56 protein-coding genes and 1 rRNA gene (1 of these 57 only partly in view) are annotated in these 56,050 nt (G+C 47.0%); 27 read left to right on the forward strand and 30 right to left on the reverse strand.

Translation table 11 applies throughout. The features are described 5' to 3' along the window. Nucleotides 1-718, reverse strand: partial view of a histone deacetylase family protein gene (locus tag C8D85_RS16330; RefSeq protein WP_133564756.1) — the 5' portion only. Its footprint begins 320 nt before the window's first position; 718 of the gene's 1,038 nt are visible here — the first part of the coding sequence; its start codon is at nt 716-718; its stop codon lies beyond the left edge, outside the window. 129 nt (nt 719-847) lie between these two features. Here C8D85_RS16330 and C8D85_RS16335 point away from each other — a divergent pair, with 129 nt between their 5' ends. Next, nucleotides 848-1,225 carry a glutathione S-transferase N-terminal domain-containing protein gene (locus C8D85_RS16335; RefSeq protein WP_133564758.1) on the forward strand — a complete coding sequence of 126 codons (378 nt, stop codon included), beginning with the start codon at nt 848-850 and terminating at the stop codon, nt 1,223-1,225. A 145-nt stretch (nt 1,226-1,370) separates the two neighbouring features. On the opposite strand, the gene C8D85_RS16340 is transcribed toward C8D85_RS16335, so the two are convergent. From C8D85_RS16340 to C8D85_RS16355, 4 genes are all read right to left on the reverse strand, one after another. Further along, nucleotides 1,371-2,087: a hypothetical protein gene (locus C8D85_RS16340; RefSeq protein ID WP_133564759.1), complete on the reverse strand. Its 717-nt coding sequence runs from the start codon at nt 2,085-2,087 to the stop codon at nt 1,371-1,373. 256 nt (nt 2,088-2,343) lie between these two features. Beyond that, nucleotides 2,344-3,417: an alkene reductase gene (locus C8D85_RS16345; RefSeq protein WP_133564761.1), complete on the reverse strand. Its 1,074-nt coding sequence runs from the start codon at nt 3,415-3,417 to the stop codon at nt 2,344-2,346. A gap of 123 nt (nt 3,418-3,540) precedes the next feature. Then, nucleotides 3,541-4,368 carry an amidohydrolase family protein gene (locus C8D85_RS16350; protein ID WP_133564764.1) on the reverse strand — a complete coding sequence of 276 codons (828 nt, stop codon included), beginning with the start codon at nt 4,366-4,368 and terminating at the stop codon, nt 3,541-3,543. Nucleotides 4,369-4,474: 106 nt separating this feature from the next. Next, nucleotides 4,475-5,299 carry an AraC family transcriptional regulator gene (locus C8D85_RS16355; RefSeq protein WP_244937045.1) on the reverse strand — a complete coding sequence of 275 codons (825 nt, stop codon included), beginning with the start codon at nt 5,297-5,299 and terminating at the stop codon, nt 4,475-4,477. A 134-nt stretch (nt 5,300-5,433) separates the two neighbouring features. On the opposite strand from C8D85_RS16355, the gene C8D85_RS16360 reads away from it, so the two are divergent. After that, complete coding sequence (locus tag C8D85_RS16360; RefSeq protein ID WP_133564767.1) at nt 5,434-6,339, forward strand: N-acetylmuramoyl-L-alanine amidase-like domain-containing protein; 906 nt, start codon at nt 5,434-5,436, stop codon at nt 6,337-6,339. 57 nt (nt 6,340-6,396) lie between these two features. Here the strand turns inward: C8D85_RS16360 and C8D85_RS16365 are convergent, their stop codons facing one another. The 4 genes from C8D85_RS16365 to C8D85_RS16380 all read right to left on the reverse strand — a co-directional run bounded on the left by C8D85_RS16365 (nt 6,397) and on the right by C8D85_RS16380 (nt 9,910). After that, nucleotides 6,397-6,846 carry a PA2169 family four-helix-bundle protein gene (locus C8D85_RS16365; RefSeq protein ID WP_133564769.1) on the reverse strand — a complete coding sequence of 150 codons (450 nt, stop codon included), beginning with the start codon at nt 6,844-6,846 and terminating at the stop codon, nt 6,397-6,399. A 154-nt stretch (nt 6,847-7,000) separates the two neighbouring features. Beyond that, nucleotides 7,001-7,609, reverse strand: a complete 609-nt coding sequence (locus C8D85_RS16370) for a LysE family translocator (RefSeq protein WP_133564772.1) — start codon at nt 7,607-7,609, stop codon at nt 7,001-7,003. A gap of 56 nt (nt 7,610-7,665) precedes the next feature. After that, nucleotides 7,666-8,493 (reverse strand): AraC family transcriptional regulator, encoded by an 828-nt coding sequence (locus tag C8D85_RS16375; protein ID WP_133564774.1) that lies wholly within the window; start codon nt 8,491-8,493, stop codon nt 7,666-7,668. 100 nt (nt 8,494-8,593) lie between these two features. Continuing rightward, the gene (locus tag C8D85_RS16380) at nt 8,594-9,910 is read right to left on the reverse strand and encodes a DUF2252 family protein (protein WP_133564776.1); all 1,317 of its coding nucleotides are present in this window, start codon (nt 9,908-9,910) and stop codon (nt 8,594-8,596) included. Nucleotides 9,911-10,052: 142 nt separating this feature from the next. Here C8D85_RS16380 and zigA point away from each other — a divergent pair, with 142 nt between their 5' ends. Further along, complete coding sequence (gene zigA / locus C8D85_RS16385; RefSeq protein WP_133564779.1) at nt 10,053-11,273, forward strand: zinc metallochaperone GTPase ZigA; 1,221 nt, start codon at nt 10,053-10,055, stop codon at nt 11,271-11,273. Then, nucleotides 11,270-11,932: a DUF1826 domain-containing protein gene (locus C8D85_RS16390; RefSeq protein WP_133564781.1), complete on the forward strand. Its 663-nt coding sequence runs from the start codon at nt 11,270-11,272 to the stop codon at nt 11,930-11,932. Before zigA ends, C8D85_RS16390 begins: the two co-directional genes overlap by 4 nt. A gap of 22 nt (nt 11,933-11,954) precedes the next feature. Here the strand turns inward: C8D85_RS16390 and C8D85_RS16395 are convergent, their stop codons facing one another. After that, a complete protein-coding gene (locus C8D85_RS16395; protein ID WP_323133255.1) occupies nt 11,955-12,422 on the reverse strand; it encodes an Lrp/AsnC family transcriptional regulator in 468 nt (155 codons plus the stop codon). Nucleotides 12,423-12,596: 174 nt separating this feature from the next. Here C8D85_RS16395 and C8D85_RS16400 point away from each other — a divergent pair, with 174 nt between their 5' ends. Beyond that, nucleotides 12,597-13,553, forward strand: a complete 957-nt coding sequence (locus C8D85_RS16400; RefSeq protein WP_133564784.1) for a DMT family transporter — start codon at nt 12,597-12,599, stop codon at nt 13,551-13,553. A 13-nt stretch (nt 13,554-13,566) separates the two neighbouring features. Further along, complete coding sequence (locus tag C8D85_RS16405) at nt 13,567-14,757, forward strand: amino acid aminotransferase (RefSeq protein ID WP_133564787.1); 1,191 nt, start codon at nt 13,567-13,569, stop codon at nt 14,755-14,757. A gap of 159 nt (nt 14,758-14,916) precedes the next feature. Here C8D85_RS16405 and C8D85_RS16410 read toward each other — a convergent pair whose 3' ends face one another. The 3 genes from C8D85_RS16410 to C8D85_RS16420 form a co-directional block, all read right to left on the reverse strand. After that, entirely contained in the window at nt 14,917-15,696 is a 780-nt protein-coding gene (locus tag C8D85_RS16410) for a sulfite exporter TauE/SafE family protein (protein ID WP_133564789.1), read from the reverse strand. 79 nt (nt 15,697-15,775) lie between these two features. Next, a complete protein-coding gene (locus tag C8D85_RS16415; protein WP_280524929.1) occupies nt 15,776-16,666 on the reverse strand; it encodes an NAD(P)-dependent oxidoreductase in 891 nt (296 codons plus the stop codon). Continuing rightward, nucleotides 16,662-17,747, reverse strand: coding sequence for a TauD/TfdA family dioxygenase (locus C8D85_RS16420; protein WP_211342222.1), 1,086 nt, complete (start codon nt 17,745-17,747; stop codon nt 16,662-16,664). Before C8D85_RS16420 ends, C8D85_RS16415 begins: the two co-directional genes overlap by 5 nt. Before the next feature lie 115 nt (nt 17,748-17,862). On the opposite strand from C8D85_RS16420, the gene C8D85_RS16425 reads away from it, so the two are divergent. Further along, complete coding sequence (locus tag C8D85_RS16425) at nt 17,863-19,197, forward strand: aminotransferase-like domain-containing protein (protein WP_133564794.1); 1,335 nt, start codon at nt 17,863-17,865, stop codon at nt 19,195-19,197. A 113-nt stretch (nt 19,198-19,310) separates the two neighbouring features. Here the strand turns inward: C8D85_RS16425 and C8D85_RS16430 are convergent, their stop codons facing one another. The 3 genes from C8D85_RS16430 to C8D85_RS18105 form a co-directional block, all read right to left on the reverse strand. Beyond that, the gene (locus C8D85_RS16430; RefSeq protein ID WP_133564796.1) at nt 19,311-20,720 is read right to left on the reverse strand and encodes an NAD(P)(+) transhydrogenase (Re/Si-specific) subunit beta; all 1,410 of its coding nucleotides are present in this window, start codon (nt 20,718-20,720) and stop codon (nt 19,311-19,313) included. A 9-nt stretch (nt 20,721-20,729) separates the two neighbouring features. Beyond that, nucleotides 20,730-22,295, reverse strand: coding sequence for a Re/Si-specific NAD(P)(+) transhydrogenase subunit alpha (locus tag C8D85_RS16435; RefSeq protein WP_133564798.1), 1,566 nt, complete (start codon nt 22,293-22,295; stop codon nt 20,730-20,732). Between the two features lie 172 nt (nt 22,296-22,467). After that, complete coding sequence (locus C8D85_RS18105; protein WP_162847611.1) at nt 22,468-22,611, reverse strand: hypothetical protein; 144 nt, start codon at nt 22,609-22,611, stop codon at nt 22,468-22,470. Nucleotides 22,612-22,825: 214 nt separating this feature from the next. Between C8D85_RS18105 and C8D85_RS16440 the strand changes: the two genes are divergently transcribed. From C8D85_RS16440 to C8D85_RS16460, 5 genes are all read left to right on the forward strand, one after another. Continuing rightward, nucleotides 22,826-23,326 (forward strand): formate dehydrogenase subunit gamma, encoded by a 501-nt coding sequence (locus C8D85_RS16440; protein ID WP_133564800.1) that lies wholly within the window; start codon nt 22,826-22,828, stop codon nt 23,324-23,326. Beyond that, nucleotides 23,323-24,897 carry a formate dehydrogenase beta subunit gene (locus C8D85_RS16445; RefSeq protein WP_133564802.1) on the forward strand — a complete coding sequence of 525 codons (1,575 nt, stop codon included), beginning with the start codon at nt 23,323-23,325 and terminating at the stop codon, nt 24,895-24,897. Before C8D85_RS16440 ends, C8D85_RS16445 begins: the two co-directional genes overlap by 4 nt. Before the next feature lie 2 nt (nt 24,898-24,899). After that, on the forward strand, nt 24,900-27,776 hold the full coding sequence (gene fdhF / locus C8D85_RS16450; RefSeq protein ID WP_133564804.1) for a formate dehydrogenase subunit alpha: 2,877 nt from the start codon (nt 24,900-24,902) through the stop codon (nt 27,774-27,776). Between the two features lie 20 nt (nt 27,777-27,796). Next, the gene (locus C8D85_RS16455; protein WP_133564805.1) at nt 27,797-28,036 is read left to right on the forward strand and encodes a formate dehydrogenase subunit delta; all 240 of its coding nucleotides are present in this window, start codon (nt 27,797-27,799) and stop codon (nt 28,034-28,036) included. 215 nt (nt 28,037-28,251) lie between these two features. After that, on the forward strand, nt 28,252-28,635 hold the full coding sequence (locus C8D85_RS16460; protein WP_133564807.1) for a SpoIIAA family protein: 384 nt from the start codon (nt 28,252-28,254) through the stop codon (nt 28,633-28,635). An 18-nt stretch (nt 28,636-28,653) separates the two neighbouring features. On the opposite strand, the gene C8D85_RS16465 is transcribed toward C8D85_RS16460, so the two are convergent. The 3 genes from C8D85_RS16465 to C8D85_RS16475 form a co-directional block, all read right to left on the reverse strand. After that, complete coding sequence (locus C8D85_RS16465; protein WP_162847612.1) at nt 28,654-30,354, reverse strand: GGDEF domain-containing protein; 1,701 nt, start codon at nt 30,352-30,354, stop codon at nt 28,654-28,656. 115 nt (nt 30,355-30,469) lie between these two features. Continuing rightward, nucleotides 30,470-31,720, reverse strand: a complete 1,251-nt coding sequence (locus C8D85_RS16470) for a DEAD/DEAH box helicase (protein WP_133564810.1) — start codon at nt 31,718-31,720, stop codon at nt 30,470-30,472. Between the two features lie 49 nt (nt 31,721-31,769). Further along, complete coding sequence (locus C8D85_RS16475) at nt 31,770-33,692, reverse strand: RecQ family ATP-dependent DNA helicase (RefSeq protein WP_133564812.1); 1,923 nt, start codon at nt 33,690-33,692, stop codon at nt 31,770-31,772. Between the two features lie 129 nt (nt 33,693-33,821). On the opposite strand from C8D85_RS16475, the gene C8D85_RS16480 reads away from it, so the two are divergent. From C8D85_RS16480 to C8D85_RS16495, 4 genes are all read left to right on the forward strand, one after another. Next, complete coding sequence (locus tag C8D85_RS16480; protein WP_133564813.1) at nt 33,822-34,475, forward strand: TIGR02466 family protein; 654 nt, start codon at nt 33,822-33,824, stop codon at nt 34,473-34,475. A gap of 28 nt (nt 34,476-34,503) precedes the next feature. Then, complete coding sequence (locus C8D85_RS16485; protein ID WP_133564815.1) at nt 34,504-34,851, forward strand: DUF4870 family protein; 348 nt, start codon at nt 34,504-34,506, stop codon at nt 34,849-34,851. Nucleotides 34,852-35,009: 158 nt separating this feature from the next. Continuing rightward, a complete protein-coding gene (locus C8D85_RS16490) occupies nt 35,010-36,014 on the forward strand; it encodes a GGDEF domain-containing protein (protein WP_133564817.1) in 1,005 nt (334 codons plus the stop codon). 116 nt (nt 36,015-36,130) lie between these two features. Then, nucleotides 36,131-37,132: an LLM class flavin-dependent oxidoreductase gene (locus C8D85_RS16495; protein WP_133564819.1), complete on the forward strand. Its 1,002-nt coding sequence runs from the start codon at nt 36,131-36,133 to the stop codon at nt 37,130-37,132. 23 nt (nt 37,133-37,155) lie between these two features. On the opposite strand, the gene C8D85_RS16500 is transcribed toward C8D85_RS16495, so the two are convergent. Further along, nucleotides 37,156-37,998, reverse strand: coding sequence for an alpha/beta hydrolase (locus C8D85_RS16500; protein ID WP_162847613.1), 843 nt, complete (start codon nt 37,996-37,998; stop codon nt 37,156-37,158). Nucleotides 37,999-38,073: 75 nt separating this feature from the next. Next, nucleotides 38,074-39,084, reverse strand: coding sequence for a helix-turn-helix transcriptional regulator (locus tag C8D85_RS16505; protein ID WP_162847614.1), 1,011 nt, complete (start codon nt 39,082-39,084; stop codon nt 38,074-38,076). A gap of 204 nt (nt 39,085-39,288) precedes the next feature. Here C8D85_RS16505 and C8D85_RS16510 point away from each other — a divergent pair, with 204 nt between their 5' ends. Continuing rightward, nucleotides 39,289-41,409, forward strand: coding sequence for a TonB-dependent siderophore receptor (locus C8D85_RS16510; RefSeq protein ID WP_211342223.1), 2,121 nt, complete (start codon nt 39,289-39,291; stop codon nt 41,407-41,409). A gap of 45 nt (nt 41,410-41,454) precedes the next feature. On the opposite strand, the gene C8D85_RS16515 is transcribed toward C8D85_RS16510, so the two are convergent. Together C8D85_RS16515 and C8D85_RS16520 are read right to left on the reverse strand one after the other, a co-directional pair. Beyond that, a complete protein-coding gene (locus tag C8D85_RS16515; RefSeq protein ID WP_162847615.1) occupies nt 41,455-42,828 on the reverse strand; it encodes a sensor histidine kinase in 1,374 nt (457 codons plus the stop codon). A 13-nt stretch (nt 42,829-42,841) separates the two neighbouring features. Further along, nucleotides 42,842-44,401 (reverse strand): HD domain-containing phosphohydrolase, encoded by a 1,560-nt coding sequence (locus C8D85_RS16520; RefSeq protein WP_133564829.1) that lies wholly within the window; start codon nt 44,399-44,401, stop codon nt 42,842-42,844. A gap of 309 nt (nt 44,402-44,710) precedes the next feature. Between C8D85_RS16520 and C8D85_RS16525 the strand changes: the two genes are divergently transcribed. The 4 genes from C8D85_RS16525 (at nt 44,711) to C8D85_RS16540 (ending at nt 47,277) form a co-directional block, all read left to right on the forward strand. Next, complete coding sequence (locus C8D85_RS16525; RefSeq protein ID WP_133564831.1) at nt 44,711-45,118, forward strand: ketosteroid isomerase-related protein; 408 nt, start codon at nt 44,711-44,713, stop codon at nt 45,116-45,118. A 39-nt stretch (nt 45,119-45,157) separates the two neighbouring features. Beyond that, entirely contained in the window at nt 45,158-45,763 is a 606-nt protein-coding gene (locus C8D85_RS16530) for a GNAT family N-acetyltransferase (RefSeq protein WP_133564833.1), read from the forward strand. After that, entirely contained in the window at nt 45,760-46,638 is an 879-nt protein-coding gene (locus C8D85_RS16535; protein ID WP_133564835.1) for a carbon-nitrogen hydrolase family protein, read from the forward strand. Before C8D85_RS16530 ends, C8D85_RS16535 begins: the two co-directional genes overlap by 4 nt. A gap of 93 nt (nt 46,639-46,731) precedes the next feature. After that, nucleotides 46,732-47,277, forward strand: coding sequence for a YaeQ family protein (locus tag C8D85_RS16540; RefSeq protein ID WP_133564837.1), 546 nt, complete (start codon nt 46,732-46,734; stop codon nt 47,275-47,277). Here the strand turns inward: C8D85_RS16540 and C8D85_RS16545 are convergent. The 4 genes from C8D85_RS16545 to C8D85_RS16560 form a co-directional block, all read right to left on the reverse strand. Next, complete coding sequence (locus tag C8D85_RS16545; protein WP_133564839.1) at nt 47,274-47,576, reverse strand: hypothetical protein; 303 nt, start codon at nt 47,574-47,576, stop codon at nt 47,274-47,276. The two genes, C8D85_RS16540 and C8D85_RS16545, sit on opposite strands and share 4 nt — an antisense overlap. Beyond that, nucleotides 47,576-47,977 carry a hypothetical protein gene (locus C8D85_RS16550; RefSeq protein WP_133564841.1) on the reverse strand — a complete coding sequence of 134 codons (402 nt, stop codon included), beginning with the start codon at nt 47,975-47,977 and terminating at the stop codon, nt 47,576-47,578. Before C8D85_RS16550 ends, C8D85_RS16545 begins: the two co-directional genes overlap by 1 nt. A 27-nt stretch (nt 47,978-48,004) precedes the next feature. Next, the gene (locus tag C8D85_RS16555; protein WP_133564843.1) at nt 48,005-48,343 is read right to left on the reverse strand and encodes a hypothetical protein; all 339 of its coding nucleotides are present in this window, start codon (nt 48,341-48,343) and stop codon (nt 48,005-48,007) included. A gap of 142 nt (nt 48,344-48,485) precedes the next feature. Further along, nucleotides 48,486-49,718: an NAD(P)/FAD-dependent oxidoreductase gene (locus tag C8D85_RS16560; RefSeq protein ID WP_133564845.1), complete on the reverse strand. Its 1,233-nt coding sequence runs from the start codon at nt 49,716-49,718 to the stop codon at nt 48,486-48,488. Nucleotides 49,719-49,881: 163 nt separating this feature from the next. Here C8D85_RS16560 and C8D85_RS16565 point away from each other — a divergent pair, with 163 nt between their 5' ends. The 3 genes from C8D85_RS16565 to C8D85_RS16575 all read left to right on the forward strand — a co-directional run bounded on the left by C8D85_RS16565 (nt 49,882) and on the right by C8D85_RS16575 (nt 52,935). Beyond that, nucleotides 49,882-51,624, forward strand: a complete 1,743-nt coding sequence (locus tag C8D85_RS16565; RefSeq protein WP_133564847.1) for a putative bifunctional diguanylate cyclase/phosphodiesterase — start codon at nt 49,882-49,884, stop codon at nt 51,622-51,624. 101 nt (nt 51,625-51,725) lie between these two features. Beyond that, a complete protein-coding gene (locus C8D85_RS16570; RefSeq protein ID WP_133564850.1) occupies nt 51,726-52,157 on the forward strand; it encodes a DUF7282 domain-containing protein in 432 nt (143 codons plus the stop codon). A 127-nt stretch (nt 52,158-52,284) separates the two neighbouring features. Beyond that, nucleotides 52,285-52,935: a 2OG-Fe dioxygenase family protein gene (locus C8D85_RS16575; RefSeq protein ID WP_133564851.1), complete on the forward strand. Its 651-nt coding sequence runs from the start codon at nt 52,285-52,287 to the stop codon at nt 52,933-52,935. A 79-nt stretch (nt 52,936-53,014) separates the two neighbouring features. Here C8D85_RS16575 and C8D85_RS16580 read toward each other — a convergent pair whose 3' ends face one another. Next, nucleotides 53,015-53,602 (reverse strand): DUF2057 family protein, encoded by a 588-nt coding sequence (locus C8D85_RS16580; RefSeq protein ID WP_133564853.1) that lies wholly within the window; start codon nt 53,600-53,602, stop codon nt 53,015-53,017. A 146-nt stretch (nt 53,603-53,748) separates the two neighbouring features. On the opposite strand from C8D85_RS16580, the gene C8D85_RS16585 reads away from it, so the two are divergent. Further along, nucleotides 53,749-54,414 (forward strand): 7-cyano-7-deazaguanine/7-aminomethyl-7-deazaguanine transporter, encoded by a 666-nt coding sequence (locus C8D85_RS16585; protein WP_133564855.1) that lies wholly within the window; start codon nt 53,749-53,751, stop codon nt 54,412-54,414. A 68-nt stretch (nt 54,415-54,482) separates the two neighbouring features. Beyond that, nucleotides 54,483-54,764 (forward strand): TIGR03643 family protein, encoded by a 282-nt coding sequence (locus tag C8D85_RS16590; RefSeq protein WP_133564857.1) that lies wholly within the window; start codon nt 54,483-54,485, stop codon nt 54,762-54,764. Here C8D85_RS16590 and C8D85_RS16595 read toward each other — a convergent pair. Next, on the reverse strand, nt 54,761-55,171 hold the full coding sequence (locus C8D85_RS16595) for a DoxX family protein (protein WP_133564858.1): 411 nt from the start codon (nt 55,169-55,171) through the stop codon (nt 54,761-54,763). The genes C8D85_RS16590 and C8D85_RS16595 overlap by 4 nt on opposite strands. 263 nt (nt 55,172-55,434) lie before the next feature. Here C8D85_RS16595 and C8D85_RS16600 point away from each other — a divergent pair, with 263 nt between their 5' ends. Beyond that, on the forward strand, nt 55,435-55,593 hold the full coding sequence (locus C8D85_RS16600; protein WP_072242132.1) for a YqaE/Pmp3 family membrane protein: 159 nt from the start codon (nt 55,435-55,437) through the stop codon (nt 55,591-55,593). 364 nt (nt 55,594-55,957) lie between these two features. On the opposite strand, the gene rrf is transcribed toward C8D85_RS16600, so the two are convergent. Then, a 5S ribosomal RNA gene (gene rrf, locus C8D85_RS16605) occupies nt 55,958-56,050 on the reverse strand; the annotation flags it as partial.

Consider the following 56,050-nt stretch of genomic DNA (forward strand, 5'->3'; position numbering starts at 1 on the left):
CGCCAGTCTCATCCTCATGACCCAGATAAAAAGGGTATTCGGTTTTTGGATCGCCATGGATACTGATGAATAGCACATCGTCACGATCATAAAATAGGCTCTGGGTACCGTTGCCGTGGTGGTAATCAATGTCCAATACCACCACTTTTTTCATGCCTTGATCCAATAAAGCTTGGGCTGCTAACGCGGCATTGTTTAGAAAGCAGTAGCCGCCCATAAAATCTCGACCAGCATGATGGCCCGGTGGACGACTGGCACTGAATACTGACGAATGCCCCGCCAACAGGTAATTGGCAGCACTCACAGCAGCATCGGCCCCAGACTTAGCTGCACACCATGTGCCTGCGGCTAATGGCGTACCATTGTCCATCGAATAGAGTCCAAGCTTAGCGATAAAATTATCCGGCACAATATCGTCACGTAAGGTGCGCGTTGGCCAAACCGATGGAAATGGTTGTAGCTCATGGTTTTTCTCATCCAACGCCAGCCATTCTTGCCAAGCATGGGTAATAAAAGACACGTAGGCAGGGTCATGAATTTTAGCGATCACTGATGATGCATCCGTCTGTGGCGATACGCACTCGTGTCCCCTTGCTTGCAAGGCCGCAACAATGTTGTCTAAGCGCTCAACCGATTCAAAACAAGGGACTTTTTCACCGCGGAAGTATTCGTATTGAGGGTTATGTTCGCGGTACGCGTCGGATAAAAAACACAGCATGGCATGTTCCTGTTCATCAAATTAGGCAACCAAGCGTTTCCAAATCCATGATCGGAAATGTGGCCTTCGCCCTGATACATTTATTGGCAATCTTCAAAATATCACTTAGCCACACTGAAAGGAGCCCCAATGAACGTATTTACCCCAAAATTATATTTAAAGAGCAACTGCCCTTTTTGCTTTAAGGTCATTATGTTTCTCACCGAAACACAGCAAATGGACCAAGTCGATATCATTCGTATCGAAGGCAATGATGAAAGTGAAATGAATCTCTATCGTCAACAACTCGCAGCACTAACAGGCGCGAAAGCATCGTTTCCAACCGCAGAATTAACGGAAAATGAATATGTAACCGATTCCGATGCGATTGTAGCGTTCTTTGCCGAACGTGCCGGCATCAACACAGATCAAGCCGAGGGCTACCAGTTTTATCTAAACGGTTTATTCCCGACGTATATTGCTCGTTTTAAAGAGTTAAAAGCGTTGCAAGCACAACTCGAGGCATAGCACTTAGCCCCTCTGCACAAACGCCTGTAAGCAAGCGACGTTTATAACTTCGACGATATTGAGCAGTTGCTTGGAACTAAAAGACATGTTTAATTTCGAAGTAAGCAGCACAACCCCAAATTGTGCTGCTTTTCTGGCTAAGAAATTAGCTAGAGAACAGTTGGCTTAGTACATTTGCAGGCGTACTTTCATTGGCACTGGACTGAATATCCGTATACATATTCAGTGCAGCCGTGGCCGAACTGTTAGCAGAGGGTGGTGGAGGCGGCGGCATATTGCCGTTTTCATCACCTTCTGCGACTTGCGTAATGAACTCTTCAACAGTCATCCCCGCTTCTTCTGCCATGGCAACAACGGCATCAGGTGCACTTTCCGCTAGGGTTTCTGCATCAAATTCACCACTTTCCATGGCTTCGATTAATGACTCTCGATAAGCATCGGCCTCTTCGAGTTCATCCTCGGTCAAAGATAAAGCACTGTCAGGTGGCATCATGCCACTTGGCGGTGGTGGCGGTGCTTGCTCAGCCATTGAGGCAATTTCATCGACCAACTCTTCTAAGTCTATTCCGGTCTCTTCAGCCAGCGCCACCAGTGAATCCGGCGCAGAAGCCGCGAGTTCTTCTGCATCGTATTCACCGCTTTCGACGGCTTCCAAAATACTGTCACGAAAGCTGTCTGCATCGGTTTTATCTTCCTCACTCATGGAAGAAAAAGCCGACAACAGCTGTCCAATATTACTCACACTCACATCATTACTAGTGCTTTGTGTGGTCGCTGTAGACGTGCTACTGGCCACCGCAGACGAGTACTGACTGCTGAGACTGGATAGATCAAAGATCGAGCTATTATTGCTAACTTGCATAGATAGGCTCCTTTTTTAATTCGGCAACCAGACCTTTGGTTACCAAGTTAGTAAGAGCAAATCCCATGCACATTTTTAACTGTCAAAAGGCTTATTTCGTAAGCATTCCGTAAAGATAGTGAACCATATCAACTAAATTAAGAGAGAGCATATATGACATCAATTCTCATGAGGGATATTTTCCCACTTAAATTGAGCTAAAAATAAAAGGACGGCAATCACTTGCCGCCCTTTCTTGAACGCCTAATAACAAGCCTTAAGCCATGTATGGATAATCGGTGTAGCCTTCTGCGCCAGCGGTATAAAACGTTTCTGGGTTCGGCTCGTTAAAGCCAGCTCCTGCTTGAATACGCTCAACGAAATCAGGGTTAGCCAATAACAACGTACCAAATGCCACACTGTCCGCCTGCTCCGTTTGAAGCACTTGGTTCGCTTCATCAGGCGTATAGCCCATATTGACCATAAGATGACCTTGGTACGCTGAACGAGCAGCCGACACCACGTCTGCATGCTGTTGGTCGAAAAAGTCCGCTCGCATCAGGTGTAAGTACGCCAAGTCGTATTCATTGAGCATAGATGCCAAGTATTTGGTCAGCGCCACAGGATCGCTATCACGCATATCATTGAAGCTATTCAAAGGTGACAAACGCACACCGACGCGCCCTGAACCAAATACTGAGGTCACTTCATCCAATATCTGCTTCAAGAAGCGACTACGGTTTTCAACAGAACCACCGTACTCATCTTGGCGCTTATTAGAGCCGTCACGTAAAAATTGGTCGATCAGATAGCCATTCGCGGCATGAATCTCTACGCCATCAAAGCCTGCTGCTTTGGCATTCTCAGCACCACGACGGAAATCTTTTACGATCTGTTGGATCTCAGCCTGTGTCAGCTCGCGAGGAACTGTGTAAGGCTGCTTACCTTCCGGTGTATGAGTTTCGCCCTGAATGGCAATAGCACTGGGGGCAACCGCTTCTTTATGATCGTTTAATAGTGGGTGAGCTGCTCTACCTGCGTGCCAAATCTGCATAAAGATTCGGCCTCCAGCTTCGTGCACTGCTTCAGTTGTCAACTTCCAGCCTTCTACTTGCTCTGCTGAATACACGCCTGGATCATGACCAAACGATGACGTACCTTCTGATACCATCGTACATTCGGTAATTAATAACCCTGTGCTGGCACGCTGTGCATAGTACTCTGCCATTAAAGCATTCGGTTGGTGGTTGATCGCACGAGTACGAGTCAGAGGTGCCATGATGACTCGGTTCGGCAGCGATAATTCACCTAGCTGAACAGGTTGAAACAACGCGGATTCTGATTGAGACATGTCTTACTCCCATAAAATTTTATCTTGATGCCTCATAGATACGAGCAACACATGATCAATTCAATGGCAGACATATTCTTTACAAATTTGAATCGCTTTCAGGCCACAGTTGCTTTTGATCCATTAAGAAAAGCCAAACAAACGCGCGGCATTGCGCCAGAAATACTTCTCACGCACGTTTGGATCTGGAAACCATTGTTCTGCTAGCAGCAACAGCGTGCCATAGTCCATGCGCTGTGGTGCGAGCAGAAATGGCCAATCCGATCCCCATAACACTCGGTCCTCACCAAACGCTGCGAATAAGGCATCGACATAAGGCTTGGTATCATCAAATGGGAAACCTTGCTTTGAAAACTTTGCCATCCCAGATAATTTAATTGCATGTTGCGTTTGCTGTCCGAGCGATAACAGCGCTTGAAATGCTGGTGAATCCATACCTTGCGACAGCTCTGGGCGGCCACAGTGGTCAATCACCACTTGAGCTGATGTACACTTTAGAACGTCAACGAAGCTTAGTACTTGATCCCCTTGTACTTGGATTTGAGCCAACAAACCATGATCGTGCAAACGTGACATCAAAGACGCTGCATGCCCAAAGTGCTCTTCGCCATAGAAGGCCACATTAAATGTTACCCCTACGATTCCTGATCGCTTCAACGACTGCAATGTTTCATCTGTCACATCTTTAGATACGACGGCCATTCCTTTCAGCCGTCCATTTGAACGCTCAATGGCATCCAGCAAGGCTCGGTTATCGTCTTCACCGTACCCAGAATTAGGGCCAACCACCAAAGCATGAGAGACGTTGTAGGCCTCTAGCACCTTTAAAAAATACTCTGCGGGACTCACTTCATGGCCAGCAGGATGATAGCGATCAGGTTGATAGGGGAAGTTTTCGGGATCGAAAACATGATTGTGGCAATCGATTTTACGTTCTAACAGCACCGACATAGCATGACCTTAATGAGTCTAAACAACGAAGCTCTGCAGTGTGCTTGAGCGATGCTTGGAGAACCAGTGCCGGAGCACTTTTTGAATCGAACGTCGAATTTTTGGATCACCGCACTTCCGATGGTGACACACCAAAGGCTTGTTTAAAGGACTTACTGAAGTGCGCTTGATCATAAAAGCCGACCTGCTGAGCTACCTCTGTGCCAGAAACATTGGCCTTCAGCAGTTTCATAGCCTGCTCTAAACGCAATCGTGTCAACCAAGCATAAGGCGTAATACCGGTAGTGGCTTTGAAATGACGCTGAAATTGCGTCGGACTTAAATCGCATAGGGTCGCCAGTTCTACTAAATGGATCGGCTCAGATAGATGCGCCAGCAAAAACGCTTTTAAGGTTTGTAAGGTCGAGCGCCCGAGTCGATATGGCGATAACGGTTTAAGCACACTGTAGCGTTGAATCAATGGCTCAAAGCTGTCGTAAGGCAAACAGTCCTGAGCCAGCTGACTGAGTGAGCTCTGACGCAATAGGTGGTGCGCATTGTCTAGGAATTGAAAGACCTGAGCATCACGAATCACAGGCTGTTTAAAGCTGAGGCAGGATGGCGTTTGTGAGGTCTGTGCATAGCGTTCAAACCAATAAGGCTCGATGGCAAAAACTTGTGCCTTGTAACCCAGATCGCTCACAGAACAACCATCATGAAGCTCATCCGGAGGCATAATCACCAAGTCACCATGCCCTACTTGATAACGCTCGCCTTGATACGTGAAGCTCTGCTGTCCACCTAGGATCAAGCCAATGTGATAATCTAAGTGATAGTGCCGTTTAAATTCAAACGACTGATATTGACCTTCAATAAGACTGACCGACTGGTCGGCCGTACTAAAATACTGAACCTGATCCATTGCACCCACCCGTTGCCGAACGTTTAGCATAGCGAGAGTCCTGAACAATTGCTTGTAGAAAAATGACAGTGATGCAATCGTCAGCGTTTTCATGTTTGTAAGTTCGCTGGTTGATCCCTTTGCAATCAGGCACACTTTCTCTTTTGAATATTAGTGCGCCAGTTATGCAACGTTATCTTTCTTTTGTGCTATTACTTAGCCTATTAAGCGGCTGCTCCGTCTTTAAGCCACAGCCAAGAAACATCTTTATGGAAGAAATGACTACCTCACCATCTTATAAGATCAGTGAGCGCATTATCCCTCTTAGCGAACCTTTGTTGGGACTTCCCTATGTGGATGGCGGTTTAGGTGAAGGCCCCAACGGTCAATTCGATCGTGATCCGTTATCTCGCTTTGACCTGTTTGATTGCACAACGTTTGTCGAAACCGTCCTCGCTGGGGCCATGTCCTATTCGCCCTCTGAGTTTGAGCACAATTTGATTAAGCTTCGCTATCAACACGGCAACGTCGGCTTTATCACACGTAACCATTTCACCAGCGCGGATTGGATACCCAACAACCAGTGGGCTTTACGGGATATTACGCAAGACATCGCGCTAGACCATACCGCATTTGCAGAGACCTTGATCGATAAACCAGCCTGGTATCAGGCAATGCAACAGGATCGACTACAAGGTTTACCCGATTCAATCGATAAAACAGCTAGGCTTAAAACGCTGCATAAGGCTGGTAAAAACCTACCTAAAATTTATGTACGTACGCCTTACGTACCACTAACGGCACTGAATCAACCTGAAGTGCTAGACCGTATTCCCTCTGGCAGCGTCATTAGCATGGTGCGACCTAACTACGATGTGAGCCAATGGATCGGAACGCATCTAAATATCACTCATCAGGCGTTTGCTATTCGAAAGCAGGGCAAACTGTTTTTACGTCACGCCAGCTTACGTTATAAAAAGGTCGTTGATGAAGGCTTTGTAGAATACTTTTCTCAATACGATAAAACATCTACGTTGAAAGGATTCAATGTGCAGCAGCCCATTGAACAAGCTCTAGTGGTAGGACATTAAAAAAGCGCTGCCTCAATATTCATTGAGGCAGCGCTTTTACCTTTCTGAAAAGGTGATTTAGTGCATGATGCCATTTTGCAGCATGCGCATTTCATCATGGCACTCTTTCATACGAGTGTAGACACGGCGTAAAGTGGCTTCGCAATCAGCAGGTTGCTCTTTTTTCAGTGCCGTATCAATTTCATCCAACACCTTGTCTTCCACTTCCTCAAGCTGGCTTACATAAGTTTTAGTAGAGGAGGAAGATATCTTGTCGACCAAATTTGAGTAAGCTTTGCGGGCTTGAGTCATGGTGTCTGAACCATTTTCTACAGCGCCCGTTTCCGCCACGGCGAATTTCTGTAACTCGAACACAGCCTCTTCCTTTGCATCAATCATTCGATTAAAGAAGCCGGTGTATTCTGGCTGCTCAATTTTGCTTTTCGCTTCTTGATAAAACTCAATGCCGCTGTTCATAACTTTAATGATGCCGGCGATATGATGAACCTCAGTTGTTTGCGCTTGCATAACGTTCTCCTTGGTTACTTAAGTGAATCAAGCAGCACTCAATAAGTGCCTGCATGTGATTATTAAACTGGGAGAAAGAAGTAGTGTTTTCAAGCCAATCGACGGGATTGCACGGCTCCTACACGGTTGTTTCAAGGTTTAGACAAAGGCTTGATTAAATTATCGCCGTCATCAACCCAACACCATCCCATAAGAACTGCCCAGCCAACAAAAGCATTAAAAACGCCATCAAACGTTGCACCCATGACATAACAGAGGGTTTGAGTACTAGCTGTTTCAATTGTTTACCCGCAAGAAAATAAGACGCTGGAGCACCGCCAGCCATCAGGCCTAGCAGCACCGACACCCAAAACACATTGATGCCTTCAATGTGAGCATTAGGAAATTGCACCGTCACCACTGGCAACACGACAATCATCGCCTTTGGATTGGTCAACTGCATAATAAGACCCGAGGCAAACGTCATATCGTGATTGGCATTGGCCGCCTGTTGTGGACGATAGCTGGCGATCAGTAGCTTTAGGGCTAAATACGCGATATACAGGCCTCCTAGACTGGCCGTGACACCTTGCATGACAGGCGTCACCATCGCACCACCAATGTAGCCCACCAATAAGAACAGGGTGCACATCGCTAAGGCAACACCACCACAGAAGCGTAACGTCTGCCAGCCATAGTGGCTCACTCCTGAAAACAGTGACAGCATATTTACTGGGCCAGGGGAATACATCATCACCAGTGCAAACAGTAGAATTTCAAGCATAGGATACCCTCCAACGGGCAATGTCAGATTCGAGAGAAGAACGAAAAAAGTGAGTGCTAAGGAATCAGAATTAATTGCTGATACTGACGCGGGGTAATGCCAAATACTGGCTTAAAGCGACGATTAAAATGGCTTAAATCGTTAAAGCCTAAGTGATTAGCAATGTCGGAAACCGGCACACCTGAACGAAGTGCTTGGCGACCTCGGTTGATACGAATATTGAGCCAGTACTGGTGTGGCGTCATACCGGTATATTCTTTAAAGAGTCGCAAGAAGTGATACTTTGACATGCAAGCCACTTGGCACAAACTGTCCAAAGACACTTCGTCTTGATAGTGATCTTGTAAATACTCTTTGGCACGTTCAAGTCGCGATTGGCGTTTAATGTCACGGCTCAATACTCGTTTAGACTCGTAACGCACTAACTGCTCAGCCAGCTCAAACATCAACATTGTGTATTCGCTCGACGTTGCGCCTTGAGACTCGATCAATCGCGCCAGCCGCAAAATACGATCCTGAACTTGAGGATCGCTAAAAACCGTCTCGTTTACACGAAAATGTTCCGCATGGCGCACATTCAACGCCTTAAGGTGTGGCACAAATTGTTCAGGATGCACATAAAGCATTTCATAAGTCAGCGCGGCATCACCACCTGACTCACCATCATGAGCATCCCCAGGGTTCAACGCGATCACCTGTCCTGGATTGCTCTTGTTCAATTTGCCATTAGCAAAGAAATCCTGACGCCCAGATAGAGTGATACCAAAGGAGTATTCTTCATGGGCATGATTACCGTAAGAAAAGTTCGTCATCGACGCTTTCAACAGCATCACATTGTCTAGCGCTTGGTTATTTAGAAATTGAAACTGATTACCGTCTGACATCTCCCCCTCCTCTTTTCAAATGCCCAAGATACCCCTTCAGAGTAGCGGAAAGATCGGCAAACGTATTGGATAAAATTGCGGCTTATTCAGCCCACTATAATCATGGTATCTCGACTGACGACAACCAATGCCAGTCTTCGATGACTTGTTGCGCGTAATCAGTTTGGAGTTGTTCAAGTTCAGACCAAGTAGCGTCCGATGTTGCCACTACCGCCTGTTCTAAACGTTGGGAACGTCGATCAAAGCGACCATGAGCAAGAGCTAAGGCAGCGCCACATGCCGTAGCGTATTCACGCAGTCCACCGTTGATGGCGCGTTTGCCGCAGGCAATATTGTCTGGATCGATGCCGACACGTGCATGATGACGAGAGCGTACCAACCAATGCGCTTTGCGCCATAGCACATCATCTAAAACCAAATCTGGGTTACGCTGCATGCGACGCTGGCAATTCACCGTTAAGTGGGCTGGAGACAGTAAGTTCGTTAGGCTCAAATCTTGGTATTCAAACAAAGGTGCGGCCGCCCGTTGTTTCTTAACTTCAACAATATGACACAGCCCGAGGTCCTCAGGCGTCACATCTTCTGGACCAACCAGTAGGTAATAACGCTTCATATTGACCGAGCCCGTCCCTGCCCCAACACGTTCTACAATATGAAGAATCGTATCGTCCACATAAGGCGAAAAGACTTGCTCTATCAACCGATAGGTGGAACCATCTTCGATGATTTTAAACTTCTCAGGTATCTCTCGAAAACGCAGTGGACGCTGTTCAAGATCGACTGCTTTTGCCAAGGAGCTTTTACTGAGAAAGTCCTCACCACCGACTTGGCGACGGCGCGCTTTTTGCTCCAGCTTATAAAGCAGATGTTCCTCTGGAAAGTTCTGCAGTACATGACGGTAATCCATGTCTTTATCAAGCAGTTGTTGGCAGGTATCACGATAACTTTGCCAAAAAGCCGTTAACGCTAGACGCGCTTCACTGGCTTCCACCACTTTGTTTTTATTCAGCGGTTCAAGAGGTTGATAGCGGCCTTCCACAATGCCTTGGCAATGATCTGTGCAGAGCAATAGACTCGTTCCAAAGCGCAGTAAATCCCAACCCGCATGTCCGACGCAGGCATCATCAAAATCATTTGGCGCAAAAATCACTTCTTCGCCATGGGAGCCTTCTTCGCTAAAGAAACCAAAATTTGAGACATGGCAATCGCCCATGACCATCGTCAGCGGCCATGATTCGATTTCATCAGGCAATCGAAACGTCATATTAGCCAAGTCTTGATAAAACACGGAAGAGGCGCCACGCAGCATCACAAAGGGACTAATGGTCATCTTGCGGTGCTTTTTCAAGCCACTGCCTGGAGCGACGCCATCCACTCTTGTCATCACTTCTATTAGCTCTTGCTGATGCTCTAACACTTATCACCTCTTCGTCTCGATGTTGGCCTTATGGGACATGATAAAAGCATTTTCCATTCAGGTCTAAGTTGACTGCACAAGACGCTATCTTTCTCTCAACTAAATGTTATGTTATAACATTTAGTTGAGAGAGGAGAGAACGATGCCAGCAATCAACGATTCTAAAAAATTACCCGTCACCGTCCTGTCAGGGTTTCTCGGTGCCGGTAAAACCACCCTATTGAGTCATTTACTCAATAACCGCGATGGCTTGCGCATCGCAGTCATCGTTAATGACATGAGTGAAATCAACATTGATGCCGCTTTTGTTGAACAAGAAGTGTCATTGAATCGCGGCGAAGAAAAGCTGGTTGAGATGAGCAACGGCTGCATCTGTTGTACGTTGCGGGAAGACTTACTCATCGAGGTTCGCGCCCTTGCCGAGGCAGGCAAATTTGATTACCTCGTAATTGAATCCACCGGGATTTCTGAACCATTGCCAGTGGCAGAAACCTTTACCTTTGCCGATGAAAATGGCATTAGCCTTTCTGACATCGCCACCTTGGATACTATGGTCACGGTAGTGGATGCCGTGAATTTCTTAAAAGATTACAACACCGCCAAAAGCATCAAAGAGGCTGGGGAATCTTTAGGCGAAGATGACGAACGTAATGTTGCCGATTTACTGGTGGATCAAGTGGAGTTTGCCGACCTACTGCTGATCAGCAAAATTGACCTGGTCACCGAAGCAGAGCTTAACGAGCTAAAAGCCATTCTGCGTAGTTTAAACAGCATGGCCGAAATCATTCCCATGGAGCGGGGCCAAGTCCCTAATGAGAAACTGCTTGGCACAGGGTTATTCGACTTTGAGAAAGCCCAGCAAGCCCCAGGTTGGCTAGCCGAAATGCGCGGTGAGCATACACCGGAAACCGAAGAGTACGGCATTGCCAGTTTTAGTTTTGTGGCACGCAAGCCTTTTCACCCGCAACGCTTCTATGACGTGCTGCACAGCACCGAGCAATATGGCAAATTGATTCGCTCTAAAGGCTACTTTTGGTTAGCGTCACGCCCTCAATTTGCGGGGCAATGGAGCCAAGCCGGCGGTATTGCACAATACGGTTTTGCGGGCATGTTCTGGCGCGCGGTACCTAAACAGCATTGGCCTACTGACGAAGCCTCTTTGGCGACCATTATGGAAAATTGGCACGAACCTTTTGGTGATATGCGCCAAGAACTGGTGTTTATTGGCCAAAACCTTGATCAATCTGCCATGACTCAGGCGCTAGAAGCCGCACTCCTGACGAATGAGGAACTGGTTCTTGGCAAAGACGCATGGGAAGCTATGACTGACCCTTTCCCAGCTTGGCAGGAGTCCGTAGCATGAGTGTGATCGAAGAAACATTTGGCGCTCTGCCCTCTCCAACCGCGGCCTTTTCAGAAGAATTATCCGGGCTCGCGGGCATCTATCAAGACGATGTGAACTTGATGGTATGGCAACGCGATTTGGACTCAGAAACTAAGCAATCGGTGTCGGCTGTGCTGCAAACTGACCGCCCCCTTTCCTTGAATCAAATCGTCACCCCTGAGAACGTCAGCCAGTCCCTAGAACGAGGTTTACCTCAAGTCGATGGTCGAGATGCTTTGATTCGCGATATTGCTTTATTGGTTGATGCTTACTGTTGTTTGTTTGACCTAGAGACAGCGGGGTTACGTTTAACACAAGTGGATCGCGCCATGTGCCCCCGCTTTCATGTGGATCAAGTGCCTTGCCGTTTGATCACCACTTTTGCAGGCCCTGCTACCCAATGGTTAGAAGAAAACAGCTTAAACCGTTCAAAGCTGGGTCGAGGTAGCAATGGTCAACCAGACAGTTCCTCTGGCTTAATCCAAGCCAATGCCAACATCCAGCAAATCACGGTCGGTGATGTGGCGTTGTTAAAAGGCGAGCGCTGGGAAGGCAATGAAGGCCGCGGCATTGTGCACCGTTCTCCTGGTGTCGAACAAGGCCAGCAGCGCTTGCTGCTAACCTTGGATATGGCCTAGTGCTTTGGCCGTTTTAAGAGGTCTAAGATTGGGCCTCTTGAATCGGCAACGGCGCATCGGTTTTTACTGCTCGAATGGCAAAATTGCTGTGAATGTCTTTCACAAACGGCAAGGTCTGAATGGTCCTTAAAATCGCCTCGTACTCTTTCAAATTATGCACCACCACTTCTAGGCGATAATCAGACTGCCCTGATACCACAAAACAGCTGAGCACATTGGGCATGGCAATGATGGACTCTTCAAACTGCAAGCTGGTTTGGTCTTTGTGATTCTCAAGGGAGACATCAACAAAAACCGTCATGCCCAAGCCGACTTTTTCACGATCTAGAGTGGCACGGTATCCGGTAATGACCGTCTCTGCTTCCAATTTTTTAACCCGTCTTAAACAGGGCGAGGGCGACAAATGAATGCGTTCCGACAAATCCACATTCGTTAAGCGTCCGTCGTCTTGTAGCTGGCGCAAGATCGCAAAATCCACTTTATCCATCATATTGGCATACTCGAAAACTATTTAATTAAAAATTAGCACAATGTGTCTTTTGAGTCTGTAAAACCTATCAACATAGCAAGGACATGCTTTGCCTATTTGCTAAATAATGAAGTCATTAAAGCGCGCTTTGATTCCTGAGCGCCCTCTCATCAATATGGATTGAGGTCACACCTGATGGCGAATATTAGCTCTCCAGCGATCCCCAACTCGGCACCTGCCTATCGTCTCACAGCGCAAGGTCGAGCCTTCAAGCTTGGTGTTCTGTCGGCTTTGGCGACGGTGTTTATTTGGAGCTGTTTCCTGCTGTCCATGCGTGCTGGAGCCGTCTCTGCCCTAACCACCTTTGATTTAGCCCTAATGCGCTTTGTGTTGCCAGGGTTGGTATTACTGCCCTGGGTCATGCGTGATTGGCGTTTATTGATGTCGACCTCTCCATGGATGCTATTGGGTGTTTGCGTTGGCGCAGGCGTGCCATTCTTTTACCTCAGTAGTTTAGGTGCCAGCTACGCCCCAGCCGCACATTCGGGACTATTGATTCCCGGTACTTTTCCGTTGTTTGTCACTGCCATCGCCGTGTTGGTTTTCAAAGAGCCGATTTCTTCGCAACGCTTCGTCGGTCTGCTGTGCATTGGCCTAGGTGTATTAAGTCTCGTCTTGATGTCGATGCTGCAAAGCAGCGGGGAGCTTTGGAAAGGGGATCTGATCTTTCTACTGGCCGCCTTTTTCTGGGCGGTGTACACCATCTGTTTGCGCTTAGCAGGCCTACCTCCGTTAGCGATTACCGGGCTTTTGTGCCTTGTTTCGAGTGTTATTCTCGGCTTGCTGTATATCTCCGGGCAGGTCTCCTCGGGCATGGCTGACACGCCACTGCTGACAGTCATGACACAGTTTATTGTGCAAGCGGTGCTCGTCGGTATCGTGGCAGGCTTCACCTATGGTTTCGCCATTAACCTAATTGGTGCTGAGTTAAGCGCCGCCATCGGTTCCCTAACACCAGTGCTGGTGTCTTTGCTCGCCATTCCTTTACTGAATGAATCACTTTCAATGGCTTCTGGCTTAGGACTGGCATTGGTCTGTAGTGGTGTTGTGTTAGCCAGTGGTTTGTCTCTGCGATCCATTTTTTCCCGTTAAGAGGTGCCCTCGTATGTTTTTTGAATCTCTCTCCTCTGCGCCTCATGATCCAATCATGGCGCTGTCCTCCCTGTGTCTGCAGGACACTCGCTCACAGAAACTGGATCTGGGTATCGGCGTATATCGCAATGCCTTAGGCCAGACGCCAGTCTTTGACGCAGTGAAGGCAGCTGAACAGTCTTTAGTCGCTGCGCAAGACAGCAAAGCCTACGTTGGCATGCAAGGACATTTAGGGTTTAACCGTGCTATGACGTCACTGATTCTGGGTGAGCAATGGGAAACGAGCCGTGTCCGTACTTTACAAACGCCAGGAGCCAGCGGCGCGCTACGCTTACTCGCAGACTTAATTGCGCGAACCAACGCGGATGCTACGATCTGGCTTAGCGATCCGAGCTATACCAATCATGAGCCTATCTTTCGCGCGGCGGGTTTAGACGTGCGTTATTACCCATACTTTGATGCAGCCACTAAGCAAGTAAACAGCGATGCTATGATTGCCCAACTGTCACAACTGGGCACCAATGACGTAGTAGTACTGCATGGCTGTTGCCATAACCCAACCGGCGCTGACATGAGTTTGGAACTGTGGCAACAGGTGACAGAGCTGTCGCTAAAGACGGGATTCTTACCCTTTATTGATATGGCGTATCAAGGCTTTGGTCGTTCTTTGGAAGAAGATGCCCAAGGCACTCGCTATTTGACGACACGAGTGCCAAGCTTTTTGTTAGCCAGCTCCTGTTCAAAAAACTTCGGTCTCTACCGTGAACGTGTGGGCGTCGCCATGATGGCAGGCCATTCGGAGAAAGCCAGTGACAGCATGCTCTCGCAATTGTTAAGCCTCGCGCGTAATAGCTACACCATGCCACCGGATCATGGCGCGGCCATCGTGGCAGCGATTCTGTCTTATGAATCATTGAAAGCATCATGGCAGGCAGAGCTAAGCCATATGACTCAGCATATCCAGAACACACGTAAGCAGCTACGTCAGGCTTTAGAACATCGTTTTAACCGTGATTACAGTTTCATCGAACAGCATCAAGGGATGTTCTCTATGCTAGGGATCGATACGGACTCCGTACACCGTTTACGCACTCAAAAAGCGATCTATTTACTCGACAATGGACGCCTTAATCTCGCGGGGTTGGCGCCCTCTCAAATTGAGTATTTTGCCGACAGTTTATTCGCCGTTGAACGCATGCAGTAAGGAAATCACGCCACTCTTGCAAAGCTAATTCATATTCAGTCTCTTGCCCTATTGTGACATCAACTACTAGAGCCACACTTTGCTCGACTCGGCATAGTTTTCAGTGAAGAAATACAAATACTAAGAACAAGGGGAACCCCCTTATTCTTAGTAGTGACTCTAAATAGCATACTTCACGCCAAGAGATGCCATTAGTAAAAGCATAGATAAGGATAGTGTTTTTCGGACAACACTTGAGCCATACTTTAGTGCTGAGTGGCTGCCGAGGTGGTTACCAGCTAGATTGGCCAATACTAATGGGATAGCTAATAAATATAAAATCTTACCTGCTAGAATAAAGGCAATTAGCGCTCCAATATTCGAGGAAAAGTTAAACAGCTTGGAATTAGCTGATGCTGCAACTAAGTCAAAACGTAGAATGAAGTGCAGAGCCAAAATCAAAAAGCTTCCTGTTCCTGGGCCAAAAAAACCATCATAGAAACCAATAACAAAGACTGTTAGGGGCACCCCTATATACAATTTAAAATTTGAAAAGGAGTGCTCACCTTCTAACACATTCTTCTTAGGGAAGAAGGAAAGGATTATACCGACAGGCATTAAGGCTAAGATAATCTTTCCAACCGTGTCAGGGTCAAAGTACAAAATCATTTGGGCGCCGATATAAGCCCCAGCTAGCCCAGCAGGAATGCCTGAAGCGACGGCTTTCCAGATAACCTTTTTATTTTTTACAAAGTTTCGGATCGCAGCAATAGTGCCTAATGTACTAACTATCTTTTCTTGCCCTAACGCGACTTGCGGTGGTAGTCCAGCCAAGATAAAAGAAGGGACTAGAATCAGCCCACCACCACCTGCAACACTATCAATAAAACCTGCTGCGAACGCTGATGCAATAAGCGCAACCACAACCCAAATTGAGAAATCTGATAATAGCCATTCCATGTAGAAAGTCTCCTGACACCATTAAAATCATTGATGTCGCCGCTATGCCTTTAGCCACAATAGCGGCGATCATTTGGGATTAGCCCGCTATTGCTTTAACTAAAACTGATGTATCCATACGCCCTAAACCTTGCTGCTGTAATGCAGCATAATGCTGGTCGACATCTTGAGCCATTTTTAGCTCAACGCCATACGCCCTAGCCTGCTCAATACAAATGCTCAAGTCTTTACGCATCCAGTCCACCGCAAAGCCAAAATCAAATTCACCTTTTGCCATGGTTTCTAAACGGTTAGCCATCTGCCATGACCCAGCCGCCCCATGCTTTAACGTATCCACGACTTTTGAAATATTTAAATCTGCTTTTTCGGCCAACAACAGCGCTTCACTTAAGCCATTTAAAACACCTGCAATGCAGACTTGATTAACCATTTTGCACCGTTGCCCTTGACCAGCAGAGCCCATTAGTTGGACTTGCTTCGCATAGCAATCCACCACAGGAAGAGCCTGGTTAAAGATCTCTTCTTCACCACCACACATAACCGTTAAGACCCCATTCTCAGCACCTGCTTGACCACCAGAAACAGGTGCATCGATGAAGTGAACACCCTGCTCTTCGCAAGCCCTGGCCAACTCCTCCGCCAATAAAGCCGAAGTAGTCGTATGATCAATCAAAACAGCGCCCGCCGACATCCCGGCCAACACACCATCTGAACCATAAATAACACTGCGTACGTCATTATCATTACCAACACAAACACATACGAAATCTGCTCCAGCGGCCGCTTCTGCTGGCGTTTTTGCGGCATGGCCAGAGAATTCATTTGCCCAACGCTCCGCTTTCTCGTACGTACGGTTATACACAGTGATAGAGCCTCCAGACTTAGACAAATGCCCTGCCATTGGGTAACCCATAACACCCAGCCCAATAAATGCAATTTTTATGTTTTCCATTTCCAATCCTCGCTTAATCTTTTCCAATGTGAGAGCAATTTGGGAGACTTAATAAACGTTGTTTAGACTTCATACCAAACAAACGAATTAACCAGCGATCAGCGCCATCTTCCCTTGGAATGTAGGCCTCCCTTCGATGCAAAGTACGCTGATTTTTAATCAACAACATATCGCCAGGTAGAAATACAGTTGAATGTACATTTTCAGGTTTTTCTAAAGCCGCTTCGAACATGAGTAGAGCCGCTGCAGCCTGAGGTGTAATAGGAGTAACGTTCTCCTTGTCATAACGACTGTAAGCAACATTGTTTCTATCAAATGCCAAAACAGGCAATCTCGAACTTAATGAGCCACTAAAAGAATCAGGGCGGCTAATTAAAAATTGATCACTCATTAGGATTTGAATGACGCCTTGATTAAGGCGTGATAAAACGTCATCTAGCAGTACAACCGAAGAATTCACTTTTAAATCACTACGTATTGCCATCAGAGAAAGTAGCTCTGGGCACGCAGATTTACCGTTAAGTGACTCTGGAATAATTGGAAGATCAGGTTTATCAACATGAAAGCCGAACGTTACATCTGACCCATGTGAAGACTTTTTCCCTTTCGCATCTTTGGTTGGAACAACATGTCTAAAAATCCGGCCGTTATTCTCATGCTCATAAGCAATAGGGTGAAACCCTGCTAAGTTATAGATACCCGTATGAATAGCATTCGCTAGAAGTAACTCATCATTCTCAATGAAACCTTCATATGGCGTAGGAGGTAAAGTATCTCCTAATGGCAGACCTCGAATAATCAAAGCCGATTCCTGATCACTCTCAGAGAAACTTTTAATCCGAAGCAAAACTTCTTCACTCAGAAGGTCTTGCATCTGACAGCCAATCCACTCAGCCGCTTCTATAACTTGTTTATCATCAGATAATGACATTGTGCACAAGCGACTTTTCAACGCCTGTGCTGATTGATAAGTAACATGACATTCAGAAATACCAAAAACATCTGACTCTTGTTTAATCTGTACTTGTGACACCTTCGTTAAGTCCTTTTTAACCATCATTGAATCGATGAAAGCAAGATTAATATACAAAAATAACATATGTCAATTATTTATTTTGACATATACCTTGAGTTTGTAGAAAAATAATAGATATCAATTTACATATATCATATAGTTGCACGCTCTTATTATTACTCACTTAACAGGTCACATTGTGTCAAAGCCAAAGTACCAAGAAATCGCTGATGCCGTTATTCATCTTATTGACATAGGCCATTATAAAGAGGGAAGCAAACTGCCTACCCATCGCGCGTTAGCAGCTGAGTACTCGACGACCCCCGTGACCATTGCTAAGGCCTATACTTTGCTAGCAGAACAAGGGCATATTGAATCCTTTGTCGGGCGGGGAAGCTTTGTAAAAAGTAAGTCCAGCTTGAGGCAGGCTATCCAGTCACAGTTTGTTGAAGATGAGTGGAATTTTTCTATTCTGCAGCCATGTCTTGCCCAACAACTCACAGCACTGCACCAGCAGATTAACCAGTGCTTTACCGAGACTGCCTCACCAGCGCTCTTTGGTTATATTGAAGACACAGGGAGCATCTCGCACAAAGAGGCAGGGATGCGTTGGTTACAACAGTTTGGTTTGCAAGTACGCTCCCCAGAGCATGTACTACTTACCAATGGCGCGCAGCATGCCTTATCAACTCTCATCGAACTATATTCTCAGCCGGGCGATAAAATCGCGGTAGAATCTCTGACCTATCCAGGAATCTTGTCGATTATTAAAGCGTTAGGTAGGGAGCCAATGGGAGTGGAGTTAGATGAGCAAGGTATGCGTCCTGAATGTCTACAAGAGGTATGCGAGCAGCATAAACCTAGCCTGGTGATTGTTGTGCCATCTCATCAAAACCCAACCACCACCACCTTGTCTTTAGAGCGCCGTAAAGCCATTGCCAGCGTTATTCAAAAACACTCCACTTGGTTAATCGAAGACGATATCTACAGTTTTTTAAACCCAGAAGTGATTGCGCCGATCACTAATCTAATCCCAGAAAAAAGCTTCTATATCAGCAGTTTATCTAAAGCCATTAGCCCCGGAATGCGCTGTGGCTATCTAAAAGCACCACAGAGCCAAATTGACAATTTGTCAGCCTATATTCGAACAATGATTTGGCTAGCCTCACCGATTAACTTTGAGGTAGCGACACAAATGATTAACTCAGGCCTTATCTTTCAACTGGCTGATCAGCAAAAGCGCATTGCGCAGCAACGGCAATCCGTCGCCAAAAGAGTTTTAAAGGATGAAACGACTCTCTCCCAACAGAGCAGCTACCATATCTGGCTAACTCTGCCAGAGAATGTCGATACAGATAAGTTTGTCATGACAGCCAAAGAGCGCGGCATGTTTTTAAGCAATGGACGCTATTTCTGCCATAACGAGGAATACAGTCAACATGTACGACTTTCATTAATGTCGATAGCAGATGATCAACATTTTGAAGAGGGCTTAGCGCAACTGAAGCATTTACTGGATCAAAGCAAGCTCTAATTATTTGCCATTATCAAATGAGATAACAACATCACGCATGTTGGATATTACCCAACATGCGTGATGTTGATCTAAGAATGCAAGTACTCTATTCGGCTGTGATTAAGCACATATTAATCAGCAGCTAAATGCTTCAACAAGGCATCCACTGTCTGTTTCGCATCGCCGAACAACATACGCGTGTTGTCTTTGAAGAACAGTGGGTTTTCAACGCCTGCGTAACCGCGGCTCATTCCACGTTTAAGCACGATCGTATGTTTGCCTTTCCAAGGTTCTAGGACTGGCATACCCGCGATAGGGCTGTCTTCTACTTCGTTCGCCGCAGGGTTCACAATGTCGTTGGCACCGATCACCACCGATACGTCTATTTTCGGGAAATCTTCATTGATTTCGTCCATTTCGTAAACGATGTCATAAGGTACTTTCGCTTCTGCGAGCAATACGTTCATGTGACCCGGCATACGACCCGCAACTGGGTGGATACCAAAGCGCACGTTGACGCCTTTTTCACGCAATTTCTTAGTGATCTCGAATACAGTGTGCTGTGCTTGCGCTACCGCCATACCGTAACCTGGGATGATCATGACTTCTTTTGCAGATTCCAGCATGTGAGCAGCTTCTTCAGATTGGACTTCAACAATCTCGCCTTGCTCTTCTACCGCAGCGCCCGCTGCAGGAGATGCTTTTTTCTTCTTAGAGCCGATACCACCAAGGATAACGTTCAAGAACTTACGGTTCATCGCACGACACATGATGTAAGACAGGATCGCACCCGAACTACCGACTAGGGCACCGACGACGATCAGCAAGTCGTTACCGAGCATGAAGCCCATTGCCGCGGCGGCCCACCCCGAATAGGAGTTCAGCATCGACACGACAACTGGCATGTCCGCCCCACCGATCGCGACCACTAGGTGGGCACCGAATAGCAACGCTAGGACAGTGATGATGGTTAGGTAAACCATACCATTCGCTGCACCGACCGCGGCGAATTCAACGATTAGGTACAAAGACACGAATACGATCGCAAGGTTGATCAAGTGACGACCCGGTAGCTGCAGTGGGTTACCCGATACTTTGCCGCTTAGTTTCAAGTAAGCAACCAAAGACCCCGTGAACGTAACCGCGCCGATAAAGATACCGAGAGAGGTTTCCACGTCATGGATACGCTGCGCCACAACCGACTCGTACACACCGTGACCTAACGCGTTAGCAAAGCCGACGAATACCGCCGCCAAACCGACCAAACTGTGTAGGATCGCTACCAATTCTGGCATCGATGTCATTTCGACACGTTTCGCTAGGACATAACCGATCACACCGCCAGGTACTAGACCCACTAGAAGTAAGCCGTAGTTATCGGTTACGGCACCGATGATGGTCACCGCCATCGCTAGGCCCATGCCTAGAATGCCGTAGATGTTACCGCGGCGCGCGCTTTCTTGGTGGCTCAAGCCCCCCAATGCCATGATAAATAAGGCACTGGCTCCGATGTAGGCAGCCGTCATTACTCCAAAGTTCATTGTCGTCTCCTACTTACGGAACATTTTCAGCATACGATGGGTCACGGCAAAGCCGCCGACGATGTTAATGCTGGTGATAAAGATGGCTAACGCCGCGAGTATCGCGACCACTGAGCTGTCATTAGAGATCTGTGTCAACGCACCAACGACAATGATGCTACTGATGGCATTGGTCACACTCATAAGAGGCGTATGCAACGAGTGGCTCACACCCCACACCACCATGTAACCGACGAAACACGACAGAACAAAAACGGTTAAGTGTCCCATAAATTCAGCAGGCGCAACGCTCCCGATGCCCATTAGCAATACCCCAACAATGAAGACAGGGATAAGGAAACCAAACGCACTGGGCTTCTTCTCTTCTTTCTTGGCTGCTTTTGCCTCCGGCAAAGGCTCGCTTACATCGCTCTTCGGTGCAGCCGACAAACGCGGTGCTGGTGGTGGCCAAGTGATGTTGCCTTGTTTCACCACGGTTGCGCCACGAATGACTTCGTCTTCCATGTTCAGGTCAATCTGACCGTCTTTGTTCGGACACAACTCTGTTAGCAGGTGGTAGATGTTGGTGGCAAACAATTGGCTCGACTGCGCCGCCATACGACTTGGCAAGTTGGTGTAACCAATCATAGTGACACCGTGCTTATGCACGACCTCATTGGCTTGGGTCAGCTTACAGTTACCGCCCGTTTCGGCCGCCAAGTCCACGATCACACTGCCTGGTTTCATTGAGCGCACCATTTGTTCAGTGATCAATTCTGGCGCGGGTTTACCTGGAATGAGTGCGGTGGTGATGATGATGTCCACGTCTTTCGCTTGCTCTGCGAATAAGGCCATTTCTGCGGCAATGAACTCAGGGCTCATAGTTTTAGCGTAACCGCCTTCGCCACTGCCATCTTCGTCTTTGAAATTTAGAACAAGGAATTCAGCGTCCATACTTTCTACTTGTTCTTTGACTTCCGGACGCGTGTCGAAGGCACGAACAATCGCACCCATACTTTTCGCAGCACCAATCGCTGCCAAGCCGGCAACCCCAGCTCCGATGACCAATACTTTCGCTGGCGGCACTTTACCCGCTGCCGTAATTTGGCCTGTGAAGAAACGACCAAAGTGTTGCGCTGCTTCCACGACCGCACGGTAACCGGCGATGTTGGCCATCGAGCTCAACACGTCCATTTTTTGTGCGCGGGAAATACGAGGCACGGCATCTAACGCCACCGCATTGGTGCCACGAGCAGCCAATTCGTTCAACTTGGCAGAATTTTGCGCAGGATAGAGAGTGCTAATCAGCATCTGATCTTTACCGAGTAGCTCAATGCCGTAAAAGCCTAGCTCTGGGTGCTCAATCGGTGGGCGCACTTTTATCAGGATATCTGAATCGTGCCACAGTGCTTTGGTATCACTGGTCACTTCCACGCCCGCCGCAATGTAAGCGTCGTCTGAGTAAGACGCCGCTTCACCTGCCCCGCTTTCAATGACCAAATCAAAGCCGAGCTGCTTAACCCTTTCCGCGACCACGGGGGTCATGGCCACCCGCAGCTCGCCGTCTTCTATCTCTTTTGGTATTCCAATCTTCATAATGATGCCGTAATTATTTTTATCCCAGTTGTCACCAACACATAGTTACTCGCTCACTAACAGTGCTTTTGCACGCTCTTAAATTGAGCACCACAACCCACAATGGAGCGTCAGCCATTAGAAACTAGCGTCCTGTGATGCTCTTGCACACGAGCGTCAGGACAAGACTCGATTACGACGGCTCAGCAAAGATCGCGTGTTCAAACAACGGCAAACGCCCAATGTATAAGGGTGTGTTTAAGCCATGCCCTTCTATACTGGTTAAGTGATCTGTCGCAATGATCGATGGAAAAGCGCGAGGAAATGCGTCATTCATTCCGAATGTGTCGCAATAAGATAAATGACCCAAAATTGGCTGTGCTACTGTGCCAGCAGTTTTGAACATAGGAAGGCATTTGGCAGATTCAACACGCTGCAGGAGCGGCTTGAATCGATGACCTCATGCGGATGCCTTACCACTACAATAATAAGTAACACTTCCACCAGCTTACGAGGCCAACTTCGTGACTGGACAATAGGAGGAGACCGCCATGACCACATCGAAAGCTGTTGCCTGGGAGCCAGTCACCGCGCAAGCCTTAATCGATGACCTTAAGTCAAAGCCAGGCGCTTTGCTGCCGATTCTACATGCCATCCAAGATCGCTTTTCCTTTATCCCAGAGGAAGCTGTGGCGTTGATTGCCCAGTCCTTAACTTTAAGCCGTGCCGAAGTACATGGCGTGATCAGTTTTTATCACCATTTTCGTACCCAGCAACCTGGGCGTCACGTGGTAGAGATTTGTCGCGCAGAAGCGTGTCAGGCACAAGGTTCGCGAGCACTAGAAGACCATGCCAAAGCTGCTCTGGGGGTGGATTACCATCAGACAACAGCAGACCGCAACATTACCCTTGAGCCGGTTTATTGCTTGGGCAATTGCTCTTGTGGCCCCTCTATTCGTGTGGGCGATGAGATCCATGCGGACGTGGATGCAACCCGTTTTGATGAGCTTGTGGAAGGGCTAAAAACGGACAGAGTGGAGATTCTGCTATGACATTTCGTATTCACGTTCCTTCGGATACCACGGCCAAAGCACGTGGCGCTGATCGCATCGCGCGTCTGATTGAAATCGTAGCGCAAGAGCACAAGATTGATGTTGAAGTACGTCGTAATGGTACCCGCGGTCTTTACTGGCTAGAAACTTTGGTAGAAGTCGACACTGACGCAGGTCGATACGGCTTTGGCCCAGTAAAAGAAGGCGATATCGAGTCGTTGTTTGCTGCAGAGTTCTACAAGGGCAATGTAGAGCACTCGCTAGCAGTCGGTTTAGTAGAAGACATCCCTTACCTAAAACGTCAGGAGCGTTTCACATTCTCACGCCTAGGCATTACTGATCCACTTTCACTTGAAGACTACCAAGCCAAAGATGGCTTCAAAGGTCTGGAAAACGCAATCAAACTGTCATCACAAGAAATCGTTGATACAGTAAAAGAATCCGGCCTACGCGGTCGTGGTGGTGCAGCGTTCCCAACAGGCATCAAGTGGCAAACCGTCCTAGACGTTGAATCACCAAAAGGTCAAAAGTACATCGTCTGTAACGCCGACGAAGGTGACTCTGGTACCTTCGCTGACCGTTTGGTGATGGAGTGTGATCCCTTCATGCTAATTGAAGGCATGATCATCGCAGGTCTCGCTGTCGGTGCCACGCAAGGTTACATCTACTGTCGTTCTGAGTACCCACTGGCGATCGAAAACCTAAACAGCGCTATCCAAACCGCTTACGACAACAACCTATTGGGGGCTGACATCCAAGGTAGTGGTAAACACTTCGACCTAGAGGTGCGTATGGGTGCGGGGGCTTACATCTGTGGTGAAGAAACCTCATTACTCGAGAGCTTAGAAGGCAAACGAGGTCTAGTACGTGCTAAGCCACCATTGCCAGCAATCGTTGGTCTGTTCGGTCAACCAACGGTTGTGAACAACGTACTGTCCCTAGCAGCGGTCCCCTTCATTCTTGATAAGGGTGCCAAAGCCTACGCGGATGTCGGTGTCGGTCGCTCACGCGGCACGCTGCCTTTCCAAGTTACAGGTAACGTAAAATTCGGTGGTTTGGTGGAACTCGCCTTCGGCCCAACACTAAAAGAGCTGATGTTTGAATTCGGTGGCGGTACCCGCAGTGGTCGTCCGCTACGGGCGGTTCAGGTGGGTGGCCCACTCGGTGCTTACCTACCCGAAAGCCAGTGGGATACGCCACTTGGCTACGAAGAGTTTAGCCAGAAACAAGCCGTGCTGGGGCACGGTGGCGTGGTGATGTTTGATGACACAGTGGACATGAGTGAGCAAGCCCGCTTCTCTATGGAATTCTGTGTGGCCGAGTCTTGTGGTAAGTGTACACCTTGCCGTATTGGCTCAACTCGCGGTGTCGAAGTGATCGACCGTATTCGCGCTGGCAAAAACGTCGATGCCAATATGGAACTGTTAATGGATCTCTGTGAAACCATGCTAGACGGTTCCCTTTGTGCCATGGGCGGTATGACGCCATTCCCAGTCCAAAGTGCCATGCAGCACTTTACTGAGGACTTCGTTAAGAATGCAGCTTCAGCGACCCAAGCGAAGGAGGTCTGATCATGTTGCAACATTTTGACCCTAATAAGGATTACGGCACCCCTGCATCTCTGAGCGAAAAGCTGGTGACACTCGAAATCGACGGTGTGGAAGTGACTGTACCAGAAGGTACATCAGTGATGCGCGCGGCGGCGATGTATGACATCAACATCCCGAAACTTTGTGCGACAGACAATCTAGAAGCCTTCGGCTCTTGCCGTATCTGTGCCGTTCAAATCGAAGGCCGTCGTGGTACGCCTGCGTCTTGTACCACGCCTGTGGATGCGGGTATGAAAGTCACGACGCAAAACGACAAGCTAGCTAAGCTGCGTCGTAACATCATGGAGCTGTACATCTCTGATCACCCGCTAGACTGTCTAACTTGTCCAGCAAACGGTGACTGTGAGCTACAGAACATGGCGGGGGCGGTAGGCCTACGTGAAGTACGTTACGGCTTCGAAGGCAACAACCACCTACATGCTGAAAAAGACCAATCTAACCCTTACTTCACCTTCGATGCGAGCAAATGTATCGTCTGTTCACGCTGTGTACGCGCTTGTTCTGAAGTACAAGGTACCTTTGCACTGACCATCGATGGTCGTGGTTTTGACTCGAAAGTGGCAGCTGGCCAAAATGAGCAATTCCTGGATTCTGAGTGTGTGTCCTGTGGTGCCTGTGTGCAAGCCTGTCCAACCGCAACACTAATGGAAAACTCGGTCATCGACATGGGGACACCAGAGCACAGTGTGACCACAACCTGTGCTTACTGTGGTGTCGGCTGTTCTTTCAAAGCTGAAATGAAAGGCGATCAGTTAGTACGCATGGTTCCAGCGAAAGACGGCGATGCCAACCATGGTCACTCTTGTGTTAAAGGTCGTTTCGCATTCGGTTACGCCACCCACAAAGACCGTATCAAAGCGCCTATGATCCGTGACTCAATCGACCAGCCTTGGAAAGAAGTTAGCTGGGAAGAAGCGATCGGTTTCGCGGCGAAACGTCTAAAAGACATCCAAGCGCAATACGGCCGAGAAAGTATCGGTGGTATTACATCTTCTCGTTGTACCAACGAAGAAACTTACTTGGTTCAGAAACTGATCCGTGCGGCATTCGGTAACAACAACACCGATACCTGTGCGCGTGTCTGTCACAGCCCAACCGGTTACGGTCTGAAGCAAACCCTAGGTGAATCAGCGGGGACACAAACCTTTGACTCGGTGATGTTCTCTGACTGTATCCTTGTGATCGGTGCCAATCCGACAGATGCTCATCCAGTATTCGGCTCGCTAATGCGTCGTCGTTTACGTGAAGGCGCAAGCTTGATCGTGACCGACCCACGTGAGATCGACCTACTGAGCACACCACACCTAGGCGACGCAACACACTTGCCACTACGCCCAGGCACCAACGTTGCGATGGTCAACGCCCTAGCACACGTGGTGGTGACGGAAGGCTACGAAGACAAAGAATTTATCGCGTCTCGTTGTGACACGAAAGCCTACTCGAAATGGCGCGAGTTCATTATCGATGAACGTCATGCACCAGAAGCGGTAGAAGCCATCACAGGCGTCAGTGCAGAGAAAGTACGTGCAGCCGCACGTAAGTTCGCCACTGCAAAAAACGCATCGATTTACTATGGTCTTGGTGTAACAGAGCACAGCCAAGGTTCGACAACGGTCATGGGGATCGCCAACCTTGCCCTAGCAACCGGTAACATCGGTCGTGAAGGTGTGGGGGTAAACCCGCTACGTGGTCAGAACAACGTGCAAGGTTCTTGTGACATGGGCTCTTTCCCTCACGAGCTGCCAGGCTACCAACACGTCGCAGATTCTGTTGCCCGTGCCCGCTTCGAAAAAGCATGGGGCGTTGAACTGGACGACGAGCCAGGCCTGCGTATTCCAAACATGTTCGATGCTGCACTCGCTGGTGAATTCCGCGCCATGTATGTTCAAGGTGAGGACATCGCTCAGTCTGACCCGAACACACAACACGTTGAAGCGGCATTGTCGGCGTTAGATTGCTTGATCGTACAAGATATCTTCTTGAACGAAACAGCAAAATACGCGCACGTATTGCTACCAGGTTCTACTTTCCTAGAGAAAAACGGCACCTTCACCAACGCTGAACGTCGTATCAACCGCGTTCGTAAAGTGATGGCGCCAGTTGCAGGTAAAGAAGACTGGGAAGTAACGGTAGATCTTGCCAACGCATTGGGTTACCCAATGAGCTACTCTCACCCATCTGAAATCATGGATGAGATTGCTAGCCTAACACCAAGCTTCGCTAACGTAAGTTACGAGCGTTTAGAAGAGCACGGCAGCTTACAGTGGCCATGTAACGATGCCTTCCCAATGGGCTCGCCAATTATGCACACGGAAAGCTTCCCAATCGGCGACGAAGGTAAAGCGAAATTTGCGGTCACAGAATTCGTTCCAACAACAGAGCGTGCCAACAGCCGTTTCCCACTGTTGCTAACGACTGGTCGCATCTTGAGCCAATACAATGTCGGTGCACAAACCCGTCGTACCGACAACCAAGCGTGGCATGATGAGGACATCCTTGAACTGCATCCTCATGATGCAGAAGAACGCGGCATCAAGACCGGTGACTGGCTGGGTATCACCAGTCGTGCAGGTCATACGGTATTGCGTGCGCGTGTTGCTGAACGTATGCAACCTGGCGTGGTGTACACAACGTTCCACCACCCGGGTAGCGGTGCCAACGTCATCACCACGAACAACTCAGACTGGGCAACGAACTGCCCTGAGTACAAGGTCACTGCGGTACAAGTTGAGAAAGTATCTCAGCCATCACAATGGCAGAAGAACTTCCAAGACAACCACGAACGCCAGTACGAGTTCTTACGTGGCTCAGCTTCTTCTGAAGCCAAAGCGATTAAATAAGTAGGTATTGAGAGAGCACTATGTTTCATACTGAAGAAGAAAGCATCGTTACCATGATCAACCACATTGCGCAAAACAATGTGAGTGCGGGGACTGAATCAGACGTGGCGGATATGGTGGAAAGCCATATCACCAAATTCTGGTCGCGCCGCATGAAGAAGATCCTAGCGGAGCAACTTGCAACGGGAACAGAAGAGTTTGAGCCTGCTGCAAAAGTTGCCGCGCAACGTATCTCTGACAAGCTAGCCGAAAAGGCTTAAGGTCTATCCTAGCTAAATGTCAGGCGCTTTCCGCGCCTGACATTTACACCGACTTAACATAAGCCAATTACTGTGCAGGCTTTGTTAACCTCACTGACACAAGCTCAAATCTCCTAGGCTTTCACTGACAATTGATACTGAGTTAATCGACTTTTCAGTGTGTGGTTTTGTTTTACATTAAACAGATCGAAACACAGGAACTGGAGTGTGGCCTCATGATCAATCAGACGAGTAATATTTCACTGAATGTCCAACGTCATCATAATACATTAGTGCTCAGCATGAAGCCGTCTGGCCGACCTAGCAGTGAAGACTTTCAGAAACTATCCGCCATGATAGACCGTGCTGTTTATGCCATTCACTCTCAAGACGTCGCTCTATTGGTTGATTTAAGTGAACTGACAAGCGTCAGCACTAAAAGTGCTTGGAATGAGCTACTCCACGGTTTGAAAATCGGCCCTGAGTTTAAACGCATCGCCGTATACGGCCATAACCGCTGGCACAACGTCATGATCAGCGGCCTAAGCTGGCTCATCTCACCAAACTTAAAAGTGTTTAGGCACAAGCAAGAAGCGACCGACTGGGTGATGTTAACCTAGCAACAATCAACACTACCACTACAGTGGCCCCCTCTTAGAATACATTTGAGCATGTTTAGAATGCTTATATTGATACATTTCTTCGTCGGCTTCAGTTAGGCTTATTTTCTGATCTTTGCCGGGGTGCCCTTTAGAAAACCCGTAGCTTATACCAGATGCAGGCCATTTAGCCTTAAGGTCTTTTTCGATGTTTAAAATAAGCTCTTGAAGCCTAGGTTTTAGTGCAACAAGATCTCTTTCTTGAGCTTCCACAAGCCAAATAAATTCATCTCCCCCGACTCGAAAAACACTGCCGTACTGAGCCACTCGATCACGCATCAAAGTTGCCGCTTCGATTAGAAATCGATCCCCTTCTTTATGTCCAAGACTATCATTAATGGTCTTCATACCATCAAAATCGATGAAGACAATCCAATAGCTACCCATAAATTGCGATAGCTTTTCATCCATTGCGAAACGGTTGCCTACATTCGTCAACATATCAACTTTCGCTTGATACAACACTTCAGTCAGTTCCTTTTGTTTTATGCGTAACCATTCAGACAAAGACAACAAAATACAAAAACAGTCTAACGCCAGTGCAGCCAAAACAATCAGCTCCGGATAAGGTAAAACCGAACTAGCCAATGCATGGGATGCGGTGTAATACACCAAAGAAAAGCCATACAACAGGTTTCCCGTAAGGTAATATTTCGCTTTGAAATCATGCTTTCTGAGCATAACAATGCCGGTGAAGATACTCAGAGGCACCCATATTAATGCCAATATATGAGCCAGATAAAACACCGTTTTAAAGGGGAGCAATAGCATGATCAATGCCATAAAAACACCGCAGATAGCCACGCTCAAGAAGATTCGATATAGCTGTGGGGCCTGCTCCTTAGTGCTAAACAAACCAGCAGTAAACATCGCAGCACAAGCAATCGCAATAGGGAAAATATGCATGCCCGAGTAGGTCAAGTTGACTGTTAGCGACGGCAACAAACTGTTGATTTCACCTGAAGCAGCAGCCCAGCCAACCCCATGTAACCCCACATACCCAGCGAACCAGAACGTCAATACCAACTTCGTACGCCAAAAAATTGCTAAAGCCAACAACGTTAAAGTCAACATGACAAATATCGAACCTTGAGTCACGAACTCAACGACTTTCTGAACTCGGTAATAATCCGATGCATTGTAAAGGGTAAGAGTAATTGGTGTGGGATAGTGCGGAGCACTGATGACGACCCATAGCACGCCAACACTTTGCTCAGGTAGGTTTAATGAGAAAGCCTGAGCATGCAGCATATCAGGCAAAAATTGATCGCTTAGGGTAGCAAAGTCAGCAACTTTTCTAAGTGGCTGCCCTTCTGACTGCCAATAGGCAACACCGCTATCAAGGAAATTGGCTGCCACAACAACAAAGCGCGATTGTGCCTGCTCTGCCGACAACGAAAGTTTGGAGAGAAACACTCCGCTTTGACCAATGATTGTGCTTCTGGGTTGGCTACTTTGATGAAGCTGGGACAGTGTTTCTATATTCAAATCAACATTGTCTGTTAGCTGAACACGACTCCACAAGCCACTATCGTCTAATTTGACCGTCTTATCACCCAGCTGCAAAGCAATATCAGACGAGGCCCACAGCAATGAGCTAAACGACAGTAGAATAAAGCCAGTAATTGTATGCAGAACAACGGCGGCAAAATTACGATGCAAAGAATATGAATTCGGCAAATGAACCCCTAAAGAACGTCTTATCATAATAAGTGTACTTCATTTATAAGAACTTTCTTTGAGTGCACTATAACTGTGATAAGAAATCATTGTATCTTCGGCGGTACAGCCCCTTTTAACGACGACGAGGTCTACCGTTTTTCGCTTTACCGCCAGCGCTTTGACCTAAGGCTTTAGCCCGTAAGGCTTTCTTTGAGGGTTTGCGTTTGGAGCCGGCTTGCTCTTCTTGCACCATCATATTCGGCTCAAAACCTTCCATCCACTGGGGCACAAAGTGCTCACCGGTTAGCTTTTCGATGTCTTCGAGTAGGTACTTCTCTTTTGCTGACACCAAAGAAATCGCTAGGCCTTCTTTGCCCGCCCGGCCAGTACGACCGATACGGTGAATGTAGTCTTCAGCGTTGTACGGTAGCTCGTAGTTGATCACGTATTGCAGTTGCTCAATATCTAGACCTCGCGCTGCAACATCCGTTGCGACCAATGCTCGCACTTGTCCGGTTTTGAACTCTTCTAGACCACGGTCACGAGCACCTTGGGATTTATCTCCATGCACCGCCGCTGCGCTGATGCCATCTTTGCCTAGCTCTTTTGCCAGCTCGTCCACAGCTTGTTTGGTGCGGGTGAAGATCAGCACCTGCTGCCAGTTTTTTGAACCAATCAAATAGGCCACTAAACCCGCTTTGCGTTTGTTGTCTACTTCGTAGATACGCTGCTCGACTTTGGCAGCCGTCGCATTTCGTTCCGCTACTTCAATTAGCTTGGGCTGGTTCAAAATGGTTTTACTCAGCGCAAACACTTCATCATTAAAGGTCGCTGAAAAGAACAGCGTTTGGCGTGTGTCAGGTAGGCGTTTTAGTATGCGCTCAATATCGATGATAAAGCCCATATCTAACATGCGATCGGCTTCATCAAGGATCAGTGTTTCCACGGTGCTTAGGTCAATCAGCTCTTTCATCGCCAGCTCAAGCAAGCGACCTGGCGTTGCTACCAAGACATCACAGCCTGCGTCTAATGCATCGATTTGAGGATTAATGCTCGCGCCACCGTAAGCCACGACTGAGTTTAAACCTAACCCTTGGCTGTATTTCACAAAGCTTTGGTGCACTTGCTGAGCAAGCTCTCGCGTCGGAGTGAGCACTAACACTCGAATGGCTTTTTCTGATATTTCTCGCTCTAAATGACGTTGAATCAGCGGCAAAGCAAAGGCAGCGGTTTTACCCGTTCCGGTTTGCGCACCCGCCATCACATCATGACCCGCTAGGACTTCTGGGATCGCCGCTTGCTGAATCGGCGTTGGCGTTTGATAGCCAAGGATGTCGAGGACTGACAGTAAATCCGCGTGAAGACCTAGGGTGGAGAAACTCATAAACAAGCACCGTGCTAACAATAAATTAAGACGGCGCTAGTGTATCACTTCATAGATTTTCTGCTTGGTTTAATAACGTGCTGTAAGCCACGTCTTCGTATTTAGCAAAGCTTGGCTGTTGACGGGCTTTAAGCTTGGTAAACACAGGCTGCGTTAACCCCGCCATAAAGCGCGCTAGCAACACTGGAGTGACTTGGCTCTGCGGAAGTTTTTGCAGCAGCCAAAGTTTCGCCGTTTGCATGTCACTTGATAAGCTATCTATCATTTGATAGTCGACATTTTTATCCAAAGATAAAACATTGCCACGACACACGGAGCAATGGCCACAATGCTCTGGTGCTTGTTGATCACCAAAGTAACGCGCCAAGTTATGGTTCAAGCAGCGATCAAGCTCAAAGAAGCGAATCATAGTGGCGATTCGCTCGATTTCCGAGGTTTCTTTTTGCGTTGCATAGCTTTGTAGCTCTTCGACAAGAACGGGCGTTAACAGCTCTGTACGTACGCCATAAACTTCGGTGAGACCTTTGGTTTCTAGGGCAATCAAGTCTCGATCCGCGAGTTGCTCTAACAGGCTCAACACCGCACCGCGCTCAAGGCCTTGTTGATGCAGACGTTCAAAATCCGGCACACCCCAAATTTTCTTAAATACCGTTTGCTGCGCAACTTGATTAAACACCGCTTGTTGCTCAATAGGTAAAGCAGCGCGAATCTGATCAAGGCTTTGATTCCATTTGAGTTTTACATCGCTGTAGTAGCTGTAGCGCGGAACAATCGCACCAGCGAGTTCCATTTGTACTAATAAGGTTTTCAGTGGCAGCGCTCGGATATTGGTCGCTTGAGATAAGCCGTAAGCTTGGGTTTCCCATTCGCCATTGATCGTATTGCTGAAGATTTCTTGCAACAGCACTTGGATCGCGTGAGGCTCTGGGGTGTCGCCGTAAACGAAGTTTTCTAAGACATGTAACCCGTCAAGATTCGCCAACATAACACAGCGACTCGGTTGACCATCACGTCCTGCACGACCAATTTCTTGGCTGTAGTTTTCAATCGATTTAGGTAGGTCGTAATGCACCACAAAACGAATATCAGACTTATCGATGCCCATACCAAAAGCGATGGTGGCGACGATGATACGTGTTTGACCAGCCATAAAGTCGTTTTGAATCGCAGCACGTACTTCATTGCCCAAACCGGCGTGATAGGACACGGCGGAATAGCCTGACTGCTGTAGAGTCGCGGCTAATTCATCGGCGTTTTTTTGTTGTGTCACATAGACAATGCCCGCACCTTGGGTGTCGTTCAGAACTTGGCGTAATAAGGCTTGTTTGTCTTGGCCCTGGGCCGAGATTAAATCGATATCCAAGTTATGGCGGTAAAAGCCGGTTTGCACGATATGGCTAGGCGCAATGTTGAACTTGAGCGCCATGTCTTTTTGCACCCGACGAGTGGCCGTCGCCGTAAGCAATAACACCAGAGGAATGTTCAGCTCTTGCTGGTATTGCGGCAGCTTCAAATAGTCAGGACGGAAGTTGTGCCCCCATTCGGAGATACAGTGTGCTTCGTCCACCACCAACATAGAAATCGGCACACCTTGAATAAAACGACGGAACCGCTCGTTTTTAAAACGCTCTACAGAGATCATCAAGATTTTAATCTGACCATCACGCACCTGTTGCATCACGGCCTGACTTTCTTCTTTGGTTTGGGTCGAATCAAGGCTCGCGCTTGGGATGCCCTTGCTTTGCAAAAACGCCAGCTGATCGTGCATCAGCGCAATTAACGGCGAGATCACCAACGTCAGATTCGGTAGCTGGGTTGCGGTAAACTGATAACACAGAGATTTACCAGAGCCCGTGGGAAATACAGCAAGGGATGAATGCCCAGCCAACAGTTGTTCGATCGTTTGTTGCTGTCCTTCGCGAAACTGATCAAAGCCAAAGTAATTATTTAGCAATCCTGCTAAGTGATGCATAACGCTCAACCTTTATTAAGTAACAATGAGTGCCTCACTATTTTCGCGAAAACGCTTGAGTAATGACACCGGTATTGGCACAAATCTCTGCTAAAATCCGCACCATTCACTTTTGTATGAGTTGTTACTATGGAAACACCCACGATTGAAGCCATTGAGGCTTGGACCACGCCACTGTTTGTCACTGAGCTTTCTGACCACGAATTTCTAAAAGACGCCCTACTGGCACATATTTATCAGCGCCAGCAAGAACAAGAAAACGCGGTCGACAGCGAGGTGGCTGTACAGGCCAAGCACAACTTATCGGAAAGCCGTTTGGACTTTCTTGAAGACGAAGTGCCAGAAGTCATGGAGCTTCGTCGCATGGTAGAAGAGCTGATCGCTGAAGTGGCTTTTGAGGTGAACCAACAACATTGGCCAGAAGACTGCGAAGCCTACGCTCATATCATTGAGTCTTGGTACCACATCACTAAAAACGGTGGCTATCACGATGCGCACTCACACCCTAATTGCTCTTGGTGTGGTATTTACTACCTTGATCCAGGTGAAGCAAACCTTGAAGGACGCAATGGTATCAACCGTTTCTATGATCCACGCGTCAACGCTGAGCATTACGCTGACCCAGGCACAGCTTACTTAGGCGGCCAAGGCTTTTGGGACTTTGCGCCTAAAGAAGGTCAGGTTGTCATTTTCCCCTCTTACTTAAAGCACTCAGCACTGCCCTATTTCGGTCAAAAGGATCGCGTTGTGGTGGCTTTCAACTGCGTGATAGAGTTGGGATAAAAGCTCCATATAAAGGAAACCAAGCACCATGGATTTAAATGATATTCCGATGTCGCCCCACGATGACCAGGCTAAAAAACACGCCTTATTGGCCTATCTCTTCATGGTGCTTGGCTTGTTTACTGGCATTTTTTGGTTAATTGGTGCTGTGTGGGCCATGGCGAAAGCTAGGGATGCCCGGGGATCGATATTCTACGATCATTACCAGAACATTATTGGTATTTTTTGGTGGGGCTTAGGACTTAGCTTGATCGGCTTTGTATTGGCGCTGTTCTTCGTTGGATATTTGCTACTACTTGGTGTTTGGATCTGGTCAATTGTAAAGTTATTTAAAGGCCTCGCTCGCTTAACCAGTGACAAACCGTACAATTCCTAATCAGATATACACTTCGTAACATAAGATAACTTAATTACGATAAAAACTGCTCCAAACCTGGCTTGAGCGCAATAAATAGGGAAAGGCTACATGGTAAAGTGTTTGCTATCCCCCCTAAACGTTTATATGCGCTTTTGAGCAAAGGAGCTGATGCCAGCATGAGTCGTTCTGCTTCAAAAATTAATCAGTATTTCCGTCAAACCATTCCAACAATGGTTCAGAATAATGTCCCTATCACTCCACCTTACTACACCCTCTGGTTTACCTATACCACGGGAGACATGCCCGAGCTTTGCAAACGTATGGATGAGATCATCACTCAAAAGGGTCAATGTGATCGTTATACCTGCGACAAGTTACTAGATGAATTCATCGTCAACGCTGCCGAAGATCGCCTCGCAGAAATGCAAAACAACATTAATCAAGTTGTTAAATCCATTGAAAATTCTACTGAAAGTGCGATGAACGATGCTGAAGACTTGAACCAGTCGCTGTCTAAGGATATTCAGATCATGGCCGATGAGGCTTCGCAAAATGACACCCCATCAGCCCATAAAATGGTGTCAATTGCTCGAAACTTTATGGACAAAACGGAAGCCTATCGATCACAACTTGAAAAACAAAATGCAGAAATTCATGCCCTAAAACAGAAAATCGCTGATACTGAAAAATTGATGTATCTGGACGGATTGACAGAAATCAATAACCGTAAGAAGTTCAATGAAGATTTGAGCTTGTTTACAGCATCCACTGAAGACACCTGTTTGTTACTTGTCGACATTGACCACTTCAAACCATTCAATGACGAATATGGCCACCTTGTTGGCGATAAAGTCATTCAGACGGTTGCCAAGACATTGGAAAAAAGTTGTCGTAAGAACAATGGAGCGCAAGCCTATCGCTTTGGTGGCGAGGAGTTCGCACTCCTTATTCCCAATGCTAACATTACTGTCGCCACTCAGTTCGCAAATGAAGTTCGAGAACGAATCAGCCGAATCAGCTTAACCAACAAGAAAACAGGGCAAAGTATTCGCTCAATCACAACCTCTTTAGGTGTCGCACAATTCCGTCAAGGCGAGCCTTTAGAAGCGTTAGTTGAGCGTGCGGATCAATGTTTGTATGAAGCCAAAAGCGCCGGAAGAAATTGCGTACGGCCTGCATAAGCTCACTAATACATCGTCACCAATACCCTAAATAAAAAGGATGACATCGCTGCCACCTTGCTTCATCAAATCTGCGCCCTCATGTTGTGGAGATAATGAATTCAATGGAGGGGCGTATGTCGATCCCATTTTCAATTTTAGATTTAGCTCCGGTAGGCGAAGGGCAAACCGTTGCGCAAGCAATCCAAAACAGTAAGGCGTTGGCTAAATCTGCTGATGCCTTAGGTTATCAACGTATTTGGTTGGCTGAACACCATGGTATGCGCGGTGTTGCCAGTGCTGCAACAGCAGTACTATTAGCAGCCATTGGCGAAGCCACTACACGTATTCGCATCGGCTCTGGTGGTGTTATGCTGCCAAATCATGCACCACTGGTGATTGCTGAACAGTTTGGAACTCTCGCAGAAATGTTCCCTGGTCGAGTGGATTTAGGTCTGGGTCGAGCGCCTGGAACGGACATGGCCACAGCTCGAGCCCTGCGTCGCAACTTAGGCGGGCCTGTGGATACCTACCCAGATGATGTCGAAGAGCTGCAGGGGTATTTTGCCGATGAGAATAAGGTTAAGCCTATCATTGCCATCCCAGGGCAAGGGACCAATGTACCGATTTGGTTATTAGGCTCCAGTTTATACTCTGCTCAGTTGGCCGCTCATATGGGGCTACCATTTTCATTCGCGTCGCATTTTGCCCCCGATATGTTGCTTGAAGCATTGAATATCTATCGTGCGAATTTCCGCCCTTCGGAGCAACTAGACAAGCCTTATGTATCGGCGGGTGTGATGGCCTCCGTGGCAGAAACAGATAAAGAGGCAAAGTACCACTTTACCTCAGCGCAGATTAAGTTTGCTCACTTGCGTCGTAACGCAAACCGACCTTTCCCAAAGCCTGTAGAGGACTTACAAAGTGCGGTGCTTGCGGCGGAAATGCCGATGATCAACCAAACTCTGCGTTATGCGATGGTCGGTGCTCCAGACACTGTCGAACAAAAGCTGAACCAGTTTCTTGAGCTAACGGGAGTAGACGAAATGATTTTCTCATTCCCTCTACACGACCAAACGGCCCGCCTCAAAGCCGTTGAGCTGACAGCAGGACTACCTCTCATGGCCAAACAAGCCTAGTTTGGCGGCCCTTTTCTAGGCAATCATGGTGTCGCAGGTTGAGCTTCAGGCAACAGTACCTGTAGCGCCATAGTTAACGCTGGCAAGGATACTGCACCATGGTTCATGTAAGGCAACTCACGTAACTCACTATGAAGGCCTTGCTCAGAAAACCATTGCTGGGCAAGTTTCGCATCGGAGATCATAAAATCCATTTCGTCCCCACCAACAACCATCAGTAAAGGTTTGTCTTTCAGATGTTCTGGCGACTGTTGTTCTAACAGTGGTTTAAGGTACCCCTCATTCCACCAAAGAGAAGGACTGGCTGCAGCAAACGCTGCAAACGCATCGGGACGAGTATGAAGGGTATAGAGAGTAAACAAACCGCCTAGCGAGTGCCCAAATAAGATCTGCTGCTGTTCATTGATAGCGTATTGCTGCGCTAACCATGGGCGTATTTGTTCGATTAAAAGCTCTTGTAAGGCATTTGCGCCACCGTATTGGATATTTTTAAAACGATCCATGTGTTTCAGTGGTGCTTTTGGTGTCTCTGGCGTTGGTGGTGTTAAGTCGTACCAGCGTCGCTCTATGTCATATAAACCATCAATGGGATAGCCAACTGCAACGATGATCGCAGGTTGTTTGCCTCCGGCACGCTCATGAGTCAATGTTTGGCTAACCGTAGCAGCTGACGAAAAGAAAGCATTGCCATCCAGTAGATAGACAACAGGGAACCCCTCCTCAGGAGCTGGAGCATCCGGAATAGACACAAACACTCGATAAGGCGACACCTGGCCCTCTACCAGCCAATCGACGTAATAACTGTTTGGCAGCGTGTACGTCACAGGCTGAGGTTTTGAGATGTCTTGGGCATACGCTTGGATCATAAAGCTTCCTATTAAAATAACTAAAGTGCCAAGCAAATGGCGAAAGTTCAGTAAAATCATATCTATTTCAATACCTTAATGCCGAGTTAACAGTGCGTTCAATGAACATTGATGTATTTCATTAGGCGACACCCCAAAGTGACGCTTAAATGCTGCGCTGAAGTTATTTGGATGACTGTAACCCGCCATCAGTGCTGCTTCTGTAATGCTAATTTGTTCTTGATATAGCGCTTGGCAGGCTTGTGCTAAACGCTGTTTTCGTAAGTACTGAGTCAAGCTCATACCCAGATGATCGTGTGCATAGCGTTGTAGAGTAGCCGAGCTCATCCCCAGCTGATGGCCGATTTGTTCCAATGACATAGACCAGCTTTCTTCCTGCGCCAACAGCTGACAAAAGCGCAGTCCTTGGCGTGAATCATGTCCTGCTTGAGCTGTGCTTTGTTCTTCTATCGTTCCTAACCAAGACGCAATCAAAGACATAGCAAATGCTTCTCGGCCGAGCTTTGCCGATGCACTATCAATAGGGGCGTCCAGTAACTTCCTAGCATGTAGCCATAGATGCCTCGGTAGTGACCAATCACTAACCGATAAGTGCTCGGCTAGACGCTGTTCCAACGCTGCACTATTTAAGCCTTGCTCGGCAAACCACTTCGGAGACACTGAAACATACAAACCACAACGACGATCCCCATTACGAATGCTCATATGGCATGGTGCTGCATCGCGTACCGTGACCACTTTGGCGCGCTGACTGTCTTTGCGAAACGTGACGGAATGGGGACCATATTTGAAGCGATTCTCCCCTTCAAAGAACAAAATAATGCGGACACAAGGCTCTATTTTTGTCTCCACCATAAAGTCCTGCATGGCCACCGCATTGGTCATATGAATCACCACACCTGATGCACTTCGTTCTGTCAGAATCGATCCTTTTAACACGGGGTGCTTTGAGAGAATCCCACTCGGAGAAACTGGCTGCTTGGCTTGCTGTGACTGCGAAAAATGGTAGCGATTCACGTTAGGAGCATGCGCTCGCAACTCGGTTACGTTAACGATTTGGTCTTTTAAGCGTGCGGTTTGTGTCATGGCTACTCCTGAGATGGTCATCCTAACGGACTCCACAAATGAGAACAGTTCGCTTCCTAGGAGTTGAGCTTTTTACATAGCGATGTGCGTGGTTCGCATAGGCGATAGGAAGCAAGGCTGTGGAATAATGGGCTCATTGAAACCCAAATGCAAATCATTATCTTTTGCAATCACAGTTTTATTACATTTGCCCGGAGAGCTACTATGAAAGCCATTGCTGTAATTGGCGCCACATTACTGGTGCCATTTTCTATGACGGCCATCGCGGAAAGCGTTGCCAGCACTAACCGACTGTCTACCTTAACGGTGGAAGGTAATGCCTTATATGGCATGGAGTCATCAGAAAGCACAGAAGGCTACAGTGTTGACTCGGCTACTATCGGCACCAAGGCACCTGCTGCGCTTCGCGATATCCCGCAGTCCATTACTGTGCTGACCAATGATTATTTAGAAGATCGTGATTTGACTCACTTAGATGATGTCGCCAAAGTGACTCCTGGGCTAAGAACATTATCCAATGATAGTGGCCGCTCCTCTATCTATTCACGTGGCTACGAATATGACGAATACAATGTCGATGGTTTGCCTGCACCCATGGCGTCTATCAACGGTACACTGCCTTCTTTGTCAGCATTTGACCGTGTCGAAGTCATGCGAGGCCCATCAGGTTTATTCAATAGCACCAGTGAGCTGGGCGGCATCATTAACTTAGTACGTAAACGTGCAACCTACGACACACAAGGTTCCATTTCAGCAGGGCTAGGCAGCTGGGATCGCCACCAATTAAGCGCTGATGTGTCTGGAGCTTTAAACGAAGACGAAACGGTTCGCGGTCGAGTCGTCATTTCCGAAGAAAACATGCCGAACGAAATCGACGGTAATGAAAACAAAGATCAAAGCATCTATGCGACCGTAGACACCGATCTGTCTGAATCGACTGAGCTCTCTGTCGCGGTACTCCATCAAAAGAAAGATATCTCACCTGCTAATGGCTACCCAACGTATTCTGATGGCACACTGGCTAACTGGGATCGATCCACTTTCTTAGGTGCCGATTGGAACGATTTCAATAACGAAATGACCGATGTGTTTGTCGACTTAACTCATGAGTTTGATAATGGTGGCTATGGCCGTATTGCCGCTCGCGCTTCGGATCGCTCTACTGATTTCTACTACGCCTTTACTGGGTCTGCCCTAGCAACAGATGGCACGACCTCTCTGAACAGCACACAACGTGACCTAGAACAACAAACTCTAGCCATTGATGCGAGCTACAGCCAGCCTTTCGCGACCTTTGGCAATATGAGTGAATTCGTTGTCGGTATGGATTACAAGGATTACGACACAGACTATCGAAGTGGCGCAACACGCAACCTTGTCAGCAGTATCAACGTTAATAGTTTTGACTCATCATCCGTTGCTTACACTGCTCCGACTTATTCTTCTCGCGTTCAGTCTAGTGAGAAGGAAACTGGGACGTATGCGAAAGTAACCTTCCGCCCCATTGAGTCTTTAGCGCTGATTGGCGGGGGACGCTTTAGCTGGTATGACTTAAGCAATGATACAACCACGCTTTCCACCGGAGCGGTGACCTCTAGCAGCTACGACGATAACGGACGCTTTACACCTTATGGTGGACTGGTTTACGACTTAGATGCTCACCATTCTTTCTACGCCAGCTACTCTGAGGTGTATAAGCCACAAACAGACATTGGTGAAGACGGCAAAATGATTGATCCACGTGTTGGTGATCAAGTCGAAGTCGGCATCAAAGGAAGCTATAACGATGGTCGTTTGAACAGCCGCTTTACCCTATTCCAACTGACGGATGATAATCGCGCCGCCAGTGTTACCGGTGAAGACTATTCAGAAGCAACTGGCAAAACACGTGTTACAGGAGCTGAGCTGGAGTTAAGCGGTCACTATGAGCAATGGGAAATGATTGCGGGTTACACGTACATGGATACCGAGAACCTAGAGGGCGATGCCAATACTTTGTTCATGCTGATGCCAAAACATACGATCAATGTATGGGGTACTTACACCCTAGAAGGCGACAATTTGCTTCAAGGTACGGAGTTAGGTTTGGGCATGACAGGGATGACTGAATTCTCACTGGCCCGTGGCTCGACGACGATCACGGCGCCAAGTTACGCAACCGTTGATGCCAGCATTAGTAAAGACATCACTGAGAACTTGAATGTCTCGTTGAATGTGAACAACCTGTTCGACCGCAAGTACTATTCTCGCGTTGGTAGCACGACCACATTTAACTTCTACGGCCCATCAAGAAACGCGATGTTGAAAGCAACCTACCGTTTCTAAATCTCTGTCCTCACGGGCCAAGCATCTATGCTTGGCCCGCTGACGTCATGCAGCATGTTCGAGAGGCAGTTTTATTTGGAAGTGAACACCATTTTGAGAAGACGGTTCTAAACGAATTTCACCGCCCAGCTTTTGCGTAATAAGGTTGAAGGTAATCGACATTCCTAAACCTGAGCCACCATTAGCTCTGTTTGTCGTATAGAACGGCTCAAATACCCGTCGCGCCACCTCTTCATCCATTCCCATACCGTTATCTCGATAATCTAAAATAATGCCGTTACCGGACTGCTTGGCCGAAATATAAATCTCATAGTCGCGATCATTACCTTTAAAACCATGGGTGCAACTGTTACTCACCAAGTTGGTGATCACTTGGTCTATCGCACCAGAATAAGTAACTAACGATAGTTCATCTGGGATCGTTGTAAAAATCTGAACATTTCTGTTTTTATACATTGGGTTTAAGCTGGTTAACAAGGCATCAATTGATTCTTTTAAGACGACTTTCTCCACCACGCTTGAGCTTTGTCCCACGGCGGTTTTCTTAAAATCAGACACCAATTTCGCTGCACGATCCATGTTAGATCTGGCAATCATGTGAGCAGAATCGAACTCAGATAAGAAATTGGTAAAACTGTTTTCGTCCAAATTGCCCTGTTCATAATCCTTACGTAGTCGGTCAACTTCCTCTTTAATATGACTAAGAGAAGTAATTGCCACACCCAAAGGGGTATTCACTTCATGGGCAACGCCTGATACCAAGCCACCTAACGCCGCCATTTTTTCCGTCTCAATAAGGTGAGCTTGTGTATTCTTTAACTCATCTAGGGTCTGATTTAGCTCTTGGGTGCGCTCTATAACCTTTCCTTCAAGCTCAGCATTAGCTTCTCGCAAAGCTTGCTCAAGTTCAGCACGCTGGGCAGACGAGATCGCCCGACCATAGAGGTCAGACAAAGCGCCAGAAAACGTGGCTTCATCGTCTGTCCAATCGCGGTCCTGCTCATTCCCTTCGGTACAAATTATGCCGATCATTTTTCCGCGATGGCGAATAGGTGTATCCAGCATACTGCCTATTCCCAATGGTTTTAGATAAGAATCAATGAACTCCGCTGTGACAGGATCCGTTAAGGCATTGCTGATGCGAATCGCACGCTCTTCATCCAGAGCCTTAAAATAGGTTGGAAAATCAGCACGGGTTAATACGATGTCTTCAACTTCCGTATTGTTATGAACATCGATTAGTAGCTTACAGACGATGGATTCATTGTCCTCACCCAGTAACCAAATGCCAGTTCGATTAACTCCCAGTCCTTCAATTACACAGTCCAATATCAAACGCGCGGCGCGATCAAGATCTCCATCGTCGATATACTCTGATTGAGATACGCGCAATAAAATATTTTCGAGTTCAATGTTCAAAACCCACCTCTCATTAATCAGGGAATTGATCACGGAGCTTCATGATGTCATCAAAGTGCTCGATGGCAATGTCACATAAGGCTGGATCAAAGTGCTGGCCTCGTTCTTCATGAAGAAGCTCTAAGATGCGTTCGTTGGACCATGGCTCTTTGTAAGCACGTCGTGCAGCCAGAGCGTCAATAACATCCGCTATTGCCATGATACGCCCTTCAATTGGGATGTCTTCTGCAGCCAGTCCCGCAGGGTAACCCTTGCCGTTCCATTTCTCATGGTGGTTAAGTGCAATACTTGCCCCCACCAAAGGTAAAGCCTTTTTCGAATGACAAAGTAAGTCATATCCAACTTGCGCGTGGGTCTGCATGGTAGTCCACTCGTCAATGTCTAACTTAGCTGGCTTGTGTAAAATATGTTCTGGAATCGCAATTTTTCCGATGTCATGCATCGGTGTTGCATGTTTAATCAAAGAAACCATGGCCTCATTTAGGCCATATTTGCGGGCTAAGAACTCACTGATCAGAGACACACGACGAACATGGCAGCCAGTTTCTTTACTTCTTTGTTCAATGGCCTCACCAAGAATAAACATAAGCTCTTGCTGTGTGCGCTCAACCTCTTCACGTCGAGTTAAACTTTCGAAGATGATGATAGCTTTGGTGAGCAGTACATTAAGCAACTTGCGTGTCAAGGAACTCAATGGAAGCTCATGGGATACGGACACAGAACACTCATTTGTTTGAGATAGGCGCGTAAAACAAGTAAAGCTGTTATCGGTTTGCACATCGGATTCAAGTTCCATAGCTAGCTTCAAGCTGGCACTGGCAGATTTTGGGTATGGGTCATCATCTGAATCCGTTAAAAGCGTGAAGTCGGTACCATCATGGTACATTTTTAGCGTTTCAAGCTGATCGAGCACATTACGACTCTTGTAATGCAAACTGATACTGATATTGTCGTCAGACGTAAGCTTTTTAACCTCATCTAAGACCTGCATACAGTAGCTTTCACTGTTGTGTGACTGAAGCACGCGAGTAGTCGCATTAACCACATCTTCAAGCCCTTTGTGCCCTTGCTCTACCTCTTTAATATCTCGATATGAGCGAATCGCAGAATAAATTGTCGTCTTTAGGCGGGTAGAATTTAACTCAGTTTTATTTTTATAGTCGTTAATATCGTAGTTACGAATAACATCTTCTTCAGGGGCTTGACCAGGCTGTCCAGTACGAAGTACCAACCGAGTTGAGGTATTTTTGTGACTTTCACGGATCCATTTAACGAGATCCAGACCTGCATGATCGTTTTCCATAACAACATCGACCATGGCAATCGCGATATCGGAGTGCTCTTCAAACAGCTGCATTGCTTCTTTTGCTGAGTGAGCTTTCAAAAATACAAGTGGTCGGTCATCCACTTGAAGGCGTTTCAGCACCATCTCAGATACAGCGATGATGTCATCTTCGTCATCAATTAACGCAACCTTCCATGGCTCAACAGCAGTTCTTTCTAGCTTCTGAGCAATGGCTTGCGGCGCTAAAGAGGCTTGAGGCGTTTTTTTCGAAAATAATGGATTTGGCATATTGAACCAACCTTTGCAAAATTAGGCATTCCTAAAAGATAATGTCTAAATATTGGTCAGAGAGTGCGTTTTGGTCAATTTATAAACTGAATTTAATCGTTTCAAAACGTTGCATAATGTAGAGCACTGCAAAGAAACGCATCTGCACCAATTGGACTAAATTACTAAAAACAGAGCACAATCAACGACGTAACCAGCATCTTCCCTTTTACGACATATACATGCATGATTTTGCCAAAGTTTGAGTCAAAACCTTCCACATCCAAAGCACTGAACTTATCATGACGCTTTTACCATTTTGGAGTCGTCATGCGCCAAGCCACTGTTCAGTTACTGCAGAAATACTACGAAGCCTTCAATGCTCAAGATATGGATACGTTCCTGTCTCTGCTAACGGATGACGTAATACACGACATCAACCAAGGCGATCGTGAAGTAGGCAAGGATACGTTCTCTGCGTTTATGGACCGCATGAACAAAAACTACAAAGAAACCATCGTAGATATTGTCGTGATGTCTAACGAAGCGGGTGACCGTGCCGCGGTTGAGTTCACGGTACTAGGTGAATATCTAGCGACTGACGAAGGTTTGCCAGAAGCTAACGGCCAGACTTACAAACTTCCAGCGGGTGCCTTCTTCGATATCCGCGATGGCAAAGTGGCGCGCGTCACCAACTACTACAACCTAGAAGACTGGATCGCTCAAGTTTCTGCGTAAGCCTTATCTTCTTAAGATTTTAGATAGACAGGAACGCCCATGCTGACATTCCAACGACTCTCTGGCCCAACCTTGAATCAATATATTGATGAGCTGGCACAGCTGCGTATGCAGGTGTTTCGGGACTTTCCTTATCTCTATGATGGGGACTTGGCCTACGAAGCACGCTATTTAAAAACCTACATCGAAGCGCCTGACAGCGTCATTGTATTGGCGTTTGATGGCGATAAAGTCGTTGGAGCCTCCACTGGCGTGCCACTGCGTCACGAAATGGATGAAGTTAAGCAACCATTTCTGGATGCAGGTTTAAACATCGATGAGATCTTTTATTGCGGCGAATCAGTTTTATTATCCGAATACCGTGGTCAAGGCGCTGGAGTGGCTTTTTTCAATCACCGAGAGGCCCATGCTGAAAGCCTAGAGGGCATGAAATATTCCTGTTTCTGCGCTGTACAGCGTCCCGATAACCATCCTGCCCGTCCTGCAGATTATCAGCCATTGGATCAGTTCTGGCGTAATCGTGGTTACGAAAAGCGTTCTGAGCTCGCCACTCACTTTAGCTGGAAAGAAGTCGGCGAAAGCGAAGAGTCATTGAAACCCATGACCTTTTGGATGAAACCTTTAACAAACACAGAACGATTATGAGCGCATTTAAACTGGCCGCGGCTCAATACGACATTGGCTTCTTTAACCGTTGGGAAGAGTTTGCAGACAAGCTTGAAAGCTGGGTGAGCCAAGCGGCACAGCAAGATGCCAAGTTATTGGTGTTTCCTGAATACGGCAGTATGGAACTGGCCTCTTTATTTGGCGAGAAGGTTTACAAAGACCTAAATCTACAACTGCATGAAATGCAGTCTATCCTGCCACAATTCCATGATCTGCACACTGAATTGGCTAAGCGCCACGATGTCATGATCTTGGCCAGCTCGTTTCCAACAATTCAAGACAATGGCACCTTCTTAAACCGCGCTAACCTGTTCGGTCCAAGCGGTTTAATTGGCTTCCAAGACAAGCTAACCATGACCCGCTTCGAAAACGAGCAATGGCACATCACGGGTGGCGACCAGATCAAAGTCATCGACACCGACCTTGGCCGTGTGGGCGTTCATATTTGCTACGATTCAGAGTTCCCCATGATTGCCAACCAGCAAGTAGCGGCAGGTGCAGATCTATTACTTGTACCAAGCTGCACCGACACCGAAGCGGGTTTCCACCGTGTGCGCATTGGTTGTCAGGCTCGCGCCTTAGAAAACCAATGCTATGTGGTGCAATCTCCAACCGTTGGTCATGCGTCTTGGTCTGAGGCGGTTGATATCAACACTGGCCGCGCGAGCGTTTATACACCCGTGGATTATGGTTTCCCTAATAATGGTATCTTGGCACAAGGTGACACAGATGACGCTGGCTGGATCTTTGCCACCGTTGACCTTGCTGAAATAGCCCGCATCCGTGACGAAGGACAGGTATTTAACTACCGTGACTGGCCGAAGCAGTTTGAACTTAAAGGCCCAAAGGGTTGATCTGGAAGCTCTCTAGTCTGAAGAACTTCCCCATCAGTTCTTATTTAGGAGTACAATGCGCGCCATCTTTTCTGAACTAGTAGAATTCCAAAAATGGCTATCAAAGCAACGATTTACAAAGCCTCTGTGCAAGTGTCGGACATGGATCGACACCATTACCAAAGTTACGATTTAACCCTAGCGCTGCACCCTTCTGAAACCGAAGAACGCATGATGACACGCCTAGCTGCGTTTGCATTATTAGCTGATGAGAAAGAAGGCGATGAGCAGTTGTCGTTCACCAAAGGGTTGAGCACCGATGACGAGCCGGATCTATGGCAGAAGAATTTCTCAGATGAGATTTTGCTGTGGGTAGAGCTTGGTCAGCCGGATGAAAAACGTCTGCGTAAAGCCTGCGGTCGCGCAAAAGATGTCGTGGTCGTGAACTACAACGATAAGTCAGATATCTGGTGGGAGCAGAACAAAGGCAAAACCAGCCGTTTTGATAATCTGCGTGTTCTTCAGTTCGCAGAATCTGAAATCCAAGCACTGGAAGGGTTGTGTGCTCGTACCATGCAGTTAAACGTTACTATCCAAGACGGTGAGATGTGGATCTCAAGTGAACAAGGCGAGTGCGCGCTGCATCCTACATGGCGCTAATCTTCTTTGGCTTGCGGTTGTTCAGGTTCAGGATTAAACCGTGCAGCCACATACTGACTGATAACGCCCAACACTTCGGTTTGAATGCCTTTCAATAGCGTTCGACGAGATTGATGGGCGGCTTCACATTGTGTGGTTAATCCCAAGGCAAAACTTACCAGTAAACCTTTAGTGCTCGAAATAGCTTCAAGGGCTTGCTTCTTCGCCAATGTACGATCTGCACCTGCTTTAGCTTGCTGGCGTTTACAGCGCATGTACAGTTTTTCACGTTCTCGATACATGTCATTTAAACCAAACATCAGTCGTCCTCGTTGTCTGTTGGGATGATCGCATCTAACGTACGAGTTAAATCCATTCGCTTAAGAGTTTTGCGTATCAGTAACACCAAGCCAAAAGAACTGATGAGCGTGGCGACCAAAGCAGTGGCTAAAATCCCGATCAGAGACCAACCTGCATACCATGCTGCGGTGGCAAGCAACGCAATCAATAGAAGCCAGCTGGTGACCAATAAGAATACAACCCCACACATCAGAGCGATGAGCTGAGCCCCGGAAGCCATCCAGATCTTGGCTTCTAGTGCGCCAAGACCGAGGATGCTTTTGAGCCACTTTTTGTGACTCATGGTCAGCTGATCGGCGGTAACAGCCGCTTCCTTAGCGGGTATTTCAGTAGTATGGTTGCGCTCTTCAAGTGGCGTCATGCACTGGCTTCCGTGATCGAGTGTTGATTACTTACGCTTGCATAGAAGGCTTGCTGCAACGGCACCTGCAAGGAAAGCAAAGCCCACTGTCTTAAGTGGATTTTCTTTGGCATAAGTCCCCACTGCATTGCTGACTTTCTCAGATTGCTCACGAGCAGTGTCCGCTATCTGATGAGCTTGAGCACTGATTTGTTGCGCCATTGCCTCAACACGCTCTTGGCCATTTTCAGCCGCCGCCGCTGCACCATCAACGCCTTTGTGAGCAGTTTCCGCCACTTTATCAACGGCGTCATGTGCTTTTGACTGAGCATTGTTTTTCGCTTGTGATCCATTCTTCGCTTGGGTAGTGCTGTTTGCTGTAGCCATGATCTTGTACCTCCTGTGCGTTAATTCAGTATTTAAATTAGCGCCATCCTCAACACATTAAAAGGTTTGATCTCTAATCTTCCTTTTGTTTACAAGTTAGCAAAAAGCATCCAATAAAACTGACTCAACTCAAAGGAAATGTCTAAAAACGTGCACTTGGCTCAAGTGGCAGCCACTGACTCTCTCGCTCTCCAGCGATGTCCGCCATTAAAATCTTGGCGGTGGTTGGACCTTGTGTAAAACCTTGATGACCGTGACCAAAATGGAACCACATACGATCATGTTTTGGTGCTTTACCCACAACTGGAAGCATATCTGGCATACACGGACGCGTGCCATACCATTGCTTCTCCTGCACTCGCTCTCCCATTTCGAGTAAGGATCTTAAGGCGTTGACGCCTCGCTCAAGTTGCTCTGGATCGGCAGGGTCGTTTAAATCCACTAATGCAGCGCCCGTGGTTACACGAATGCCGCGACTCATCGGTGCAGCTAGCACCCCATTCGCCACATCTAAGAATGGACGATTGAGATGCGTCGTCTCTTGGTAGTGACCATGATATCCACGCTTATAAACCATCGGAATGCGGTAACCAAATCGCTTGAGTAATTCAGGGCTCCAAGGACCAAGAGCAATCACAACCTGCTCAGCACCAACAATGCCCTGCTCTGTTTTCACCACCCAGCCTGTTGTCGTTTGTGTCAGACTGCTGGCATCACCATGTAATATTCGTCCCCCACGCTGCTCAAATAATGCGGCATAAGCTTGCGTCAGCCCGCCTGGATCTTTACAGCTCCAGCTGTCTAACCAATGAATGGCTCCCGCTGGTGCCTGTTTCAAAGCTGGCTCCTCAGCTTGATACGTCACTCCATCCACAATACGAGAACGTACGCAAAACTCTCGCTCTAAGCGCTCAGCACGAGCTTTTTCTTTTTCAAAACTGGCTTCGTCTCGATACAACATGGCCAACCCATTACGAATGATCAGTTCCTCTGAACCGGACGCTTCAATAAGTGGCGCATGATCAGCTGTCGCAAGTGCAGCAAGTTTTGCATAGGTAATGGAGATTTTGCGGTGTTTATCCGTTGCTGAATTCAAGAAGTAGCGCCACAGAGCAGGCGCCATCCTCAGCGTAGGTTCAAGCTTCCATAACACATCATTGGTCTGACCAATGGCATAGCGCCACAGCGTGCTGATATCTTGTGGTAAGGCATACGGCTCTACCGCCTCCGTTTGAATAATCCCTGCATTACCAAAACTGCTTTCTAGACCTGGTTGAATCCGATCAACCACTGTCACAGTATGCCCAACCTCTTGCAATGCCAGTGCAGAAGAAATGCCCACCATCCCTGCACCCAATACAATGAACTCTGCCATATGCCACGCCTCCAAACCGAGATAACTTCTTATCTACTATGCATTTTAGTCTTACTTAAGTGTAGCTTTTTGTGTGTCCTCTCTGCTTATTGCGGTATATCAACTCTCTTATCGTCAGCTTCCGCTAATCTTAAGGGCTTAACACTTTTGGATATGGACTGGGATGGATCAACTACTTTTGAATGTGCCATTTACAGCTAGCGTCATGGACTTGTTTCGAGATGCCGTTGTTGTTACGGATGCACAAGGCATTATTCTTCAGGTTAATAAAACCTATCAGGACATCTCTGGCTACACCGAAGAAGAGTTGATAGGACAGCGTCCAGCAAAGGTAAAGTCTGGTCGCCATGGCGATACGTTTTATCAAGCCATGTGGCAGGATTTAAAAAGCATCGGATACTGGGAAGGCGAAATATGGGATCGTCGTAAAAATGCCGAGCTTTATCCGAAATGGTTAAAAATTCAGGCCATTCGTGACTCACTCCATCAAATTACACACTATGTTGGAGTGTTTCATGAAACCAAGAACCCTAATCCAAGCTTCCATGAACGTGAACGCCTTGCAAACATCGACCCATTAACGGGGCTGTGTAATCGACGCTGCTACCGTGAGAACTTGATCCAGATCTGTCACGACCTATCCCCCAAAGAGCAATTCATTCAGCTGTATGTAGACATTGATCGCTTTAAGGACATCAATGAGCGGTATGGCTATGTTGTCGGTGATGATTTGCTAACGATCTTTGCTGACCGCATTCGTAGCCTATGGCATGAAATTAATGACAATCTACTAGTTCCTATTGGTAGAGACCAAGATGAGCTTCTAGCACGCTTTAGTGGTGATGAGTTTCTGATGGGGTTCCGCTTTCTGAAACGAGAAGGCATCGATGTAGACGTGTTACTGCAACGTATATCCAATGCTTTAAACGCTCCTTATAAAGCCAGAGGACAGACAATTCATGTATTAAGCAGTGTTGGTATGGCACAACTGCATGTCGATGCAAGCGATGGTGATGAGTTGATCGCACACTCTGAGGCGGCAATGTACGTCGCTAAGCAAACAGGTGGCGATGGTACTATGATTTTCACACAGTCTATTCGAGATATTTTAGAGCGCAAAAGATTGATTGAGCGTAGCCTTATTTCAGCCATCAAAGCCCATCAATTTGAGCTGTATTACCAACCTAAGATTGGAGGGCTTTCGCGCCAAGTATGTGGTTATGAAGCATTAGTGCGTTGGAACCATCCAGAACTAGGTATGCTGTCTCCAACAGAGTTTATCCCCATTGCAGAAGAAACTGGGGCTATTTTGCCCTTGGGGGATTGGATTCTTGAACAAGCTTGCCAATACGCCAAACGCCTGCACGATTTAGGTTTTCATAATTTGCCTGTTGCGGTGAACGTATCAGCAGCCCAACTCTCTGACCCAGGCTGGTTAGATCGTCTTCTACTCACACTTAAGTCAACACAGCTACCAGCCCATCTTATTGAACTAGAGCTTACGGAGACTCAACTGCTGAATGATATTGATCATTCTACCGATATCATTACCTACATCCGCTCGTTAGGAATAAAAGTAGCCCTTGATGATTTTGGCACAGGCTATTCATCACTGAGTTACCTTCGTAACCTACCTCTTGATACATTGAAAATTGATCGATCTTTTGTTTCTCACCTTAAAGAAGGTCAAGAAAGCTACGATCTAGCAATCATTAAAGCGGTAACAGCACTTGCTAAGCAGCTAGGTATTGCCCTGGTTGCTGAGGGCGTTGAGCAACCCACCCAAGAAAAAATTCTAACCGACATCGGCTGTGACCAATTACAAGGGTATCTCTACAGTAAACCGATACCCGCTAAGGAGTTTTTAGCACTTTGCTTACGTAGTCTAGCTGCGGAAGATGCATAAAGTTATTTTCGTGTGAAACTTTTTGAAATGCCTTCCGTGTATAGAAACACTAACGACGTGTTAGTACCCAACACGAATCAGGTATTTACAGGAAGGTTATTATGAAAGCGACAAAACTTAACGCACTTAAAGCTCTTTCTCTAGGAATGGTCCTTGCAGGCGCGGTTAGCACTGCTAGCGCGGCACATCATGGCTTGGCGGTCAAAGGTATGGATCAAGATGTTTCTCATGGCTATGTTACAGCCAGCACAATCAAGTCTGAAGCAAATGGGTGGCTAGTGGTGCATCGCACCGATAGCAATATGAAACCTGGTCCTGTGGTTGGTTACGCTCCCGTTATCAAAGGCACGAACAGTAATGTCAGTGCTATTTTGCAAGAACCAGTGAAAAGCGGCGAAATGCTGATGCTGATGTTACACGGTGAAAATGGGGGCATGAAGACAGGCGTCTTTGAATACACTCTAGGAGCCAAGGAGGATGGTCCAATCAAAGTGGATGGTAAACTGATCATGGATGTTATTACCGCTAAATAATCTTTTTGATCATAAAGGTGGGTTTCCCCGCCCACCTTTTTCAGTCTAAACTTAGTAATGAGCTTACCGGCTCTCTAATAAAAATAATCATACGTTGCGCATGATCTGCCAACGAGGAGAAATTACTATGTTGACGACTAAATCAGCTCAAGAAGCTTTTCGTCTTGAAGTTGGTCAATTACCTCAAGCAAGTGTAAACCATCTTGCCCCCTCTTTTGACAACTTACCAGACAACCCATACGCCGATGGTTCTTACCGATTACGCCGTTACTCGCGCTTCATCTTCAGCAACGACTCACTAAAACGTCTTCCAAGCAAGGCATTCGTACAAGACGAAAGTATCAATCACTTTCAAGGGAATGTTGAGCGCACCTATCCAGAAATTGAGAACAAAACGGTATCTGACCCAGCTTTTTTGGAGTTATTCGAGCACTTCCAAAAGATGACCGATATTGCGGACGGCAGCACGATAGAGGTTCACCAAATACGTATCTTCGCTGATCATAACCCTGTTGAAGTGGCGCCAGAAGGCGTTCACCAGGACGGTTTTGATCGCATTGGCATCTATGTTATACAACGCCACAACATCACTGGTGGTGAAGTGAGTGTCCATACAATGGAAACCAGCCCAGCCATGATGAAGCATCCTCTTAATAATGGTGAATTCGTTGTCTTAAATGATCGCCGTTTTTTCCACTATGCAGCGCCTATTGAGCCAATTAACGGTGAGCTTGGATATATGGATGCGTTTGTTCTGACGGCAAACTTTATCCATTAATCTATTACATTAAATGGGCCAGCCTTTACCTTATTACGGGTAAAGGCTGACATCTAGATAAAGTGCGTTATTCGGGGCGCTACTGCTTTATTACCCATTCCTTGATCTGTTGGCGCTGCTCTTCATTGCCTTGCAGGTAAAGTAGCTGGATTGATTTTAATAGTTCATTCTTGGTGGGATCTTCCTCCTTGCTTTGAACAAACTCATTTTCTTGCGCTTTATTATATTGATCTAACAATGACTGGATTGCTTCTTTCGGAACGTCTTCTTCCGATAGGGGCTGGTATTTGATCGTTTTAATCGCGCCTTTATTAAATTGCACCCGCCACATATTACGATTTTCAAAATAGAGTTCGGCTTGGCTTTTGGTAAACAAATCTGGCGCTAAGATCTGCACCTCATCACTGGCCAAGGTGGAAAACGTCATCAGGTAAGGCAGTGTTTTAAATTCCACTTCACCGCTACCATCACGTAGGCGGCTCTTATAACGAAACACCAATTGATGATCGCCAGACTTTAAATCCCTAGGGGTCGTATTCAGAGACTTTAAAACTTTCCCATCAACAGCCAATAGCTCAATCGCCTTATCTACATGAAGCGAACCCGCATGCAATAGGAACGAAGAACACAGCAAACCTGCACTCACCAGCCACTTTAATCGTTTCATTTTTTACTTCCCTTTCGAATCCGTAGCCAATCGTAGACACTACCATTGGTTAATGTATAATCAGCGCCCTTGTTTGACCACATGGTTGAATAATCACCTGAAGCATTTGGGTTCCCTCACCCCAAACCAACTAAAAAGGTAACGCTATGAGTTCGTTTACTCCTGCGCAAAAAGGTAAGGCTTTGCGCTATTTAATCGCCTTCCATCTTTTGATCATCGCATCAAGTAACTACTTAGTACAAATCCCATTCACCCTCTTCGGTTTTCATACCACATGGGGTGCATTTACTTTTCCATTTATTTTCTTAGCAACGGATCTAACGGTTAGAATTTTCGGTGCCCCCCTTGCGCGCAAGATCATATTCTTGGTGATGATTCCTTCTTTAATCGCTTCATACGCTTTGTCCGTATTGTTTTATGAAGGTGTCTTTCAAGGCTTTGGCGCATTGTCGGACTTCAACCTGTTTGTCGCGCGTATCGCTGCTGCAAGTTTAATGGCTTATGTTCTAGGGCAGATATTAGATGTCCATGTGTTTAACCATCTAAGACAGCTACGTAGCTGGTGGATAGCCCCTGCGGCTTCCACAGTTATCGGCAATGGCTTGGATACTCTAGCATTTTTTGGCATCGCCTTTTATCAGAGCCCAGATCCATTCATGGCGTCACACTGGCAAGAAATTGCTTTAGCTGACTATGGCTTCAAGCTAATCATAAGTTTAGGTCTATTCATCCCTATGTATGGTGTTTTACTGGCTTTTTTAGTTAAAAAAATCACTGCGACTAAAACCGATTTTAAACTCGCAAACGTATAGCTTATACGCAAAAGCCGCGGCAATTACCGCGGCTTTTTTGTATCCGTCACTATATTGAGAGTTAAACGATGAATGAAGCAAAACATTTAGACGATGCAGCCATTTCAAGAATTATTGAAATGGCTTGGGAAGATAGAACCCCCTTCGAAGCCATTGAAGAGTTGTATGGCCTAAATGAGTCAGACGTCATTCGGCTTATGCGTTCACACTTAAAACTTTCAAGTTTCAAGAACTGGCGGGCTCGAGTCTCGGGACGTACGACCAAGCACAAAGCACTTCGTTCAGTAGATATTCTTCGCGGCTATGCACCTGCTCAGTACAAACCAAACCATGGACTAAAGCGACGTTAACCACCATGACGCAATGTTGGTTTAAGAGCGAATTTACCGTCGCCTGCTAATGCAAACACTGTTAGAGCTAATGCCCAAAATGCAGGAAACTCCCAACCACCATTTGGGTTATTGAAGTAGAATCCCGCAGCCCCATGAACCATTACAATAGAACCAACTAGAATTGGAATTAAGGTAATGGCAAAGAAGCGTGCGTAGACACCAAGAATTAGCGCAATACCTCCAATTAGCTCCCAGCCCATACCAAGGTATGCAGAGAAGCCTGGTAGGCCTAGTGATTCGAAGAATTGTGCTGTGCCTGCTGGAGTAAAGACAAAGAACTTCAAACCGAAGTGCATTAGAAATAAACCACCTAGAGCTAAGCGTAGTAACAGTAGAGCATATGGGGCAGTGCGTTGGTCAAGCATGTTAGGATACCGTTATCAGTTAATCATTAAACGTAGATTAACTGATAACCTTATGAATTAAATCACCCTAAAATGCACTTGATTATTTCTGAAAATGAAACAATTCATAATGAAGTAAAGAGGCTTTACAATAGTGACGACTGCCTTGCTATTACGCAATAAATATCATGATACTGTGTAAAGGTAGGCAAACAGCTTGCTGAAATTCATCAACTCATACAAAGTTGTTACTAGTTACCACTATTTAATGAGGATTTAACGATATGGATTTAATACGTATTTTATTCGCTATCTTACTACCGCCACTTGGCGTGTTCTTACAAGTAGGTATAGGTGGTGCCTTTTGGCTTAACATATTGTTAACTCTGTTAGGCTACATTCCTGGTATCGTTCACGCAGTCTGGGTCATCGCCCGCCGCTGAATGCGCCTTTCACATCATTTAGGTTTCCTTTGCCCAACGCCCTATGTTGGGCTTTTTTATGTTAATAAGTATATTAATTATCAACATAAAAAAACGTTCCAGCGATAGGCAAGCAACAGTCGCTTAATGTGGATAAGTAACCCAGCGTAACCTCTGTGCGATAAGGCGACGACCACAATGATCTGAAGCGGCGCTTCATCCCCTACGGGCATCCTGCGGATATCTGCCACTGGCTCCTACGGAGCATCGTGTCATCAGATGGATCCATTGTAGTGGACAGATAGGTGAAGTGGTTCCACTTTTTAATTCAGGAAAATAAAAAACCCCGCCCTGCTTTGCAGGACGGGGTTCTTTTCATTTAAAAGCTTGACGACGACCTACTCTCACATGGGATCTCCCACACTACCATCGGCGATGGCGCTTTTCACTTCTGAGTTCGGGATGGGATCAGGTGGTT

Source organism: Marinomonas communis, assembly GCF_004363305.1.
Taxonomy (GTDB): domain Bacteria; phylum Pseudomonadota; class Gammaproteobacteria; order Pseudomonadales; family Marinomonadaceae; genus Marinomonas; species Marinomonas communis.

Excerpts from the sequence above, each read along its gene's own strand:
- C8D85_RS16365 (WP_133564769.1), bottom strand. The coding sequence starts at position 6,846 with ATGCAAGCGCAAACAACTGAGGTTCATCATATCGCCGGCATCATTAAA.
- C8D85_RS16475 (WP_133564812.1), bottom strand. The coding sequence starts at position 33,692 with ATGCATCACTTAGCAGGATTGCTAAATAATTACTTTGGCTTTGATCAG.
- C8D85_RS16540 (WP_133564837.1), top strand. The coding sequence starts at position 46,732 with ATGGCTATCAAAGCAACGATTTACAAAGCCTCTGTGCAAGTGTCGGAC.
- C8D85_RS16510 (WP_211342223.1), top strand. The coding sequence starts at position 39,289 with ATGAAAGCCATTGCTGTAATTGGCGCCACATTACTGGTGCCATTTTCT.
- C8D85_RS16545 (WP_133564839.1), bottom strand. The coding sequence starts at position 47,576 with ATGTTTGGTTTAAATGACATGTATCGAGAACGTGAAAAACTGTACATG.
- C8D85_RS16580 (WP_133564853.1), bottom strand. The coding sequence starts at position 53,602 with ATGAAACGATTAAAGTGGCTGGTGAGTGCAGGTTTGCTGTGTTCTTCG.
- C8D85_RS16360 (WP_133564767.1), top strand. The coding sequence starts at position 5,434 with ATGCAACGTTATCTTTCTTTTGTGCTATTACTTAGCCTATTAAGCGGC.
- C8D85_RS16345 (WP_133564761.1), bottom strand. The coding sequence starts at position 3,417 with ATGTCTCAATCAGAATCCGCGTTGTTTCAACCTGTTCAGCTAGGTGAA.
- C8D85_RS16455 (WP_133564805.1), top strand. The coding sequence starts at position 27,797 with ATGTTTCATACTGAAGAAGAAAGCATCGTTACCATGATCAACCACATT.
- C8D85_RS16535 (WP_133564835.1), top strand. The coding sequence starts at position 45,760 with ATGAGCGCATTTAAACTGGCCGCGGCTCAATACGACATTGGCTTCTTT.
- C8D85_RS16550 (WP_133564841.1), bottom strand. The coding sequence starts at position 47,977 with ATGACGCCACTTGAAGAGCGCAACCATACTACTGAAATACCCGCTAAG.
- C8D85_RS16485 (WP_133564815.1), top strand. The coding sequence starts at position 34,504 with ATGGATTTAAATGATATTCCGATGTCGCCCCACGATGACCAGGCTAAA.
- C8D85_RS16590 (WP_133564857.1), top strand. The coding sequence starts at position 54,483 with ATGAATGAAGCAAAACATTTAGACGATGCAGCCATTTCAAGAATTATT.
- C8D85_RS16520 (WP_133564829.1), bottom strand. The coding sequence starts at position 44,401 with ATGCCAAATCCATTATTTTCGAAAAAAACGCCTCAAGCCTCTTTAGCG.
- C8D85_RS16530 (WP_133564833.1), top strand. The coding sequence starts at position 45,158 with ATGCTGACATTCCAACGACTCTCTGGCCCAACCTTGAATCAATATATT.
- C8D85_RS16480 (WP_133564813.1), top strand. The coding sequence starts at position 33,822 with ATGGAAACACCCACGATTGAAGCCATTGAGGCTTGGACCACGCCACTG.
- C8D85_RS16370 (WP_133564772.1), bottom strand. The coding sequence starts at position 7,609 with ATGCTTGAAATTCTACTGTTTGCACTGGTGATGATGTATTCCCCTGGC.
- C8D85_RS16495 (WP_133564819.1), top strand. The coding sequence starts at position 36,131 with ATGTCGATCCCATTTTCAATTTTAGATTTAGCTCCGGTAGGCGAAGGG.
- C8D85_RS16575 (WP_133564851.1), top strand. The coding sequence starts at position 52,285 with ATGTTGACGACTAAATCAGCTCAAGAAGCTTTTCGTCTTGAAGTTGGT.
- C8D85_RS16560 (WP_133564845.1), bottom strand. The coding sequence starts at position 49,718 with ATGGCAGAGTTCATTGTATTGGGTGCAGGGATGGTGGGCATTTCTTCT.
- C8D85_RS18105 (WP_162847611.1), bottom strand. The coding sequence starts at position 22,611 with ATGAATGACGCATTTCCTCGCGCTTTTCCATCGATCATTGCGACAGAT.
- C8D85_RS16335 (WP_133564758.1), top strand. The coding sequence starts at position 848 with ATGAACGTATTTACCCCAAAATTATATTTAAAGAGCAACTGCCCTTTT.
- C8D85_RS16595 (WP_133564858.1), bottom strand. The coding sequence starts at position 55,171 with ATGCTTGACCAACGCACTGCCCCATATGCTCTACTGTTACTACGCTTA.
- C8D85_RS16420 (WP_211342222.1), bottom strand. The coding sequence starts at position 17,747 with ATGTTATTTTTGTATATTAATCTTGCTTTCATCGATTCAATGATGGTT.
- C8D85_RS16400 (WP_133564784.1), top strand. The coding sequence starts at position 12,597 with ATGGCGAATATTAGCTCTCCAGCGATCCCCAACTCGGCACCTGCCTAT.
- C8D85_RS16585 (WP_133564855.1), top strand. The coding sequence starts at position 53,749 with ATGAGTTCGTTTACTCCTGCGCAAAAAGGTAAGGCTTTGCGCTATTTA.
- C8D85_RS16490 (WP_133564817.1), top strand. The coding sequence starts at position 35,010 with ATGAGTCGTTCTGCTTCAAAAATTAATCAGTATTTCCGTCAAACCATT.
- C8D85_RS16570 (WP_133564850.1), top strand. The coding sequence starts at position 51,726 with ATGAAAGCGACAAAACTTAACGCACTTAAAGCTCTTTCTCTAGGAATG.
- C8D85_RS16500 (WP_162847613.1), bottom strand. The coding sequence starts at position 37,998 with ATGATCCAAGCGTATGCCCAAGACATCTCAAAACCTCAGCCTGTGACG.
- C8D85_RS16405 (WP_133564787.1), top strand. The coding sequence starts at position 13,567 with ATGTTTTTTGAATCTCTCTCCTCTGCGCCTCATGATCCAATCATGGCG.
- C8D85_RS16350 (WP_133564764.1), bottom strand. The coding sequence starts at position 4,368 with ATGTCGGTGCTGTTAGAACGTAAAATCGATTGCCACAATCATGTTTTC.
- C8D85_RS16410 (WP_133564789.1), bottom strand. The coding sequence starts at position 15,696 with ATGGAATGGCTATTATCAGATTTCTCAATTTGGGTTGTGGTTGCGCTT.
- C8D85_RS16565 (WP_133564847.1), top strand. The coding sequence starts at position 49,882 with ATGGATCAACTACTTTTGAATGTGCCATTTACAGCTAGCGTCATGGAC.
- C8D85_RS16525 (WP_133564831.1), top strand. The coding sequence starts at position 44,711 with ATGCGCCAAGCCACTGTTCAGTTACTGCAGAAATACTACGAAGCCTTC.
- C8D85_RS16440 (WP_133564800.1), top strand. The coding sequence starts at position 22,826 with ATGACCACATCGAAAGCTGTTGCCTGGGAGCCAGTCACCGCGCAAGCC.
- C8D85_RS16470 (WP_133564810.1), bottom strand. The coding sequence starts at position 31,720 with ATGAGTTTCTCCACCCTAGGTCTTCACGCGGATTTACTGTCAGTCCTC.
- C8D85_RS16435 (WP_133564798.1), bottom strand. The coding sequence starts at position 22,295 with ATGAAGATTGGAATACCAAAAGAGATAGAAGACGGCGAGCTGCGGGTG.
- C8D85_RS16460 (WP_133564807.1), top strand. The coding sequence starts at position 28,252 with ATGATCAATCAGACGAGTAATATTTCACTGAATGTCCAACGTCATCAT.
- zigA (WP_133564779.1), top strand. The coding sequence starts at position 10,053 with ATGCCAGCAATCAACGATTCTAAAAAATTACCCGTCACCGTCCTGTCA.
- C8D85_RS16430 (WP_133564796.1), bottom strand. The coding sequence starts at position 20,720 with ATGAACTTTGGAGTAATGACGGCTGCCTACATCGGAGCCAGTGCCTTA.
- C8D85_RS16505 (WP_162847614.1), bottom strand. The coding sequence starts at position 39,084 with ATGACACAAACCGCACGCTTAAAAGACCAAATCGTTAACGTAACCGAG.
- fdhF (WP_133564804.1), top strand. The coding sequence starts at position 24,900 with ATGTTGCAACATTTTGACCCTAATAAGGATTACGGCACCCCTGCATCT.
- C8D85_RS16375 (WP_133564774.1), bottom strand. The coding sequence starts at position 8,493 with ATGTCAGACGGTAATCAGTTTCAATTTCTAAATAACCAAGCGCTAGAC.
- C8D85_RS16395 (WP_323133255.1), bottom strand. The coding sequence starts at position 12,422 with ATGATGGATAAAGTGGATTTTGCGATCTTGCGCCAGCTACAAGACGAC.
- C8D85_RS16340 (WP_133564759.1), bottom strand. The coding sequence starts at position 2,087 with ATGCAAGTTAGCAATAATAGCTCGATCTTTGATCTATCCAGTCTCAGC.
- C8D85_RS16355 (WP_244937045.1), bottom strand. The coding sequence starts at position 5,299 with ATGCTAAACGTTCGGCAACGGGTGGGTGCAATGGATCAGGTTCAGTAT.
- C8D85_RS16390 (WP_133564781.1), top strand. The coding sequence starts at position 11,270 with ATGAGTGTGATCGAAGAAACATTTGGCGCTCTGCCCTCTCCAACCGCG.
- C8D85_RS16600 (WP_072242132.1), top strand. The coding sequence starts at position 55,435 with ATGGATTTAATACGTATTTTATTCGCTATCTTACTACCGCCACTTGGC.
- C8D85_RS16445 (WP_133564802.1), top strand. The coding sequence starts at position 23,323 with ATGACATTTCGTATTCACGTTCCTTCGGATACCACGGCCAAAGCACGT.
- C8D85_RS16555 (WP_133564843.1), bottom strand. The coding sequence starts at position 48,343 with ATGGCTACAGCAAACAGCACTACCCAAGCGAAGAATGGATCACAAGCG.